44 protein-coding genes and 1 tRNA gene (1 of these 45 running past the window's edge) are annotated in these 57671 nt (G+C 50.2%); 24 read left to right on the top strand and 21 right to left on the bottom strand.

Going from position 1 to position 57671, the window contains the following annotated elements; genetic code table 11:
* A protein-coding gene (gene mscM, locus SC206_RS00545) for a miniconductance mechanosensitive channel MscM (RefSeq protein WP_332733113.1) crosses the window boundary here: on the top strand, positions 1-363 show its 3' end. It extends 2973 nt beyond the left edge of the window; the window shows 363 of its 3336 coding nt (coding positions 2974-3336); its start codon lies beyond the left edge, outside the window; it ends in the stop codon at positions 361-363.
* Positions 364-621: 258 nt separating this feature from the next.
* Positions 622-3210, top strand: coding sequence for an autotransporter outer membrane beta-barrel domain-containing protein (locus SC206_RS00540; RefSeq protein WP_332733111.1), 2589 nt, complete (start codon positions 622-624; stop codon positions 3208-3210).
* Positions 3211-3379: 169 nt separating this feature from the next.
* On the opposite strand, the gene epmA is transcribed toward SC206_RS00540, so the two are convergent.
* Positions 3380-4357, bottom strand: a complete 978-nt coding sequence (gene epmA, locus SC206_RS00535; RefSeq protein ID WP_332733109.1) for an elongation factor P--(R)-beta-lysine ligase — start codon at positions 4355-4357, stop codon at positions 3380-3382.
* Between the two features lie 107 nt (positions 4358-4464).
* On the opposite strand from epmA, the gene blc reads away from it, so the two are divergent.
* Complete coding sequence (blc, locus tag SC206_RS00530) at positions 4465-5001, top strand: outer membrane lipoprotein Blc (RefSeq protein WP_332733107.1); 537 nt, start codon at positions 4465-4467, stop codon at positions 4999-5001.
* Between the two features lie 69 nt (positions 5002-5070).
* On the opposite strand, the gene SC206_RS00525 is transcribed toward blc, so the two are convergent.
* The 3 genes from SC206_RS00525 to efp all read right to left on the bottom strand — a co-directional run bounded on the left by SC206_RS00525 (position 5071) and on the right by efp (position 6136).
* Entirely contained in the window at positions 5071-5205 is a 135-nt protein-coding gene (locus tag SC206_RS00525) for an entericidin A/B family lipoprotein (RefSeq protein ID WP_332733105.1), read from the bottom strand.
* Between the two features lie 146 nt (positions 5206-5351).
* A complete protein-coding gene (locus SC206_RS00520; protein WP_332733103.1) occupies positions 5352-5480 on the bottom strand; it encodes an entericidin A/B family lipoprotein in 129 nt (42 codons plus the stop codon).
* Positions 5481-5569: 89 nt separating this feature from the next.
* Positions 5570-6136 carry an elongation factor P gene (gene efp / locus SC206_RS00515; RefSeq protein ID WP_332733101.1) on the bottom strand — a complete coding sequence of 189 codons (567 nt, stop codon included), beginning with the start codon at positions 6134-6136 and terminating at the stop codon, positions 5570-5572.
* Between the two features lie 41 nt (positions 6137-6177).
* On the opposite strand from efp, the gene epmB reads away from it, so the two are divergent.
* On the top strand, positions 6178-7206 hold the full coding sequence (gene epmB, locus SC206_RS00510; protein WP_332733099.1) for an EF-P beta-lysylation protein EpmB: 1029 nt from the start codon (positions 6178-6180) through the stop codon (positions 7204-7206).
* A gap of 118 nt (positions 7207-7324) precedes the next feature.
* Here the strand turns inward: epmB and SC206_RS00505 are convergent, their stop codons facing one another.
* The 6 genes from SC206_RS00505 to SC206_RS00480 all read right to left on the bottom strand — a co-directional run bounded on the left by SC206_RS00505 (position 7325) and on the right by SC206_RS00480 (position 12542).
* Positions 7325-7669 (bottom strand): DUF4156 domain-containing protein, encoded by a 345-nt coding sequence (locus tag SC206_RS00505; protein WP_332733097.1) that lies wholly within the window; start codon positions 7667-7669, stop codon positions 7325-7327.
* 207 nt (positions 7670-7876) lie between these two features.
* Positions 7877-9238 (bottom strand): Fic family protein, encoded by a 1362-nt coding sequence (locus SC206_RS00500; RefSeq protein WP_332733095.1) that lies wholly within the window; start codon positions 9236-9238, stop codon positions 7877-7879.
* A 133-nt stretch (positions 9239-9371) separates the two neighbouring features.
* The gene (locus SC206_RS00495) at positions 9372-9566 is read right to left on the bottom strand and encodes a hypothetical protein (RefSeq protein WP_332733093.1); all 195 of its coding nucleotides are present in this window, start codon (positions 9564-9566) and stop codon (positions 9372-9374) included.
* Positions 9567-9913: 347 nt separating this feature from the next.
* Complete coding sequence (gene groL / locus SC206_RS00490) at positions 9914-11560, bottom strand: chaperonin GroEL (protein WP_332733091.1); 1647 nt, start codon at positions 11558-11560, stop codon at positions 9914-9916.
* Between the two features lie 49 nt (positions 11561-11609).
* Positions 11610-11903 (bottom strand): co-chaperone GroES, encoded by a 294-nt coding sequence (locus SC206_RS00485; protein WP_009636718.1) that lies wholly within the window; start codon positions 11901-11903, stop codon positions 11610-11612.
* A 156-nt stretch (positions 11904-12059) separates the two neighbouring features.
* Complete coding sequence (locus SC206_RS00480) at positions 12060-12542, bottom strand: FxsA family protein (protein ID WP_332733082.1); 483 nt, start codon at positions 12540-12542, stop codon at positions 12060-12062.
* Between the two features lie 376 nt (positions 12543-12918).
* Here SC206_RS00480 and aspA point away from each other — a divergent pair, with 376 nt between their 5' ends.
* The 11 genes from aspA (at position 12919) to SC206_RS00425 (ending at position 28220) form a co-directional block, all read left to right on the top strand.
* Positions 12919-14352 carry an aspartate ammonia-lyase gene (gene aspA / locus SC206_RS00475; RefSeq protein WP_332733080.1) on the top strand — a complete coding sequence of 478 codons (1434 nt, stop codon included), beginning with the start codon at positions 12919-12921 and terminating at the stop codon, positions 14350-14352.
* A 217-nt stretch (positions 14353-14569) separates the two neighbouring features.
* On the top strand, positions 14570-15871 hold the full coding sequence (locus SC206_RS00470; RefSeq protein WP_332733078.1) for an anaerobic C4-dicarboxylate transporter: 1302 nt from the start codon (positions 14570-14572) through the stop codon (positions 15869-15871).
* A 164-nt stretch (positions 15872-16035) separates the two neighbouring features.
* On the top strand, positions 16036-17862 hold the full coding sequence (locus SC206_RS00465; RefSeq protein WP_332733076.1) for a protein-disulfide reductase DsbD: 1827 nt from the start codon (positions 16036-16038) through the stop codon (positions 17860-17862).
* A gap of 82 nt (positions 17863-17944) precedes the next feature.
* Complete coding sequence (gene dicD, locus SC206_RS00460; RefSeq protein WP_332733074.1) at positions 17945-18520, top strand: division control transcriptional repressor DicD; 576 nt, start codon at positions 17945-17947, stop codon at positions 18518-18520.
* A gap of 146 nt (positions 18521-18666) precedes the next feature.
* A tRNA-Phe gene (locus SC206_RS00455) sits at positions 18667-18742 on the top strand.
* 1099 nt (positions 18743-19841) lie between these two features.
* Complete coding sequence (locus SC206_RS00450; RefSeq protein WP_332733072.1) at positions 19842-21005, top strand: capsule biosynthesis protein; 1164 nt, start codon at positions 19842-19844, stop codon at positions 21003-21005.
* Between the two features lie 52 nt (positions 21006-21057).
* Positions 21058-22734, top strand: a complete 1677-nt coding sequence (locus tag SC206_RS00445; protein ID WP_332733070.1) for a polysaccharide biosynthesis/export family protein — start codon at positions 21058-21060, stop codon at positions 22732-22734.
* The gene (locus tag SC206_RS00440; RefSeq protein ID WP_332733068.1) at positions 22734-24773 is read left to right on the top strand and encodes a capsular polysaccharide biosynthesis protein; all 2040 of its coding nucleotides are present in this window, start codon (positions 22734-22736) and stop codon (positions 24771-24773) included. Before SC206_RS00445 ends, SC206_RS00440 begins: the two co-directional genes overlap by 1 nt.
* 37 nt (positions 24774-24810) lie before the next feature.
* On the top strand, positions 24811-26082 hold the full coding sequence (locus SC206_RS00435; protein WP_332733066.1) for a capsule biosynthesis protein: 1272 nt from the start codon (positions 24811-24813) through the stop codon (positions 26080-26082).
* Positions 26083-26103: 21 nt separating this feature from the next.
* Complete coding sequence (locus SC206_RS00430; protein WP_332733064.1) at positions 26104-27087, top strand: right-handed parallel beta-helix repeat-containing protein; 984 nt, start codon at positions 26104-26106, stop codon at positions 27085-27087.
* Between the two features lie 107 nt (positions 27088-27194).
* Positions 27195-28220, top strand: a complete 1026-nt coding sequence (locus tag SC206_RS00425; RefSeq protein WP_332733062.1) for an acyltransferase — start codon at positions 27195-27197, stop codon at positions 28218-28220.
* Between the two features lie 58 nt (positions 28221-28278).
* On the opposite strand, the gene SC206_RS00420 is transcribed toward SC206_RS00425, so the two are convergent.
* From SC206_RS00420 to SC206_RS00405, 4 genes are all read right to left on the bottom strand, one after another.
* Positions 28279-32091, bottom strand: a complete 3813-nt coding sequence (locus SC206_RS00420) for a CDP-glycerol glycerophosphotransferase family protein (RefSeq protein WP_332733060.1) — start codon at positions 32089-32091, stop codon at positions 28279-28281.
* Entirely contained in the window at positions 32084-33190 is a 1107-nt protein-coding gene (locus SC206_RS00415) for a stealth family protein (RefSeq protein WP_332733058.1), read from the bottom strand. The genes SC206_RS00420 and SC206_RS00415 overlap by 8 nt, the downstream gene beginning before the upstream one ends.
* Positions 33191-33297: 107 nt before the next feature.
* Positions 33298-33963: an ABC transporter ATP-binding protein gene (locus SC206_RS00410; protein WP_332733056.1), complete on the bottom strand. Its 666-nt coding sequence runs from the start codon at positions 33961-33963 to the stop codon at positions 33298-33300.
* On the bottom strand, positions 33960-34736 hold the full coding sequence (locus SC206_RS00405) for an ABC transporter permease (protein ID WP_332733054.1): 777 nt from the start codon (positions 34734-34736) through the stop codon (positions 33960-33962). The genes SC206_RS00410 and SC206_RS00405 overlap by 4 nt, the downstream gene beginning before the upstream one ends.
* 1262 nt (positions 34737-35998) lie before the next feature.
* Between SC206_RS00405 and SC206_RS00400 the strand changes: the two genes are divergently transcribed.
* Entirely contained in the window at positions 35999-36922 is a 924-nt protein-coding gene (locus tag SC206_RS00400; protein ID WP_332733052.1) for a glycosyltransferase family 2 protein, read from the top strand.
* A 491-nt stretch (positions 36923-37413) separates the two neighbouring features.
* Here SC206_RS00400 and dhbA read toward each other — a convergent pair whose 3' ends face one another.
* From dhbA to SC206_RS00380, 4 genes are all read right to left on the bottom strand, one after another.
* The gene (gene dhbA / locus SC206_RS00395) at positions 37414-38172 is read right to left on the bottom strand and encodes a 2,3-dihydro-2,3-dihydroxybenzoate dehydrogenase (RefSeq protein ID WP_332733050.1); all 759 of its coding nucleotides are present in this window, start codon (positions 38170-38172) and stop codon (positions 37414-37416) included.
* Entirely contained in the window at positions 38172-39065 is an 894-nt protein-coding gene (locus SC206_RS00390; protein ID WP_332733048.1) for an isochorismatase family protein, read from the bottom strand. Before SC206_RS00390 ends, dhbA begins: the two co-directional genes overlap by 1 nt.
* 4 nt (positions 39066-39069) lie before the next feature.
* A complete protein-coding gene (locus SC206_RS00385; protein ID WP_332733046.1) occupies positions 39070-40698 on the bottom strand; it encodes a (2,3-dihydroxybenzoyl)adenylate synthase in 1629 nt (542 codons plus the stop codon).
* A 113-nt stretch (positions 40699-40811) separates the two neighbouring features.
* The gene (locus tag SC206_RS00380) at positions 40812-42041 is read right to left on the bottom strand and encodes an isochorismate synthase (protein WP_442975975.1); all 1230 of its coding nucleotides are present in this window, start codon (positions 42039-42041) and stop codon (positions 40812-40814) included.
* Positions 42042-42172: 131 nt separating this feature from the next.
* On the opposite strand from SC206_RS00380, the gene fepB reads away from it, so the two are divergent.
* Complete coding sequence (gene fepB, locus SC206_RS00375) at positions 42173-43138, top strand: Fe2+-enterobactin ABC transporter substrate-binding protein (protein ID WP_332733042.1); 966 nt, start codon at positions 42173-42175, stop codon at positions 43136-43138.
* A gap of 6 nt (positions 43139-43144) precedes the next feature.
* Here fepB and entS read toward each other — a convergent pair whose 3' ends face one another.
* Positions 43145-44440: an enterobactin transporter EntS gene (gene entS / locus SC206_RS00370; RefSeq protein WP_332733040.1), complete on the bottom strand. Its 1296-nt coding sequence runs from the start codon at positions 44438-44440 to the stop codon at positions 43145-43147.
* 261 nt (positions 44441-44701) lie between these two features.
* On the opposite strand from entS, the gene fepD reads away from it, so the two are divergent.
* The 3 genes from fepD to SC206_RS00355 are packed head-to-tail and all read left to right on the top strand — an operon-like array spanning position 44702 to position 47510.
* Positions 44702-45673 carry a Fe(3+)-siderophore ABC transporter permease gene (gene fepD, locus SC206_RS00365; protein ID WP_442975974.1) on the top strand — a complete coding sequence of 324 codons (972 nt, stop codon included), beginning with the start codon at positions 44702-44704 and terminating at the stop codon, positions 45671-45673.
* Positions 45670-46701, top strand: coding sequence for an iron-enterobactin ABC transporter permease (fepG, locus tag SC206_RS00360; protein WP_332733036.1), 1032 nt, complete (start codon positions 45670-45672; stop codon positions 46699-46701). The genes fepD and fepG overlap by 4 nt, the downstream gene beginning before the upstream one ends.
* Complete coding sequence (locus SC206_RS00355; protein WP_332733034.1) at positions 46701-47510, top strand: ABC transporter ATP-binding protein; 810 nt, start codon at positions 46701-46703, stop codon at positions 47508-47510. The genes fepG and SC206_RS00355 overlap by 1 nt, the downstream gene beginning before the upstream one ends.
* A gap of 105 nt (positions 47511-47615) precedes the next feature.
* On the opposite strand, the gene SC206_RS00350 is transcribed toward SC206_RS00355, so the two are convergent.
* Together SC206_RS00350 and SC206_RS00345 are read right to left on the bottom strand one after the other, a co-directional pair.
* Positions 47616-51605: an enterobactin synthase subunit F gene (locus tag SC206_RS00350; RefSeq protein WP_332733032.1), complete on the bottom strand. Its 3990-nt coding sequence runs from the start codon at positions 51603-51605 to the stop codon at positions 47616-47618.
* 155 nt (positions 51606-51760) lie between these two features.
* Entirely contained in the window at positions 51761-51958 is a 198-nt protein-coding gene (locus tag SC206_RS00345; protein ID WP_332733030.1) for an MbtH family protein, read from the bottom strand.
* A gap of 336 nt (positions 51959-52294) precedes the next feature.
* Here SC206_RS00345 and SC206_RS00340 point away from each other — a divergent pair, with 336 nt between their 5' ends.
* The 4 genes from SC206_RS00340 (at position 52295) to actP (ending at position 57431) form a co-directional block, all read left to right on the top strand.
* Complete coding sequence (locus tag SC206_RS00340) at positions 52295-53323, top strand: S66 family peptidase (protein ID WP_332733028.1); 1029 nt, start codon at positions 52295-52297, stop codon at positions 53321-53323.
* A gap of 125 nt (positions 53324-53448) precedes the next feature.
* The gene (gene acs / locus SC206_RS00335; RefSeq protein ID WP_332733121.1) at positions 53449-55410 is read left to right on the top strand and encodes an acetate--CoA ligase; all 1962 of its coding nucleotides are present in this window, start codon (positions 53449-53451) and stop codon (positions 55408-55410) included.
* A gap of 54 nt (positions 55411-55464) precedes the next feature.
* The gene (locus tag SC206_RS00330; RefSeq protein WP_332733026.1) at positions 55465-55776 is read left to right on the top strand and encodes a DUF485 domain-containing protein; all 312 of its coding nucleotides are present in this window, start codon (positions 55465-55467) and stop codon (positions 55774-55776) included.
* Positions 55773-57431: a cation/acetate symporter ActP gene (actP, locus tag SC206_RS00325; RefSeq protein ID WP_332733023.1), complete on the top strand. Its 1659-nt coding sequence runs from the start codon at positions 55773-55775 to the stop codon at positions 57429-57431. Before SC206_RS00330 ends, actP begins: the two co-directional genes overlap by 4 nt.
* Positions 57432-57671: the final 240 nt, after the last annotated feature.

Below are 57671 nucleotides of genomic sequence, written 5' to 3'. Positions count from 1 at the left end.
ACCCGCGTGGTGCTGAGCGTGCCTGCGCCGATTGAAGCTAACAGTCAGGAAGTGACTGCGATTCTGACGCAGGCCGCGCGCCAGTGTTCGCTGGTGCTTGATACGCCCGCGCCGGAAGCCTATCTGGTTGATTTGCAGCAGGGTATTCAGATCTTCGAATTACGCATGCATGCCGCCGAAATGGCCCATCGTATGCCGCTGCGCCACGAGATCCACCAGCTGATTCTGGCCGGATTCCGCGAGCACGGTATCACCCTGCCGTTCCCGCCCTTCCAGGTTCGCATGGAGACGATGAATCGTGCGCAAAACGGCGGTAATGCCACGTTTAGCAGCGGCGGTCCGCGTAATACCGGCGATTTATAATTATTAATTTAACGCCCCCGTAACAGATATATGCTGTGCGGGGGCGTTTTATTTAAAAAATATAAATAAGGTTCGTTTTAACCTGTAAGTTCAATAATAAATAAACCAACGCCCCGCTTTCCTTACTAGTACGATATCTCTGCCGCGCATTAACCTTGAAAATAGCTGTTACAAGATTGAGCTAATAAACCTTTCGCTGCTGCGAATTTAATTATTTGCACTATCGAATATTAAGCTAAAAAACTTCAAGGATTACAAATGCGAAACGTTATGCGTCTTTCAACACTGACCCAATGTATTTTACTGGCAACCACCTCATTAATGGTGGCGGGCAATGCTTCTGCTGCTACAACGGCAAACCAGCCAGTTGTAAAAAATGCAACGAAGCTCGAAACCAATAAAGATTTTGATATTGTCAAAGGCGGCATTAATAATACGCCGCAATGGGATTTACACGACAAAAATGCAAAACTGGCTGCAGTTTTAGAGCATGATGCCGCGGCGCATAATGTTTATTTTTCTGGCCCTGCTAGAGAAGCGAATGACCAGCAGGCTGTCATTATCAACGGTACCGACCTTTCCGGTAAATACATCAACATGAGCAGCGGCGGCAGCGCTGGGCTGATGATGTTACCAGGCAGCAAGGCCGACATGATTGAAATGGGCAATGCTAAAGCCAAAACTGATACCACCATTTATCTCAATAACGCGCAGTTAAACGGTCAACAAACGGGTAAAACCTACGACGATAAAGCGGATAAAGTTGCGACTCCGCCTACTCCTGCTGTTCATGCAAAAGATTATATGGACGGCGCGGCAATTTGGATGGATCCACAAGATAACGGCGATTTAACTGTCGTTGCTGGTAATCAATCAGTTATTAATGGTTCCATTAATGCTAAGGGCACCGGTAATAAAAGTGTTGCCTTTGAAAACAGCGCGTTAACAAACGGTTCAATTAGTTTTAATGGGGAATCTGTTAATAATATTTCGCTGAAAAAAAGCGACTTATTGCCTAATATCGATGCTGTTAATAATAAAATAGCACTAAGTCATCAAGATGCGATTACCTTATCTAATGCTAAAGAAAACCACGTTACTTTTGATAATTCTGGTGTCGATGGCATTAAAAATTTAGAGAGTTCAGGTGACTCTGATATCTTTATGGTTAATAAAAGCAAAGACAGCGGCGATATTATGATTTCAGCCGGTGGAACGGCGGCTATCGATATCAGTAATTCAAGCCATAAGGGGGATATCGATATATATGGGGAAAAAGGTGCAAGTATTTTTGTGACCAACCATGCCACCTCTACTGGTAACGTCGAGTTTGGTGCGGCTAAAAATCTGCTGACGGTTTCAGATCACTCCACCATGCTGGGCAATGTGATTGCGAATAACACCAGTAAAACCGATATGGTGGTAGGTAATAACAGTAACTACATCGGGACAATTGCAGGCGTTAAAACTCTCTCAATCAATGACCACAGTCAGGTTCTGACCTCAGAATTGAAAGATATGAATATCGCCATGCGTGACAACAGTAAGTTGGTAACAACCAACCTGAACCACAGCATTGTTGATATGAGCACCAGTGATTATCTTGAAGCTGCTAACGTCACCGGTGAAAACATTGCCGTCGTGAGCCAACTTTCTGCCGGAACTTCGGCGGGCACCCATACTTTGGCTGATATGAAACTCGCTAAAGATGCAAAATTTGGTAGCGTCTTCTCCAATGGCAAACAGGCCGTTTCTGCACGTAACGGTGCTTATAACAACGATTTGCAGCTTAGCACTGTCACTTTAGACAACAAATCCAAAGATGCTGTTGCGCATACTAATACAGTACTGTCCGTTAAACGTGCCGAGCTCGCCAGCGATGTGAAAAGCGCGATTGCCGGTCTTGACGGTGCCAAAGCGTCAGCCGCGTCAGTTACCGGCAGCATTGCCAATCGTATGAACACCTTGAACGCCAGCAACCTGTTCTACGGCGTGCATGAAGGCGCAAGCGTCTGGGGCGATTACCTGTTCCAAAATGCTGACCTTAAAGGCAATACCGATTCAAGCAGCAAACTGCAGGGCCTGAACACCGGCGCAGATTGGACCTGGAAACTAAATAACGGCGACAGCCTGACTTCGGGTATGGCTATCGGTAAAGTTAAAAACAAACTGACCCACGCCTCGGCCGCAGGCGATTTCAACAACCACGTGATGGGCGATTTCTACAGCCTGTACGCGGGCTGGCAGCAAGCGCTGCAAAATAACAGCTGGAGCCTGTTCGCCAATACCAACGTCAGCTATGGTCGTCTGAATTTCTCTGCCAACAGCGATAACGTGACCTCTGCAACTTCAGGCGTTAAAGAACATCTGAACAGCAACTATAAAGGCAACGTGCTGAATGCAGAACTTCGCTCAGGTGTGAACATTAAAGCGACGCCAACTATCGTGGTTCAGCCTTACGCACTGTTGGGCATGAATAAAGCGACCGCTGATGAATTTGCCAACAGTAATGTCAAATTCGCTAAAAATCAGACCAGCGCATGGTATGCAGGCGTGGGTACGCGTATTACCACTAACGTTGACGTTAAAAGCATCAAGCTGATGCCTTGGGCTGACGTAAGTTATACCCAGGAATTTAACGACAAGACTGATATCAAAGCGACCGCAGCGACTAAAGCGGGCGATTATCAGCTGAACTCGGGCAAATCACGTAAAGTGATGGCGGTCGGTGCGGGCCTGAATGCCGCAGTGACGAATAATCTGAACCTGAACTCAGGTATTTATACCAACGCAGGCGATACAACCAAAGATGTCAGCATCCGTGCAGGCCTGAACTATAACTTTTAAGAGCTGTAGTTTCTAAGATCTGTAGTTTTTAAGAGCTTTAACTTTTAAGCGCTAGCGCTACAGCGTCTAAAAATAAGCCTGTAAGCATCTTATTTAAAATTAATAAAAAGGGCTGATAATTTATCAGCCCTTTTTTTGTCTAATTTATGCAGACTATTTGGCAACTCGTTTAAGCGCGCGTTACCGGGAAAGCCAGCACGTCGCTCAGACTCTCCGCGCCCAGCGCAATCATCACCAGACGATCGACACCCAACGCCACGCCCGAACACTCCGGCATGCCGTGTTCCAGCGCGGCCAGCAGGTTCTGGTCAATCGGATGCTGTGGCAACCCGCGCGCCGCACGTTTACGGTTATCCTGCTCGAAACGCTGACGCTGCTCGCGGCCATCGGTCAGTTCGCGGAAACCGTTCGCCAGCTCCACGCCCTTGTAATAGACCTCGAAACGCTCGGCCACGCGATGATCTTCCGTGCTGATCTCAGCCAGCGACGCCTGCGTGGCGGGGAAGTGATATACAAAGGTCGGCTTGTCGCGGCCAATGTGCGGCTCTACGCCCATCGCAAACAGCAGCTGTAACAGCGTGTCGCGATCCTCTTCCTCATCGGCAATATTCGACAGATCCAGCTTGGCCGCCACTTCGCGCAGCTGCGTTTTGTCGGCAGATAAAGGATCCACTTCAAGATGACGGATAAAGATCTGCTGATACGAAACCGTCTCGGCGGTGTCGCAATCAAGGATCTGTTGCAGCAGGTCATCCATTTCATTCATCAGGCGGTACATGTCAAAACGCGGACGATACCACTCGAGCATGGTGAATTCGGGATTATGATAACGCCCTGCTTCTTCGTTACGGAAACTGCGCCCTATCTGGAAAATAGGCCCGCTTCCCGCCGCCAGCAGGCGTTTCATGTGATATTCGGGGCTCGTCATCATGTAGAGCGTCATACCATCGGCTGCGCCCGGTCCGACAAAGCGCGTTTCAAAAGGAAACAGATGAATGTCGGTGATCGTCGCCTGACTCATGGTCGGTGTCTCCACTTCCAAAACGCCGCGATCGTTGAAAAATCGACGAATTTCAGCGAGGATGGCCGCACGCTTCAACAAATTGGCGATAGATGCACTGGGTTGCCAGCTTGCTGTTTCGCTCATGATTACTTACTCCGATATCAGACAGGGCATGCAGTCTACTCGTATCACTGCGGGCAAACAAATTTCCGTTAGCTACAATTAAACTTCAACATCAGAAAGGGAAGACTATGCGTATCTTGTCCAAAATGGGCGTTTTTATTTCTGCACTACTTTCAGTCGGTTGCGCCGTTACGCCGCCTGACAACGTCAAAGTGGTCAATAATTTTGAACTCAATCGCTATCTGGGAAGCTGGTACGAAATCGCCAGACTCGATCACGGCTTCGAAAGCGGGCTGAAACAGGTCACCGCCAACTACAGCCTGCGCGATGACGGCGGCGTAAAAGTGATTAATCGCGGCTTTAATCCACAGAAAAACAAATGGCAGCAGAGTGAAGGGAAAGGCTATTTCACCGGCCCAACCTCGCGCGCGGCGTTGAAAGTCTCCTTCTTCGGACCTTTCTACGGCGGCTACAACGTGATCGTGCTCGACAAGGATTACCAGTACGCGCTGGTGTGTGGACCGGATAAAAGCTATTTGTGGATCCTGTCACGCGCGCCGAAACTTGACGAAAACGTGAAGAAACAGCTGCTGGAAACGGCGCAGGGCTACGGTTTCCCTATCGACAAACTGGTGTGGGTCAATCAGTCGAAAGCCTTGCAATAACAGTTTGAAGAGGTGATTCGAGGGAGAGCATGAGGGGTGACATAAAGAACGTTGTCACCCCCGAACGGCTTACTGAGCCGCTCTTTGAATAGCATTGCCGCCTGACGAAACATCTTCCCCGACACCGCGCGTGGTGTTGCAGGCGCTCAGCAGACTGGACAGAAGCAGTACGGACACGATGGTGAGGATACTTTTCTTCAGCATATAAATTCCTTCCTATAAGAGAATGTGAAGTATAACGATCCAAGTGTAGTTAAATTTTCGCCAGGAGGGATAACGCAGTAGAAAATAACAGCAAAAAGGAGAAGACGAGCACAAAAAAGGCCGACGAATGTCAGCCTGCTTTACTGTCAGCCTACTCTGGAGATAGCGCCGCCGAGGTGTTGAATGTCTTCACCAAAGCCGTGAACCGTATTGCAACCACTTAGCGTCGCCAGCGCCAGCACTGAAACCACGATCAACAACATTTTCTTCAACATTGTAAACGTAATCCAAAACCGGTGACTTTCTCATCGGCACTACAGCGGAAATATCTCACCGTAGTGCCTCGCATCAAACGTTAAACGTCTTATTTAACGCGTGAAACGTATTCGCCAGAACGGGTGTCAACGCGGACAACTTCGCCGATCTGTACGAACAATGGCACTTTAACCACAGCGCCGGTAGACAGGGTCGCTGGCTTGCCGCCGGTACCGGCAGTGTCGCCTTTCAGGCCTGGATCGGTTTCGGTGATTTCAGCTTCGATGAAGTTTGGTGGCTGAACGGCGATAGGACGGCCGTCCCACAGAGTAACGATACACTCTGCGTTATCTTGCAGCCATTTTGCCGCGTCGGAAACGGTTTTCGCTTCAACACCGTGCTGCTCGAAGGATTCAGGGTGCATGAAGTGGTAGAACTCACCGTCGTTGTACAGGTAGTTCATGTTGGTATCTACAACGTCCGCGCCTTCACAAGAGTCGGTAGACTTGAAGGTTTTCTCGACGCGAGAACCTGTCAGCAGACGACGCATCTTAACGCGTGCGAAAGCCTGACCCTTGCCCGGTTTTACAAATTCACTGGATTCGATCGCGTAAGGCTCGTTCTCGAACATGATTTTAAGACCCGGACGGAAATCGTTGCTAGAATAAGTCGCCATAATGGCCCTCTAAATTTTAAACTGGTAGCTTAGCCAAAAAAATGGCACACATTGTAACCCTAAATACGCCATTTAGAGAAGATTGGTTGTATCAACTCGGCGATGTAATTACGGACCCGGACGAACTGCTTACTCTTCTGGCACTTAACGATCATGCAGATTTGCAGCAGGGCCGCAATGCCCGTCGTTTATTCCCGTTGCGCGTGCCACGCGCTTTTGTTGCACGCATGCAGCCGGGCGATCCACAAGACCCTTTACTTTTGCAGGTACTGACCGCCCGTGAAGAGTTCATCGCGGCGCCAGGCTTTAGTACCGACCCGCTCGATGAACAAAAAAGCGTGGTGCCGGGATTACTGCACAAGTACCGAAATCGGGCGTTGTTGCTGGTAAAAGGCGGCTGTGCGGTGAACTGTCGCTACTGCTTCAGGCGCCATTTTCCGTATCAGGAAAATCAGGGCAACAAAAATAATTGGTCTCAGGCGCTGGAGTATATCCGCACTCAGCCAGAACTGGATGAAATAATTTTCTCCGGTGGTGACCCGTTGATGGCGAAGGACCACGAGCTTGACTGGCTTATCAGCGAGCTTGAGGCGATTCCGCACATAAAACGCCTGAGAATTCATAGCCGTTTGCCGGTGGTGATTCCTGCGCGCATCACTCAGGGCCTGTGTCAGCGCTTTGCCGATTCAAGATTGCAGGTGCTGATGGTGACGCACATTAATCACGCCAATGAAATCGACGATGCCCTGCGCGACAGCATGACGCGACTAAAAAAAGTCGGCGTGACGCTGCTAAACCAGAGCGTGCTGCTGCGTGGCGTCAACGATAACGCCGACACGCTGGCGCAGCTGAGCAATGCCCTGTTTGATGCCGGCATTCTACCCTACTATATTCACGTGCTGGATAAAGTGCAGGGTGCCGCACATTTCATGGTCAACGACGACGAAGCGCGAGCGTTAATCAAGGCGCTGCTGAGCAAGGTTTCGGGTTATCTCGTGCCGACGCTGGCGCGCGAGATTGGCGGCGAGCCGAGCAAAACGCCGCTGGATTTGCGTCTGACGCAGTCGTAAGCCAATTCAACACCCGCTATTTTTTATCGTTTTCTTATAAAAAGCGGATAGCAAAAGGGATGCCCGATGGCATCCCTTTTTTCTTATTGATGGCGATTCTTGTCGCGGTTTTGGCCGCTTATGGGCACTTGTAAACCTGACCCACCATCTTGCTGTCCAGAGGCGCAAAGCTGGAGAAAATATTTTGCGTAGGGCTGTTGGCACCATAAATGGTATTGCCGCCCATGTCCGCCGCCTTGTTACGCAGATCGTTGGCTGCACCGCGCATTGAGCTGCCATCACCGGCGGTACCGGAGAACCAGTTGCTCTGAGCACCGGTTACGGTTCCGAGTGCCTGACACTGGCTGCTCGGTTTCTCATCGGTGAATTTTACCTGCTGACCGGCAGAGTTTAATTGATGTGCAGTGCTACAGCCCGCCAGCAGCATGACTGCTGAAAAGCCAAGCAACATTTTAATCCGCATCTCTTTCCCCATTTATTTTGAGAATAACTTAACGCCTATCAGATAACATTTCGCAATCTAAGGCATCCGTTGCCGAGTTTACCCAGAATTCAACGCATTATCTGACACGACTTGTGGCAGAGCGCGCCTGTAGTTTACACGTTATTTGAACAGGAGGATGAGACTTATCTTACTGAAGACCACAAAATAAAGGTACAAATTTCGGCATCAGCGCACCTGTAACCGTTCTTCAAGATTTGCGGGCGCGATGTAACCAAAGGTTCTGCCCTTGAGTTTGAACTTGATGAGCAGATCCATTTCAGCCAGCTTATCGAGATAGCCACGAGCCGCCGTCGGAGAGATAGAAAAGTCATTTTCCAGCTCTTTAACCGTAAAAGTTCGCCCCGAGTGTTTCAGCGCCTTTTCGAGAATGGCGATGTGATGCAGGTTAAGTTTGGCGTAAACCGGCGAATGCTCCAATAGCGCGATCGCGTTATGTAACTCGTTAATTTTACTGTTTATATAGCCGGTAAATCGCTCAAGGGCCCGAATAATTATCGTGAGCTGAAAATCGATGAAGTGCGTGAGATCGTTGTTATCCGTTTCCGTAAATAGGAAACTTTTCATGTACTGTTTTGGCGCAGCTTTCAATAACGCCGAAATTGAGATGTATTTGAAATTTTCATACCCGCTTTTGAGCATAAACCAGTAAAACAGCGCCCGTGCGGTCCGGCCATTGCCATCAAAAAAGGGATGAATATAGCCAAGCATGAAATGCAGGACGCTGGCTTTCACGATGGGATGAATAAAGTCACTGCCCTGCTTGTGCTCGGCGTTGGCGTAATCGCACACCATTTGCAGCATCTGTTCAATATGCGGGTGAGCAGGTGCTTCGTGCACCGTTTCACCAGTCATGATATTTCTGACAAACACGGGTCCATTGCGGATCTCACCGGCCCGATGTTCATTTTCAAGCGCATCTTCTGTGGCAATTTTGTTGAACAGCAGGATCAGCTCGACGGTTAACGGCTGGTCTTTATGCGCCTCCGTGCTCTGAATAAGATTCCAGTTGTTCACAATCATTTGCTCGGAGAGATCTCTAGCCTCGCGCCCTGTTTCCAGCAATTCTTTGGCAACGCAGCGCGTGGTGACAGCGCCCTCGAGCTGGGCACTTGAAATCGCCTCTTCCATAATGACGCCGCGTGCCAAATGCAGCGACTTACCCTGCGCCGTGGCTAACTGCAAATGCTCGAAAGAAATCAGCTCGCCTATTTTATGCAGCTTGGCCATCAGCCCATTTTCTGTCGAGAAAAAGGGTTTGTTCTGTTCACAAACCAACTTGCCATGAGGCGTTAACGACCGTTTCATCTTCAAGATCAGATACGCGAGCGCTTTATTATCTTTGAAGTCACGCGCGCGGGTGATGAAACCATCCCAGTGAAGATAATTACCTTTACTATCAAAACCATGTTTATAGGAATCAAGCTTTTCGACAAACTCGAAAAACAGTTTTCTGCCCGCTGCGTCGACCAGCAGTGTGTCTAGCATCGCCGAATTCGGAGGAAGTTCTACGCCTTCAATCTTAGCCACAAAACCTCCAAACCAACTTTTGCAAAAACTTTGTTTACTACCTTAAGCCTCTCCCAAGGCGTTAGCAAACAACTTGCGGAAATAAAAAAACCCAGCCGCGAAGGACTGGGTCTTTTTATCTTTTACGACGTGTTCAACGCATTTTTTTTACGCGTCGTTCGAGTGGCTCGCCGACCGTGCCGGATTCACTGCTTGTTTGATGAAATACATCAGAGAGGACTTTAAAACGTTTATCTTTATATTCGGAAGCAATACGCATCACATCGTTTAGCGTAAAGCCATTCTCGGCACGCACTGGCGCAAGCATCTGGTTACGGTTCGATGACATGGATATTTAGCTCCTTATAAGATGAGTTGTAATAGTAGCCTACTTCTTGTTCGTTTTCACTCAGTACCTTATGGTACATCTTTGAGAATCCACGTCGAATAGCAATGACGACAATGGCTCGAAAGTTATAGGAAGTGATGTAATCAAAGATGGCTTCGGCAAGTCCCTTTTCAACTAACTCCCTTAGCTCTTTGAATGTGAATCCCATTCCAGTTATAGGCGTTAGCAAACAACTTGCGGAAATAAAAAAACCCAGCCACGAAGGACTGGGTCTTTTTATCTTTTACGACTTATTCAAACGCCGCCGAAACCGCGTCTGAACAGGCAGAAAAGCCGCCGGGGGATGATTACATCATGCCGCCCATGCCGCCCATTCCACCCATGCCGCCAGCGCCGCCCATGTCGCCTTTATCATCTTTAGGCAGGTCGGTGATCATGCACTCAGTGGTGATCATCAGGCCAGCTACAGAAGATGCGTACTGCAGAGCAGAACGGGTAACTTTGGTTGGATCCAGAATACCCATCGCGATCATGTCGCCGTATTCTTCGCTGTAAGCGTTGTAGCCGTAGCTGCCTTCGCCCGCTTTCACGTTGTTGGCGATCACAGAAGCTTCTTCACCGGCGTTGATAACGATCTGACGCAGAGGCGCTTCCATTGCACGCAGTGCAACTTTGATACCTACGGTCTGGTCTTCGTTGTCGCCTTTCAGGCCAGCCAGTTTGTGAGCAACGCGGATCAGCGCAACACCACCACCAGCAACCACGCCTTCTTCTACCGCAGCACGGGTCGCGTGCAGGGCATCTTCAACGCGTGCTTTCTTCTCTTTCATTTCAACTTCAGTCGCTGCGCCAACTTTCAGAACGGCAACGCCGCCTGCCAGTTTAGCCACACGCTCTTGCAGTTTTTCTTTATCGTAATCAGAGGTTGCTTCTTCGATCTGCTGACGAATCTGCGTCACGCGGCTCTGAATAGTTGCTTCATCGCCGATACCATCGATGATGATGGTGGTGTCTTTGTTGATAACAACACGCTTCGCCTGACCCATATCTTCCAGCGTTGCTTTTTCCAGCTCCATACCGATCTCTTCAGAGATTACAGTACCGCCAGTCAGCGTCGCGATGTCTTGCAGCATAGCTTTACGACGGTCGCCGAAGCCTGGTGCTTTAACAGCAGCCACTTTCACGATGCCGCGCATGGTGTTAACCACCAGCGTAGCCAGTGCTTCGCCTTCAACATCTTCAGCGATGATCAGCAGCGGTTTGCCGGCTTTCGCAACGGCTTCCAGTACTGGCAGCATTTCGCGGATGTTGCCGATTTTTTTGTCAGCAAGCAGGATGAACGGGCTTTCAAGTTCGATAGAACCTGTTTCCGGCTTGTTGATGAAGTAAGGAGAGAGGTAACCGCGGTCGAACTGCATACCTTCTACAACGTCCAGCTCGTCGATCAGGCCAGTGCCTTCTTCAACGGTGATCACGCCTTCTTTACCGACTTTTTCCATCGCCTGAGCAATCAGTTTGCCCACGGTTTCGTCGGAGTTTGCAGAGATAGTACCAACCTGCGCGATAGCTTTGGAGTCAGAGCAAGGAACAGACAGCGTTTTCAGCTCTTCAACAGCAGCAACAACTGCTTTGTCGATGCCGCGCTTGATGTCCATCGGGTTCATGCCGGCAGCCACAGCTTTCAGGCCTTCGATGATGATTGCCTGAGCCAGAACGGTTGCGGTAGTCGTACCGTCACCCGCAGCATCGTTAGCTTTGGACGCAACTTCTTTCACCATCTGCGCACCCATGTTTTCGAACTTGTCTTCTAGCTCGATTTCACGTGCTACAGAAACGCCGTCTTTAGTGATCGTTGGCGCACCAAAAGATTTGTCCAAAACTACGTTACGGCCTTTAGGACCTAAGGTAACTTTTACTGCGTTAGCAAGAATGTTCACGCCGTTCAGCATTTTTACGCGAGCGTCATTACCGAATTTTACATCTTTAGCTGACATTATAATTTCCCTTAAATTCGTTCAGTTCAGAAAATGGGTGAAGAGACGATTAGGCTTCTACGATAGCCAGAATGTCGCTTTCAGACATGATCAACACTTCTTCATTGTCGATCTTCTCAGCTTTCACGCCGTAACCGTCGTTGAAGATGACGATGTCGCCAACTTTAACGTCGAGCGCTTTCACTTCACCGTTTTCCAGAATGCGACCATGACCAACAGCCAGGATCTCGCCACGGGTAGATTTACCCGCTGCAGAGCCCGTCAGAACGATGCCGCCAGCAGATTTGGATTCAACTTCTTTACGCTTGACGATAACGCGGTCATGCAATGGACGAATTTTCATTGATAACTCTCCTGTGAGCAGGTCCATATCTAATTATTAGGGGTTGAACGCCAGGTAGAAAGTCTATCCTGACCTCGTGGTTTGATTAATGGGGTGCTTTACACGCCCATTCAAGGGGAGCAACGAAAAAATTTTGAATTTTCTTTGCTCGCCGTATTAGCGATCTTCCGGATCTTTTCTGTCGTGTTCCAGCGGCGACACCAGACGCTCTGGATGCTCGTCCTTACGCTGGTATTCACCTTCAAACGTATTGCCCGCCGCCGGACCCGCGCCGCCCGGGCGATAGATATTCAGGTGCGGCATCAGCTTGAGGGTCAGCCGTTTTTGTACCGGCGGCAGCAGCAGCAGCAGGCCGCAGATATCGGTAAAGAAGCCCGGCACCAGCAGCAGAAAACCGGCCAGAACCAGTGACACGCTTTTGACCATTTCCGCCGCCGGACTCTCGCCGAGCGCCATCTTTTGCTGCATCTGGAAAATGGTTTTCATGCCCTGATTGCGCACCAGCGAGACGCCCACGCACGAGGTAAAGACCACCAGCAGCAGCGTAATTGCCACGCCTAAAACAGCAGCAACTTTGATAAATAGGGTTATTTCTATGTACGCGACAAGAAATAAAATCAGTAGAGGTAACCAGCGCACAGCGCTCTCCTTGTAATGACAAGCTCCAAAATCAGCGATTCAGAACTCTAAAATAGGGGCCCCATAGGCGTATCCTATGAAGGCTGATTCCAATGAGATGGTATCTTAAGCGGGCATTTTCAAGCCGTTGATGCGATTTAAATTGAATGCCCTTGTCGCACATTAGATATTTAGAAATATTGTGAGAAATTTCACACTTATCCAAAGCTTTGTTGATAAAGGCTGGGTGCAGCGTACTTAGTACGTGCAATTCGCAACAGGCAGCATATGATCGCCCCCACGGCCGCGCTGAGTGGTGTAATATCTTATTTAGCTCAACGTCTATAACATTTATCTAATCAGCCTGTAACTATTTAGCACCAAAAAGAAGGTTCTCATGTCAAATACGATTCGTATCGAGGAAGATCTGCTAGGTACACGTGAAGTCCCGGCCGATGCTTATTGGGGTATTCATACCCTGCGCGCTGTTGAAAACTTTTATATCAGCAATACAAAAATCAGCGATGTGCCCGAGTTTGTTCGGGGCATGGTGATGGTGAAGAAAGCCGCCGCGTTAGCCAATAAAGAGCTGCACACTATTCCACGCAAAATCGCCGACGTAATTATTCAGGCTTGTGACGAAGTGTTGGACAAAGGGAAATGCATGGATCAATTCCCGATCGACGTGTTTCAGGGCGGCGCGGGAACCTCCGTCAACATGAACACCAACGAAGTGCTGGCGAATATCGGCCTCGAGTTAATGGGTCATCAGAAAGGCGATTACCAGTTTCTGAATCCAAACGATCACCTTAATAAGTGCCAATCCACCAACGACGCCTACCCAACCGGCTTCCGTCTGGCGGTTTACACCTCTTTGCTGAAGCTGATTGACGCGATTAGCGAGCTTGGCGACGGTTTCGAGCGCAAATCGGTCGAGTTCGAAAAGATTCTGAAAATGGGCCGCACCCAGCTGCAAGACGCCGTGCCAATGACGTTGGGTCAGGAGTTCCACGCGTTTAACGTGCTGCTGAAAGAAGAGACCCGCAACCTGCTGCGCACCGGCGAGCTGCTGCTTGAGGTTAACCTCGGCGCGACCGCTATCGGCACCCGTTTGAACACGCCGGAAGGTTATCAGCAGTTGGCGGTGCAGAAGCTGGCCGAAGTCAGCAATCTGCCGTGCATTCCAGCCGAAGATTTGATTGAAGCGACCTCCGACTGCGGCGCGTACGTAATGGTTCACAGCTCGCTGAAACGCCTGGCAGTCAAGCTCTCCAAAATCTGTAACGACCTGCGCCTGCTGTCGTCGGGTCCGCGCGCCGGTTTGAACGAAATCAACCTGCCGGAGTTGCAGGCTGGCTCGTCAATCATGCCCGCTAAAGTCAATCCGGTGATCCCGGAAGTGGTTAATCAGGTCTGCTTTAAAGTGATTGGCAACGACGTTTGCGTAACCATGGCCGCCGAAGCCGGACAGTTACAGCTGAACGTGATGGAGCCGGTCATCGGCCAGGCGATGTTTGAATCTATTCACATTCTGACCAACGCCTGCTTCAACCTGCTCGAAAAATGCATCAACGGCATTACCGCCAATAAAGAAGTCTGCGAATTCTACGTGTTCAACTCGATTGGTATCGTCACCTATCTGAACCCGTTTATTGGTCACCACAATGGCGATATTGTCGGGAAAATCTGTGCCGAAACCGGTAAAAGCGTGCGCGAAGTGGTGCTTGAACGCGGACTGCTGACCGAAGCCGAGCTGGACGATATCTTCTCCGTCGAGAACCTGATGCATCCGGCCTACAAAGCCAAGCGTTATATGGATGAAAACGAGTAATTCGCCTTGGTTCACCGTTGAATAGCTGATGGATCACAAGTGAATACCGTTAAAAAATAAGATCCCAGAAGGCGCGAAGGTCTTTTAATCTTCGCGCCTTCTCTTTTTTAGAAAATAATCCTGCCTTCCCGCGCCATTTCATTAATAATCCCCTCTCAGTTCTTGTTAAGTCTTTTAAAAGTAATCTTGAATACAAAAGAAGAGTGGAAAGGGTCTCATGGTCATTCTCGAGTTAATCATTGTTTTTGCTGCGATATTTTTGGGTGCGCGTCTCGGCGGCGTGGGGATAGGTTTTGCCGGTGGATTAGGTGTGCTCGCGCTTGCCCTGCTTGGCGTGAAGCCCGGCAGTATTCCGTTTGACGTCATTTCAATTGTCATGGCGGTTATCGCCGCGATTTCAGCGATGCAGGTCGCGGGCGGCATGGATTATCTGGTTCTGCAAACCGAAAAACTGCTGCGCCGTAATCCGCGTCACATCACGATCTTAGCGCCGATTGTCACCTACGGCCTGACTGTTCTAGCCGGAACCGGCAATATTTCCCTTTCCGCGCTGCCGGTAATTGCCGAGGTCTCGAAAGAGCAAGGCATCAAGCCGAGCCGCCCGCTCTCGACCGCCGTGGTTGCCGCGCAAATCGCCATTACCGCCTCGCCGATTTCTGCGGCGGTGGTGTATATGTCTTCCGTGATGGAAGGCCACGGCGTCAGCTATTTGCATCTATTAATGGTGCTGATTCCGTCCACGCTCTGCGCCGTAATTCTGACCGCGATTTTTGTCAGCCTCTGTTTTGATTCGAAATTAGAAAACGATCCGGTCTATCAAAAGCGATTCAACGAGGGATTAATCAGCCTGCGCGGCAATAAAGTGCTGGAGATTCAACCGCGTGCCAAAGCGTCGGTAGCGATTTTCCTGCTCGGCGTGCTTTCAGTGGTGGCCTACGCCGTGATTAGCAGCCCGGGAATGGGCCTGATTACCACCCCGCTGATGACCACCAACAGCGCGATTTTGATTATCATGCTGAGCGTCGCGACGCTGATTACCTTGGTGTGCAGCGTCGATACCGATCGCATCCTCTCTTCCGGCACTTTTAAGGCTGGCATGAGCGCCTGTATCTGTATTCTCGGCGTGGCGTGGCTCGGCGACACCTTCGTGCAGGCCAATCTCGGCGGCATTAAAGAGACGGCGGGCGGCCTGATTCAGGCGCATCCGTGGCTGCTGGCGATTATCTTCTTCTTTAGCTCGGCGCTGCTTTATTCGCAGGCCGCAACGGCTAAGGCCTTGATGCCGCTAGCATTAGCGCTGAGCGTCTCGCCGTTAACCGCCATCGCCTCTTTCCCGGCCGTTTCAGGGCTGTTTATTCTGCCGACCTATCCGACGCTGGTCGCGGCGGTGCAAATGGACGACACCGGCACCACTCGCATCGGCCGTTTCGTGTTTAATCACCCGTTCTTTATTCCGGGCACGGTAGCGATCGTCCTGGCGGTATTATTCAGTTTCGCCCTTGGCAGCCTTATTCTGTAACAGCTTTGCCCCCCAATAATCGGTCATATTGGCCGATTTTCTCCTTAAAGGCAGGGTTTCGGCCCTGCTTGCCGTTCTCCTCTTCGGCCATGACGCGTATAATGGCGGGTTAAAAAACAGGCGATAGCAATCTCCTCCGCCCATTCAATAGAGAACATGCTTACGTGAAGGATTACCGAGTTATCAAGACCCTTTTGCCCCTGATTTGCCTGTTGCTGAGCTGTTTACTGCTGCCCGCGCGCAGCGACGCCTCGCTGTTTGGCTCCTCTACGTCGCCGCATTTTGTGACCGTCGATCAGGCCTTCGAATTTGATTTTTCACAAAAAGGCGCGGATTTGGCGCTGAACTGGAAAATCCGCGACGGCTATTATCTTTACCGCCAAAAGATTGAAATCGTTGCCAAAGACGCGACGCTCGCGGCCTATATTCTGCCCAAAGGGCTGGCGCATCACGACGAATTCTTTGGCGATTCGGAAATCTATCGCGACCGGCTCAACGTGATGATCCCCGTGCGCGAAGCTAAAGAGTCTGCCAGCCTGCGCGTGACCTATCAGGGCTGCGCGGCGGCCGGATTCTGCTATCCGCCCGAGACGCGCGAGATCCCGCTGAGCGCCGTTTCCGCCATAAACGCGACCTCACAACAAACCATTATTAATACCAACAACACCAACAACACCCACGCGCCCGTTACTGCACCCATCACCGCGCCCGTTACCGTACAGACCACGCCGCAACCTACGCCGCTGCCCTTTTCGCCGCTGTGGGCGCTGCTGATCGGCATCGGCGTGGCCTTTACGCCATGCGTGCTGCCGATGTATCCGCTGATCTCTGGCATTATTCTGGGTCGCCAGCGCGCAAATTCTTACAGCCTTAAACGCATCTTTATGCTGGCGCTGCTTTATGTGCAAGGCATGGCGCTGACCTACACGCTGCTCGGCGTAGTGGTCGCCGCCGCTGGACTGCAATTTCAGGCCGCGCTGCAAAGCCCGTGGGTGCTCGTCAGCCTGTCGGTGATTTTCATCGCCCTCGCGCTGTCGATGTTTGGCCTGTTCACCCTGCAATTGCCCTCTTCCGTACAAACGCGGCTGGCGTTGTTAAGTAATGAGCAAAAAGGGGGATCGCTGATTGGCGTGTTTATTATGGGCGCGATCGCCGGACTCATCTGCTCGCCCTGCACCACCGCGCCGCTCAGCGCCATTCTGCTCTACATCGCGCAAAGTGGAAATCCGTGGGCCGGTGCAGGCACGCTCTACCTTTACGCGCTCGGAATGGGCATTCCGCTGATCGCCGTCACCCTGTTTGGCAATCGCCTGCTGCCACGCAGCGGCCCGTGGATGAATACCGTTAAAGAAGGTTTCGGCTTTGTCATTCTCGCGCTGCCGGTCTTCCTGTTGGAAAGAGTGATTGGCGATGTCTGGGGCCTGCGCCTGTGGAGTATTCTGGGCGTCGCCTTCTTCGGCTGGGCCTTGCTGCTGAGTTTGAAAAGTACCCATCAAAACGCCTCGCGCGGCCTTTTCAAAGTGATCCAGCTGCTGCTGTTTGCGGCGGCATTAATCGTCAGCCGACCTTTGCAGGATTGGGCGTTTACTTCGGCTTCCAGCCAGCAAGCCAATAATCACGCGCTAAACTTTCAGAAAATTCATAACGTCGACGAGCTCAACGCCGCGCTGCAACAGGCCGGAAACCGCCGTGTGATGCTGGATCTCTACGCCGATTGGTGCGTGGCGTGCAAAGAGTTCGACAAGTACACCTTTACTACGCCGCAGGTGCAGGATGCGCTGGCAAACACCCTGCTGCTGCAAGCCGACGTGACTCAGAACAGCCCCGAGCAGGCCGCGCTGCTCAAGCATCTCAACGTTTTGGGACTGCCGACGATTCTGTTTTTTGGTGCCGATGGCAAAGAGCTGCCGCAGTCGCGGGTGACAGGTTTTATGGACAGCGCAGAATTTACCGCGCATTTGCACAATGCCGAGGCATCAACGACACTGTAGCGATAGCGATAGCGATTGGCAGAACGCCGCCAGACGCATTTATTTTGCAGCATTTATTTGCAAGTCATGAGGGATAGAAAGCGTGCTACGTGAACAAGTATTGGACCAAACACTCAACCTGTTGGAACAACGTGGTCTGGCAACCCTGTCTATGGCCTCAATCGCCGAGCTGGTTGATGTTCCTCTTAACGAACTGACCCGTTACTGGCCGGATGCCGAGGCGCTGCTGTATGACAGCCTGCGCCATCACGGCGAACAGATCGACGTCTGGCGTCGCCAGCTGTTGCTCGACGAAAGCCTCTCTGCCCCACAGAAGCTGCTGGCACGTTATAAAGTGTTGAATGAGCAGGTGAGACAACAGCGTTATCCTGGCTGCCTGTTTATCGCCGCCTGTAGCTTTTATCCCGATAGAGAGTCGCCGATTCATCAGCTCGCCGAGCAGCAGAAACAGGCTTCGTTTAATTACACCTTGTCGCTGTTGCAGGAATTAGGCTCCGATGACCCTGAGATGGTCGCGCATCAGATGGAACTGATCCTTGAAGGCTGTTTAAGTCGTTTACTGGTGAAACGCCAACTGCGTGATGTCGAGACGGCGGCACGTTTGGCAGAAGATGTGCTGAATATTGCCCGTTGTCGTCAACACGGCGCGCTGTCGTAGTTGAGATTACAGCACGCTGTTTTGGGTTGAAAACAGCGCAAAATGGCGTTTTTTGTTTGAAAAGTCGGCAGTCAGTCACCTTTTAGTGGATAAACTGCATAAAGGCGTTGACGACAGAGGGCCGATACGGTTTAATGCGCCGCGTTGCCCGGATAGCTCAGTCGGTAGAGCAGGGGATTGAAAATCCCCGTGTCCTTGGTTCGATTCCGAGTCCGGGCACCATATTCTGAAGAACCCGCCCAAAAGGCGGGTTTTTTGCTTTTGGAGATACGGACTCTACATCGAACTACGTTCGAACTCTTTATCAGCACTACGTGCTGAACTGCATATCTCACTAAGTTCGATTACTCGTCTCATCCATGAGACTCGCCCTTTCAGGGCAGCGCTGGCGCGCTGTTCAAATGTGTTCCCGACACATTTGTCCGAGTCCGGGCACCATATTCTGAAGAACCCGCCTATGGCGGGTTTTTTGCTTTCTGCTTTCTGCTTTCTGCTTTCCGAGCTTTTTACTTAGCGGTTAATCTTCAAAAACAGAAAACGTCTTTTATAAAACATCTTTTATAAATAACCTCTCCTGCTTCTCACTTTAATTACTATTTCCCCACTATTTCCCTCCTGCCCTATTCATTATTCAACCATTCGTCTGCCTTGAGATTTAACTTAGAAACTGTCTCGCGCTTTAAATTAATCTTTGCTAATAAAAAATTGTAACGATAACTAGAATTTATATTTCATTATAAATATTGATAGAAAAACGCAAATATTAATCCGCTTAAAAAACACACAGCTTTAAAACTTTATAACCTACTGTTTTAAAGGATAAAAAATCAGGTTCAGAGTAGTGCCATTCATTGATAGGGCTGATGAATCAATACACACCTATTGATAGTTTTAAGCAATTTTACAGCTTTATGACAACGGATGTAACTTGCTGAAATATTTTTGCATCAACCATACAATTTTTTAGGGAAACAGTGAGTTTTCGTTAACTTATCTAAATATTTGATAAGGAATGTTAACGTCAAAATGCGCGCTGATCGGTGGATGTTTAAATCGGCCACTTACCTCCCACGCGAAAATTGTGCTTACTGCATGAAAAAACATTTCAAGGTTATTAGCATCTTCGACTGAAAAATTAAAACGATAACACTAAAAAAAATTCGCACCACGAACTCGTACAGTTAAAAGCTCAAACAATTAAAAGCTTTTGGCCGCTAAAAGCCTTTGATAGGGAATGACCTTTAATCGGTGGAAAAGAAGTTTCGCGGTAATTTAATAAAGCACGCAACTATTAACGTGCTATTTGTCATGATGATTATAAATGCTCATTAAAAAAATAAAGTCCGCCGGTCCCGGGAAATTTATTGCCCGCGTCCGTCAATCGCCCTATCTGAGTCTGGCCACGCTTAGCCGTAATTTAGGTAAAATTGTCATTGGCTTACCGATGGCGCTGTTAATCATCTATCTGGTGATTTTCAGCCATCCGCGCTACCTCAGCGAATCTACCGTTGCGATTAAAAGCTCCAATGACATCAGCGGCAGCAGCCTGAATGTTGGCCTGTTGCTGGGCGCGGCTAATCCGAGTACCGCCGAAGATGCGATGTATTTAAAAGAGTACATTAACTCTCCCGACATGCTCGCCGTGCTGGACAAGCAGCTCGACTTCCACAAAGTATTCGGCGATAGCGGCTGGGATTTTCTTAATCATCTGCCTCAAGATGCGACCCGCGAAATGTTCCTCAACTATTATCGCGATCGTATTGCCGTCACTTATGACGACAAAACCGGTTTGCTGACCATCGGCACGCAGGGCTTTACGCCAGAATTCGCCGAACAGTTTAACCGCGCGGTGTTAAAAGAATCTGAACGTTTCATCAATGAAATCTCGCACAAAATTGCCCGCGACCAACAAACGTTTGCCGAAAACGAGATGCTTGAAGCCCGCGCGCGTTTGAACGCCAGTAAAACCCAACTGCTGGCCTACCAGAACAACAACAATATTCTCGACCCTGAAGCACAGGCCGTTGCCGCCACCACGCTGGTCAATACGCTGGTCGGACAGAAGATTCAGATGGAAGCCGAGCTACGCAATTTGCTGACCTATTTACGTCAGGATGCGCCGCAGGTGGTCAGTGCGCAGAATGCGATTACCTCGCTGGGCAAGCAGATCGATCTGGAAAAAAGCAAAATTACTGCGCCGAACGGCCATCAGCTGAACAGCATGGCGATTGATTTTGAAGAGATTAAAGCCAAGGTCACCTTTGATACCGACCTTTACAAGCTCGCGCTGACCTCGATCGAAAAGACCCGCGTTGAAGCCGCGCGCAAATTAAAAGTGTTGTCAGTTATCAGCTCGCCACAGGTGCCGCAGGAATCCCGTTTCCCGAATGTGCCTTACATGATTGCCAGCTGGTTGCTGGTTTGCTGCCTGCTGTTCGGCACCATCAAACTTTTGCTGGCGGTCATTGACGACCACAAAGATTAATACGGTTTATTCTGCCGCCCTTTTAGCCTGAAGAATTGCACACAGAGTTGTTATGAAATTACTAAAATCCGTTTTAATTTTGCTGGCTTGCCAGATTGCCCAGGCGAATGCCGTTGGGTTGAATGCCGATCCAAATATGACCGGTGCCGCGTCGATGCCCTCTTTTATTACCGGCCAGACTCAGCAGACGACTTCTGACACCGGTTTTGACGACACGCCTCCGCCCGTCGCGCCCGCCATTATGAGCCGCATGTTTGGCGCGCAGCTGTTTACCGGCGGTTCAGCCGCCAATAACGGTGCCAGCATCGGCTTTAACCCTAATTACATCATCGGCTTAGGGGATCAGGTGCAAATTCGCCTGTGGGGCGCATTCAACTTCGACGGCGCGCTGACTGTCGATCCAAAAGGCAATATCTTCCTGCCGAACGTTGGCCCGCTGAAAGTCGCCGGCGTCTCGAACAGCCAGTTAAACAGCATCATCACCAGTAAAGTGAAGCAGGTTTATCAGGCCAACGTAAACGTCTACGCCTCACTGTTGCAGGCGCAGCCGGTAAAAGTCTTCGTGACCGGCTATGTCACCAATCCGGGATTGTACGGCGGCGTGGCGTCTGACTCCCTGCTCTCTTACCTGAGCAAGGCGGGCGGCGTCGATACCGAACGCGGCAGCTACGTCGACATTGTGGTTAAACACAACGACCGCGTGCGCTCGCGCATCAACCTCTATGACTTCCTGCTTAACGGCGACCTGCGTCTGTCACAGTTCTCCGACGGCGACACCATCGTCGTTGGCCCGCGCCAGCACACCTTTAGCGTCGATGGCGACGTGTTCAACAGCTACGACTTCGAGTTTAGCGACAGCACGATTTCCATCAGCGAAGCGCTGAGCTGGGCGCGTCCAAAACCGGGCGCGACGCACATGACCATCATCCGCCAGCAGGGCAGCATGAAACGCAGCGAATATTACCCGCTGGGATCGGCACCGGGCCGCGTGTTGCAGGATGGCGACAAGCTGATCGTCAGCTCCGATCGCTATGCTGGCACTATTCAGGTGCGCATCGAAGGCGCGCATTCCGGTGAACACGCCGTGGTGCTGCCGTATGGCGCGACCATGAGCCAGCTGTTGCCGAAAATCCGCACCAACTCGATGTCGCAGATTAACTCTATTCAGCTCTATCGCCATTCCGTCGCGGTTCGCCAGAAAGAGATGCTGGATCTGACACTGCAAAAACTCGAAGAGGCGTCGCTGTCGGCCCAGTCTTCTACGCAGGAAGAAGGTCGTCTGCGCGCGCAGGAAGCCCAGCTGGTCAGCCGTTTTGTCGCCAAAGCGCGTCAGGTGGTGCCGAAAGGTGAAGTGGTGCTGAGTCAGGACAATCTGGATCAGGTGATTCTGGAAGATGGCGATGTCATTAATATTCCTGAGAAAACCTCGCTGGTTATGATCCACGGCGAAGTGCTGTTCCCGAATGCCGTCAGCTGGGAGAAAGGTCTGAGCCCGGATGATTACATTGAGAAAGTCGGCGGTTATACCCAGAAGTCGGGTAACTCGAAAGTTATCGTCATTAAACAGAATGGCGAAGCGCTTAACGCAGAAGATGTGAAATCGCTGCAACCGGGCGACGAGCTGATGGTACTGGCGAAATACGAGTCGAAAGATATCGAAATCACCCGTGGCATCTCGACCATTCTTTATCAGCTGGCCGTGGCCGCGAAAGTGGTGCTGACGCTGTAATGATTGGCATCTTCTCCGGCGGGATCGCCAAGATCCCGCATTTAGAACAGTTCCTCGGCGAACCGTACCAGAAAGTTTCTCTGGCGCGGGCCTTGCCGAGTGACGTAACGCAGATTGCCGTCTGGGGATATCGCCCGACCGGCGCGAAAGCCGTGGCGTTGGCCGAGAAAGCTGGCCTGCCTATTTTGCGTCTCGAAGACGGCTTTATTCGCTCTTTGGGGCTGGGGCTTTCGGGCTGCCCGCCGCTGTCGATGGTGCTGGACACGCAGGGCATGTATTACGACGCCTCGCGCCCCAGCACGTTAGAAATGCTGATTCACCAGCGCGAGCAGAATGCGCCGCTGCATGACGCCGCGCGACAGGCGATGCAAATCATCGTGGCGGGAGATTTATCGAAATATAACCAGGCGCCGGTTTGCACACTCGAGCAGCCGGAGAATGGCGCGGTGCTGGTAGTCGATCAGACCTTCGGCGACATGGCCGTGGTCTCTGGCAATGCCGGAGCCGAGCAGTTCGACGCGATGTTAAAAGCCGCGCTGGCTGAGAATCCGCAGTCTGAGGTGTGGGTAAAAATCCATCCCGACGTTTTGCTGGGCAAGAAGGCCGGCTATTTAACAAAAATCACCGAGCTGGCGAAGCAGTATCCGCAAATCAAACTGCTGGTGCAGGATGTCAGCCCGCAGTCTTTGCTGCGCCGAGTGAGCCGCGTCTACGTCGTGACCTCAAACTATGGTTTTGAGGCGTTGATGGCGGGCAAACCGGTAAGCGTGTTCGGGCAGCCGTGGTATGCAGGCTGGGGTTTGACTGACGATCGCCATGCTTTGCACGAGCAGCTAACGGCCCGACGCGGCAGTGCGAGCCTTGAAGATATGTTTGCCGCCGCCTGTTTGCGCTACAGCCGATACATTAATCCGGCTAATGGTAAAAATGGCACGTTATTTGATGTACTTGATTGGCTACTGATGCAGCGACAGCATCACCAGCAGCGCGCGGGTCGCCTGTGGTCGCCGGGCTTAACACTCTGGAAACGCAGCATTTTAGCGCCCTTTGTGCGAACCAAAAGTAACAGGGTAAATTTCAAAAAACGTTACGGCGCCGAGACTGCGTGCGTGGTGTGGGGAATAAAAGGCGAGAAGCGTTGGCGTGCCGAAGCAGAAAAAAATCAGATCCCGCAGTGGCGAATGGAAGATGGTTTTTTACGTTCGGCTGGACTCGGTTCCGACCTGCATCCCCCGCTCTCTCTGGTGTTGGATAAAACGGGCATCTATTACGACGCGACGCGTCCCAGCGACCTTGAGAGCTTGCTGACCCAAAGCCAGTTGACGGCGATGCAGCAACAGCGCGCCGCCACTTTACGCCAGAGATTAGTCGCCAGTAAAGTCAGTAAATATAACCTCGGCGCGGCCTTCGTATTGCCCGCTGAAGCCGCCGGTAAAAAGGTGATTTTGGTGCCGGGCCAAGTGGAAGATGACGCGTCAATTCTGACCGGCACGGTTTCGATTCGCACCAACGGTGACCTGTTACGCACCGTTCGCGAGCGTAATCCGCAGGCTTATATCATTTATAAGCCGCATCCGGACGTGCTGGTGGGGAATCGTCTCGGCGATATTCCCGAGCAGGATGTTCGCCGCTGGGCTGATAGTCAGGCGCTGGATGCCGATATTATTCAGTGCATTCAGGCGGCTGACGAACTTCATACGCTGACGTCGCTGTCAGGTTTCGAAGCGTTATTACACGGCAAAAAAGTGGTGTGTTACGGCCTGCCCTTTTATGCCGGATGGGGACTGACGCAGGATGAACATACCTGCTCGCGAAGAACGCGCAGTCTCACGTTAGACGATGTGGTTTACCAGGCGCTAATCGCGTACCCATCGTATATCGACCCGCAAAGTCGGGAGCCCATCATGGCGGAACAGGCGGTAGAACTACTTGCTGCCACCCCACGGGCCACCATGCAGTTCACAAGAATTAAAGCGGGCAGGATAGTCCGTTATTACAAGAAACTGCTCATGCTGATTCAGGTAACGTTTATTACCTAAGAACGGCTTCTTACTTAAATTTATCATGTGGATAAAAATGGACAGTAAGGCTCTTACTACACTGCTCTCTGGAAAAAAGTATTTGCTGCTGCAAGGTCCGATGGGGCCTTTCTTCAGCGAATTGGCAAAATGGCTGGAATCGCTGGAGCGAGAAGCCGTCAACGTCGTATTTAACGGTGGCGACAAGCTCTATTCTCGTCACCGCGACTATCGCGTATTTCAGCAAACGCCTAAAGAATTTCCGACCTGGCTAAAAGATACCTGGCAGGAATATGACTTTGATACCATCGTCTGTTTCGGCGATTGTCGCCCATTGCATCAGGCAGCAAAACGCTGGGCGCAGGCTAAGGGAATAAGGTTCCTCGCATTCGAGGAGGGCTATTTACGCCCGCATTACATTACGCTGGAACAGAATGGCGTAAATGCTTATTCCAGCCTGCCGCGCGACGCCGAGTTTTATCGTCGCCTGCCGCCGTTAACCATGCCTGAAATCGAGCAGCTTAAACCTTCTGGCTTATTACGCGTTCGTCACGCTATTACTTATTATCTGGCGGGATGGCATGCGAGAAAAGAATTTACCCATTATCGCCATCATAAATCTTTCTCGCCGTGGTATGAGGCGCGATGCTGGGTGCGTGCCGCCTGGCGCAAAAAGGTTTATGCCATCAGACAGCGCAAGGTATTGCCGCTATTAAAGAGCAGTCTCGACCAGCGCTATTATCTGGCGATCTTGCAGGTCTATAACGACAGCCAAATCCGTAATCACAGCCCTTATAAAGACGTGCGTGATTACGTGAATGACGTGATGCACTCTTTTGCCAAGAAGGCGCCACCGACCGAGTTTCTGGTATTTAAGCATCACCCGATGGATCGCGGGCATCGTCTTTATGGGCCACTTATCCGTCAGCTCGGTAAGAAATATGGCGTAGCGAATCGCGTGATGTATGTTCATGACCTGCCGATGCCAGACCTGCTAACTCACGCAAAGGCAGTGGTGACAATTAACAGCACGGCGGGAATATCCGCGCTGATTCATAACAAACCGTTGAAGGTGATGGGCAACGCGCTGTATGACATTAAGGGCATCACTTACCAAGGTCACCTGAATCAGTTCTGGTGCGCCGACTTTAAGCCAGACATGAAGCTGTTCAAACAGTTCCGCCTGTACTTGCTAAGTAATACGCAGATTAATGCGGTGTATTACGGCTGCCACGGCGGCAGTAAGGCCGCGATTGCCGATGACAAATATCAGCCCGTATTTATCAGCCAAAAGCTGATGATGAAATACATTAATCAGCAAATTTCATAATGACTTAGGAATAATGCGCAGATGAAAAACAACCTATTACCTCAACACTGCGCCCTTTTCCCTTTGTTATTAACTCTGCCTATTGCTCTCTCCGCCTGCGCTAATACTTTACCTTTGTCGCACTCCAACGAATGTAAAATTCCCTCTCTTCACGGCAATGTCTCGCTAAACTCATCCTGCGTATATCATCAGCAGTTAGTGATAACAGCGAGTCACACAACATTGAATTGCCAAGGTGCCACGCTGGAAGGTTCTAACCAGCTCGCTTTTGGCATCGTTGTTAACAGCAAAGGTAAGCCGCTGTCAGACGTAACGATTCAAAACTGCAAAATCCATAACTTCACTCACAGCGGCATACGTATTACCTCCGATATAGCGGCTAACAAGCTCAGCGCGGATCATCAGGAAAATTATCGCCGGACTCCGACCAACGTTAAGATTGATAATGTTGAGGTGACAAGCAGTGGCCGTGTCGGCGTTTACTTTGATGATTACGTCACGCATTCCATCCTGACCCATTCCGTCATCCGCGATTCATATATGTCGGGAATCTATCTTGAGCATTCATCGCGTAATAACAAAATCATTGATAATCAGCTCATCAATAACGGACATGAAAGCTTTGGTAAGGGTAAACGCGAAGGGCTGGCAGTAGACTCCTCAGCCTACAATCTTATTGAAGGCAATCGCTTTGAATCCAACGGTGCTGGCGGTGTATTTTTGTATAAGAATTGCGGAGAACATTACAGCACCGGCAAATCCGTGATCCGCTGGCAGCACAGCGATTATAACGTGATAAAGAACAATACCTTTATCAACGAACCTGTGGGCATTTGGTTAGCATCACGACAGAACAGGGACTTATCAGGATTTGATTGCGGCGATAAACCGAAGGATAGCTCGGGGAAGTATTTCTGGGATTATGCGGATAATAATTTGGTGGAGGGGAATAGGTTTAATGGAGTTGGTAAGAGTGTACATGATGATGGTAAAAGTAACCATTAATCTAATTTATTAATGCACGCTTAAAATTAAAAATTCCGTAAAAATCATAGCAAAAAAAAATTGATTTATTAGTATAAAAAACCTCAATTACATGAAGATGAGATGCCATGTTTAAATCAAAAGACTTAACAGAAATAAAAAGAAAAGAATTTAATATCGACCAATCAGTATCATTATCTAACACATGGTTTGAAATAAGTGATGAAACGAAAACCATAGACATAGGGAAACACACAAAATTCATTAATGCTACTATCACAGTCAAAGCAGGAGGGAAACTCACAATAGGTAACCTATGTGAAATAAGAGGTAGAATAATAATCGAAGAAAATTGCACATTAGAAATAGGACATGGCCTTATTTGCAATGGCGAAATAAAAATTCACTCTGCCGAAAACGCTAAGATTATAATTGGTAATGACTGTTTATTTGCAAATCCCCAAATACTAAATTCCGACTTGCATTCCATTTTTTCAATAGAAAGTGGCATGAGAATTAACAATGCTAAAGATGTAGTAATTAAAGACAGAGTTTGGCTAGCAACAAATTCAATCGTATTGAAAGGTACTATCTTAGAAAATGACACAGTAGTAGGCGCAGGATCTGTCGTAAGTGGAAAATTTTCTAGTAACTCAGTAATAGCTGGAAATCCAGGAAGGATCGTTAAAGAAAATACCAGTTGGTCAAGAACCTTACTTGAAAGAAGAACAATTAAATTTGACAATGATTTTTCAGTTTCAAGTTTTAGAATTGCAGCTACAGCTTTTGATCATACAGCAGTAATTGAGATGGCAGGGAAGTATCTTGTGCTGTGGAATAATATGGACGCAAGCAACTATTTTATATTCTATTATTTAGCAAGATCTATACTTATTAGACACTTCACTCATAATAATATAAAACATCTTAAAATTGCAGATGCGGAAGTTACGGTTATAACTTTATCAAACTTATTAATAAAAGCTTATGAACTGAGTAATAAAAAAAATTATATGTGTGGCGGATATGCATATCTTACTTGTAAGATGGCTTGTAAAGGAGAAAAAGCTACAGAGATTTTTAATGAAATCCTGCCACATTGGGATAATATTAAAGACATAAGATTCCAAGAAAAATGGACATTAAATTCGTAATAAAATTTAGATTAAACATTATAAAAGTCAGGCCAAATGTAGCCTGACTTTTACTTATTTAAATAGAACTAGTAAATCTATTTATGGTATGAATGTTATTCATTAATTGTGCATGCTGTAAGCGAGCCCAACTTTCAGGTGGAGAACTCTCAGGATAATAGCGAAGGATCGAAGACCAACAATAATTAGCCTCTTTCCAATTACCAGCAATTTGCGATAGCTCAGCTCTTAGAATCCACTCATCAAGATTTTTTGGAGCCCGTATTCCTTCAGTAAGGAGTAATGACAAACCTTCTTCAACCATTCCCAACATACGATATGCTATAGCTAAACGGTAATGCGCAAAACTACAAACGTTTAAAAGTTCGAGCCATATTTCTGCAGCTGCATTCCATTGTTTTTCAAGCAAGTAATTCTCACCCTTTTCGATTAAAAAATCATCGTTTTCAGTTGTGAAATTACAATAATCTTCAATCGTAGAAAGTGCTTTTAGTGATTTATTAGTATGTCGTAAAGACTTCACATAAATTAATGCAAGATCGGATGAGAGCAAGTTAGTTTTAATATCGATAGAATCGAAACAAGAAATAACTTTTGGCCACAGCTCAGAACCATAAGCTAACTTAGCACTTTCAAATATGGAATAAACATCATTTTTAATTTTTGAATTATGTTTTTTTAGGTGGATCAAAGAGTCTTCGGTATTACCTTCCTCCCTAAAACATTTTGCTAAAATAAGATTAGGTTTTAAAACAATACTTTCTTCATAACTCAAATTCTCAATAGAAGATGATATTATTTCGATGACTTTAGGCCAATTATGAATTGCTAGATTACTATAAATATCAATAAGTAACTTAGGATTGCAACCCCTATATGAATAATGTGCGTCAATAAAGTTATTCAATAAATCTAATTGACCTGTTTCTGATAAACATTGCATATAATAAACTTGGTTAACAGAATCATCTAGGTTTGATTTATTCCAGTGATGGATAGATAGGGTCCATTGCTGACAAGCCATAAAAAGCTTAGCTTTTTCGATATTATAAGATGAAAGTGAATCGTAAAAGTTTAGAGCAGCAAGCTTTTTTATATAATCATTAGCAATATTATACTTACCTAACTCTCGGTACGCTTCAACCATACGTATCATTGTATACTCAGGTTGAAGGTCTTGATCTAATTGTGAAATTAATTCATAACGAGCTGCAACCAATTCCCAAGAATCATTTACATAAGCTCTATCTGCATAATCTATCAATATATCGACACTTAGGTAATCTTCTTCTAAAGGTTGATCTAATTCGCAGATTGCTTGATAAGTTCTTGAACAATTTTGACCATCTCTTTGAGTGAAAGTTTTATCGATCCTACCTTGTATAATCTTGTTCGGTATACAGTCATTCTTTAAAATTTCTTCAAGCTTTTCAAAAAGATGTTTTTCATTTTCAACAACAGGGCCAAAACCGTCATTTCTATGATCATAATAACCCTTTTTGAAATGGTGACCGCCGTTAAAAAATTCTTCTCTATCGAACTGGTAGTAAAGAGTTTGTTTGTTTATAACTGCCATATCAAAAGCTACTGACGAATAATCAGTAATCATTAGTGAAGATTTTATAAACAATTCTTGAATACTGATATTCTTATGGTCATATACTTCAATATACTCTGGCACAGAAAACATTTCTATATACGGGTTAATATTTGCATGAGGGAAAAATATTACCTTTATATTATATTTTTTTGAAAAATGCTTTAGTACTTCAGAATGCAAAACATTGTACCAATGTTTTGCATATGTTGTATCCATAAATTCAGATGATAATTCACGAGAATTGCTATTTTCTTTGACCTTCCCAACGATATTTGCGCGCCAAGTTGGCATGATAAGTATTGCCCTTTCCTCACTATTGGCATTACTCCATAATTTGTCGTGCCTCGGTAGTCCTGTTAATTTTACATTTTTCTCAGTAAACTTATAACGAGAACTATTACCACTAATGGCTTCATATTCTGCTGGTGATGAAGTTACAAGGACATCGATACTATCTTTTTGATTTAGCCAGTCAGAGAGATCATTATGAATTACACCATGTTGTAAGAAAACAAAATGCCTTCCTGTCAACATTTTAGGTCCCAATAGGTTTGTAACATATTTATCGACATGGGAACTTATTATTTTAGAGCAGCTTTTGACGATATCAAGATGTTTATCACTGCCAAATTCTACTAGGTTAAACCCTCTATTTTCTAATCTTTGCCAGTCATGAGAACCTGCAGTTAAAGCAAAGTATATATTTCTCTCAGGATGGTTATTTTTTACATAATCATAAAGGTGCTCTGCATTATCATCGGCCTGTACGTCTCTATCCATAAATAACCAAGAATTAATATACTCTGCAGAAACATCATATTTTGGTATTTGCTGACTTATGTTTTTAATTATATCTTTAGTGTTAATGCCTTTTTTATGCTGCTTTCCAGCCACAGTCAAAATCGTTTTTATGTCGGATATTTTAATATTAAAGTTACAATTATCTTTAATTGGAACCCAAACTCTTCTTTCCTTTACAAATTCTTGATTAATAAAACCATGGCTCATTGTTTTTGCGAACACTGGAATAGTATCAACACCATTTAAAGTTATATGCTCAACTTCATCTTTTCCTGAGAAGTACCTTAATTCAATCAAACTTTTAACCGGGTCGAAAGATTCTACATAAACTATTTGATAATCTGGATCGATTTTTTTGAATATAGACAGCATTCCTACTTTATGATAAAACCAGCATCCTGCTAAACTGAAATCTAAAACCGTATCAGCATCGATATACTCAAATATTCTATTTAATAAAGAAATAAAATTATCTTTTTGCTCATCGGACAAAAACTCAATTTTCTGAGGATTATTTATTATATTTTTAACAGTCCAAATCAAATGGTATAACACAGTGATTTGGATAGTTTTAGGGACTTTAACTTCGTTAACATTATATTTTTGGAGAATATTAAGGCAACCATGTTCTAATACAGAACTATATAATCCAGGATGTTGCCATGAGTTATCGAGTGTTGAACTTCCATCTCCACGCTTACGATAGTAATATTTTGCAGAACTTAAAAATGCGCAATAGCCCGAGTTTACTGAAGATATAAAATTCGTAACAAAATGTGCATCTTCATAGTTAGGTTTTATACGAATATCAAATGATATGTTATTTTTTACAATGCTTGATAGCCGAAATATTGCGGAATTTACAGATAGCTGTACTTGTTTTTCCATTGCTGTTAAAGGATAAATTTTATTACCTTTTGAAAAACGATATTTCAAAGGATGTCCATCCTTGTACGTGTTAATTTCATCAAAATAAAAAATAAAGTTACAGGAGATAAACTCTAATTCTTTATTATCATTACTCTTAGCAAATTTATCAATAGAGTAAAAATACTCGTAATCCAAGAAATCATCAGGATCTATAAATGTAACCCATTCTGTGTTAGCTTTTTCAAGGCCTACATTTCGTGCCGAAGCTTGGCCACCATTTTGTTTATAAATATAAGAAATATTATCCGGATACTTTTTTTGCCAAATATTAATTATTTCGGCAGAGTTGTCAGTCGAACCATCATCAACTAAAATTAAATGTATATGCTTTTTAAAATCCAACCTTTGATTTATTATACTTTCAAAATAATCATCTAAATAACGGCCAACATTATAAACAGCTGAAACTACAGTGTACTGATAATTACCATTGTATTCCTTTGGCTGAATTTTAGTTATTTTCTTTTTTTGTTTTAATAACATGTCAGAGAAAAACAATTTTGGATCACGTATCAATTTTTTAATTTTTTTGTTAAACATTTTCCATCTCTAATTCGAAGTGATATTTAAGTACAGTACTTAGAAGTAACTGATAATTTTCTAAAGTTGCTTTCTGTGTATTAAAGTCATTCGCACAAAATGAATGAGGCATTACCCCTTCTTTTTTTGCTTGTTTTAAAGCTTTGAAGGTACTTCTTGCTGCTGTTGAGCGAATGTTAAAGTAATAGCAAATATCTCTTGCGGGAGTAGCCTTACCTTGTATATAGGCCAACCATGGCACAAAAAATGTCGCTAAATTTAAATCATTATTTGTACGAAATTTGTTGGGTAAAAAAGAGTTTATCTCTGCACCATATAAATTCCAGGCTTTTTCAAATACGCTCTTTCTTAATGGCACATAGGTATGTACCAAAGGTGTATCGATGATGGTTTGGAAATCATTTTTAAACATGACCGTGCTTTGATGTGATGCCGATAATGTCGGTGTATCGGTCCCACGTAATTGCATGGCACTTAAACTTTTCTGAGATAGAAAGAGTGAAGAAATACCGTTATTCTTGAAGAAATGTGCAGCAGGGAGAGGTTGAGCAACAAAAACATCATCGTTAAAGTAAATAAAATGCTCAGCTAAGTCTGGGATCTTATGCAAATTAGCTTCAATTACATGAGAGTTGAAAGTTGGAAGAAATTTCTTATCTATTATATCTTTATGATCGATGATTTTTATTTTATCATTATTGTCTAACCAAGCTGGCTTTTGATTGTCTGTAACAACGAAGATATTTCTTACCCATGGGATATTTTGCTGAATACTTTTAATAGAATAACGTAGCTCGTCATGATTACTAAACCGCGCAGTATCTGTCGCAAAATTCCCTAATGTCTCTGCTTCAGTTTTAGACTTATAATCAAGATACTTTTCTTTCCATACCGGGTCTGAATCATCAACCCACGTATAAACAACATCAACTGGGAAATTGATGTGCAAAAGATTTTCCATGGCAAGGTCATGTCTGATTAAAATACTCTCTTCCAGTTCAGAGCATTGAATCTCGTTTCTTATTATTGGGTATTTTTTATTAAAATAATCCCGAAAAAATATTCCAGGGCTTTTTATAAACTTCTTAATTTTTTTCATTTTATGAGTGAATCCTAAAATGATGATGTCATCATTTTGTCATCAAAATGGAATAACATTGTACCTAATGTCGGAAATCCATTCTCAGCACATCAAGACTGTAAAACTTACAACCCTTCATCTGCTTTATATACCTGGATTGCTTCTTCCACCGACTCATAGTACTTAACCTTGTTATCACGGCCTATAAATAACGCCACGTCACAAAACTCTTTTAGCGAGCCTAGACTATGTGAAACCATTAAAAAGCTGGCTTCTTCGTGCCTTGCTTTAAAGAGGTCTGCGCATTTCTGTTTAAACTTTGCATCACCCACGGCGGTGACTTCATCGACAAGATAATAGTCAAAGGTAAATGCCATGCTTAGACCGAACCCTAAGCGGGATTTCATACCGGAAGAATAAGTCTTAATTGGCATATCAAAGTATTTACCTAGCTCGGCAAATTGTTCGACAAAAGCGACCTTCTCTTTAAGTTCATCAGCCTTGGCATATAGTCGCGAGACAAACTTAACGTTTTCACGCCCTGTTAAACTACCCTGAAATCCTCCCGCAAGACCTACCGGCCATGAGATAGTTTTATCAGTGGTAATACGCCCCGAGTCGGCGCGGTCAATGCCGCCAATAACGCGAAGAAGAGTTGATTTGCCCGCGCCATTTCTTCCTATCAAAGCCACGCTTTTATTAGAGGGTAATTCAACGCTAAGATCCTTAAAGACGTAATGTCTGCCTTTAGGGGTGCGATAAGACTTAGTGAGATTTTCTATCTTTATCATGAGGTCAGCATCGCCTCTTCGCGATTACGGTAAAGCGCTAGGCCAACAAATAATACGACTAAGGTACAAATAGCTAAATAACTGAGGCTGACACCATCACTTGAGTAACCCGGTATCACCGAAGCGCGACAAAGCTCTATGGCGTGTACTAAAGGATTCCACTGCAAATAAGGCCAGTATTCTTTTGGAATGGAATTCAATGAAAACATCACGCAAGAAACAAAGTAGAGAGGTTTTATTATGATTGGCAGGAACTTTTCTGTCTCTGGATAGGTTTTGCCTATCACCATAAAGACTAGGCCGACACCGCATGAAAATAGTACTAACAATATCCAGACGAGTATCAATGTAATTAACTGAGTGACTTGAAAATCTTCGCCGACCAATCCAACAATAACCATCAGTAATATATAGACAACGGCATAAATGAATGCTTCTAGTATTGCTCTAGCTATAATCGTATCGATGGGTTTTACCGGGCGATAATTAAATAAACCCTGATTAGCTTCAATTGCTCCGATGGAACGATTGCTTATATTGCTAAATACAAAGAAAGGAATTATGCCGTTGATTAAGAACACCGGAAAGGACATATCAGGCATAGTGCGATGCATGACGTAACCCAAGACTGTTAGCAGAATTAGCATATGTGCCATCGGCTCTAACGCTGCCCACATGTATCCCAGCCTGAACTTGCCGAAACGGGTTTTGATTTCCCTTAAGAAAAGCGCTTTGATTGTCGCTTTTTGTACTTCCAAGCCACTACGTGCCATCGTGTTAATCCAGTTTGTTGCGTTTTTCCATGCTACCGCCCTTGGCTTACAGCAACCAATGCGCAGGGATAAGGGCCATAGACCTAAGCCTAAATTGTTTAATGATGAAATCCCGTCTCTAGGGTTTGCTGTGACACAAAGAAAGCTGATCTAAAATGTCTAGATTGATATTCGTTCCCTATTAAAAATCCCCTAAAAGGCAAGATCTATCCCCTGCCTGCACTCTGAGAGAAGCAAACAATGCAATCCTGGCGGAATATAAAGGAGGACGAACAGCTACATTTCACACGAAATTATATGAAGGACTTTTTTCACTTTAATCACGAAGTCATTACAATGGAAATACATTCACATAATTCGACAACTATTTAACATATAGGGGCAGATAACACAATTATTAATAAATCCTATTTAATTAACTGTTTATTATTTAACCACCCAAATAGCCAGATATATTCACCCTCTGTTCAGCACTATAATAAAAAGCGTTGCTATTCATGAGGTTATATTTTTTTGTTTTTTTACGTTATCATCATTCAGATTCTGATGAATAAATGTATCTAAAATTTTGCCGTTCTTTTGATATCCAAAAATAGGCTAATCAAGCGTTATTACTTTTATTGCTTTAGGCTCATTTTTCATTGGCTATTTTTGGTAAGCCGAGAGTGTCATGGAGTATAAACACGCATTTATCCCCGTCGGAATTTATAATGAAATTTGAGATTGGGATTATAAAAACAGGCGGCTTACATTTATTCTTCGTCTTTCAGGCAGTGTATCGAGCAACTTTTAACCTTCACTTATTCATTCCGCTTAATATCTCGGCAATACCCTCAGGTGTAGATCTTTATTCATAAACACTGCTTTACTACCAAAACGCCCTATTATCTAACGTTAAATCTCCTTTTTGGCGATGCTTTGATAAGCCTGCCTTTTCGCCGACTTAACGCCTCGCAGTTCGCCGTAAGGGCTTTAAACCTTTTCCGATTGTGGGGGAATGGCTATCCGGCTAAATTTATTAGCGTCAACGACCTATTTCCTTATCACTTACCTTCTAACTTATCGCAAAAAAGAATCGTTTTTTTCGTAATCAGGACATGGCGTCTCTTTTTAAGTCTAAACTTACCTTAGTTTTCTTTTGTGGGCCCAAAGACAGCAATGAAGAGGAGTGCTAATATGCTTAAGATCGTTGTGGTTTCTTCACTAACCTCTTCAGTAGCTTCTTTACTAACAAATATTCTCGTGAGCACGAAATTATAAAAATGAAACTCTATGACCTGTCTGTTATCGTGACGGCGCACAACTGCGCTTCACACCTGACAGCCTGCCTTGACTCGATAAAAGCCTCGTTGGGTGAGCAATTTGCCCGATGCGAAATCGTGCTGATCAACGACGCCTCCACCGATGCGACGGGCACCGTTTTCGAGCAGTTCGCCGAAGGTCATAGTAATGTCGTTCAGTACAACGTCGCGTTCAAAAACATCGGTAAAGTGCGCAACTTCGGCGTGTCACAGGCCCGTGGCGATTACGTCACCATGGTCGACGGCGACGATCAACTCAAAGCCGGCTCGCTCATCGAGGTGCTGGAGTTCCTGAATGGCAACCAGCCTGACATGCTTATTACCCGTCTGACAGAGGTGCGTGACAACGCGCTGCCAGAGCATATGCCGCCGATGCAGCCGAAAAAAATCTCCACCCAAACGGCCATCAAAAAATACCTGATTCACCAGGCGTTTCAGGCGCACTTTATTGGCAAGTTTATTAAGCGCAGTATTTTGTTGCGTTGTAAATTCCCGCATTATATTTGCTACGAAGATGCCTTTATATTCCCTGAGGTATTAAAAAGCTGTAATAATATCTATTTCTCGGCCACTGGTCCTTATATGTATTTTAAACACGGAAATACATTATCCAGCGTCGTCGATGAAGAGAAAATTAAACTTTGCCGTCAGGGTTTAGACCAAATGTCTTTAGTCCTGAAAGGTGAATATAAATTCTTGCAGGTGTGTCACTGGATTGAGTTTATAAATCGTAATCATCTGACTATTTCAAAATGGCAGGATCGTAATACGATTAAGCAGAATATCGAAGAGGTCGATATTGTGCCGTTTATGCTGCATCCTGAAGTGCGGATGAGCTATAAACGTAAGTTAATAAAAGTTAAAAAGCTTATTCGCTCCTGGTGATCCGCTTTCCCCCTCTTTCTTAAAAATCCTTTAATATCAATATATTGGATAAAACTTGCTCTATTTCTTCTTCAAGCCTCGTGGCCTCTGGGAATTATTTCTTTCCCGATAAAATCCGTCGACAAAACCTCTCATCAAATTTCCTATTCCTCTCCTAATCTCTCTCTTTATCCCTCTCTACATCAAGTACCTCATCAAAAAATGTCTTTATTGCAGGCAGATAAGTTAGACGCTAACGGGCATATTTAGGCGATTTTGGTTAACCTCGCTAACCTTTGCTCAGAAATATCTCTTGGGCGTTATGCCTATCGTGCTCATCTAGTCGCTTTCTCTGTTTTTGCTCAGAAAACATTGCTTCAAAACATTGCATCAAACATTGCATCAAATCATGACAAAATAGGCCCGCTCTTTTAACAAAAGCCGCCGTTTTACCCATAAAAAAACCCGCACTCGGCGGGTTTTCGTTAGCTCAAACAGGCGATTCGCGTTATTTAGGCTGAAAGCGTTGCGCCGCCGTCAATAACGATGTCTTGCATCGTAATATGTCCGGCGCGATCCGACGCCATAAATAGAACGGCGTTTGCCACGTCCTGCGGTTTGCCAATTTTGCCCAGCGGAATGCCCAGCTTAAACTGCTCCGGGAAGCCGTTAATGGTGTGTTGCTCGCTTTCCGGTGAGCTCCACATGCCGCGTTGCATTGGGGTATCGGTCGAGCCGGGCGACACCAGATTACAGCGCACGCCGTAAGGTGCCATCTCTAATCCGACGCTCATGCACAGGCTGCGCAACGCCGCTTTCGAGGCGCAGTAGGCTGACATGCCGATGCGTGGCACGTGGGCGGCATTCGAGGCGATGCTCACGATTGCGCCGCGCTGCTGGCGACGGAATACCGGCAGCGTGTGGCGGAACATGTTAAACGCGCCGCCCGCGTTGACGGCGAGGCAGGCGTGCCAGTCGTCGTCGCTGAGTTCGTCGGTTGCGCCCATGCGCAGAATGCCCGCGCCATTGACCAGCACGTCTAACGTATCGTGCTCGGCCAGCAGGCGCTGACAAACTTCACGCGCGGCTTTTGCATCGGTAATATCCAGCACTTCGGTGCGAAACGGGTAGTCGTGGTCGCCAAAATGCTTATCGAATCCAATTACTTCCGCACCCGCTTCAACGAATGCCAGCGCCGTGGTGTAGCCAATTCCCTGGCCCGCGCCGGTCACCCACACGCGTTTTTGGGCAAATTCCAACTCTGCGCTCATCAGACTTGCTCTCCTGACAGCAGCTTCCACCAGCCATTAATGGTCGGATTTTTAGCCAGCGCCACGAAATCGATATCTTCACGAATTTTACGCCAGCGCGTCGCCAACGCCATGATGCGCACGGAATCCAGACCGTAATCGATCAGGTTGTCGTCGTCCTGCAAATCGTCGGCGTCTTCTTCATCGAGCAGCGGCAAAATCTCATTGCGCAGCTGTTCTTTGCTGGCGTAACCCGGCTTGTCTTGCGCACCGGTTAAATCGTTTTGCGCGCCGGTCAGATCGGCCGTCATCACCACGCGACCACAGCGACCCGCCGTGTAACGCAGCGCCATCAGGTGTTCGTCACGCGAGAAGTCAGCCAGACCATCGGCCACCATAAACGGCTGGATGTTACGCATAAAGCCGTCGATCGCGGTCGTCAGGCAGCCAATGTGTGCGTACACGCCGCAGATAATCAGCTGGTCGCGGCCCGTTTCTTGCAAAATCTCCTGCAACGGCGAGCGATGGAAGGCGCTGTAACGCCATTTCACCAGCACCTGATCCTCTTCGTCCGGCGCTAATTCTGCGACCACGGCCTGCTGCTCAGGGTGCTTGTTCAGGCCCGGTCCCCACATGTCGTTAAGCAGCGCGCGGTCTTCATCACTCTGATTATTCGGCTGCGCGGTGTAAAACACGGGAATGCCATTCGCCTTGCAGTAGCGACGCAGCGCGGCGATATTCTCGACCACCTGCTTGACCAGCGGGCTATCTTCTCCCCAGAAGTTTAAAAAATATTGCTGCATATCATGAATTAACAGGGCAGCGCGCGAGGGTTCCAGTTCCCACTTCACCTTGTTCGTTGGCAGTTCTGCCACGGTCGGCAAGGCGTAGGATTCGAGTTTTGGAATGGCCATCGTTTTATTCTCCAGAGGACTTTGTTGGGGACTGCACGTCAAACGTTTGACGCAAAAGCTTTTTATCTATTTTGCCGACCGGCGTGAGCGGCAGAGTGTCGACGCGCACGAAACGGTCCGGCAGCTTGAACTCGGCAATGCCCTGCTCGCGCAGATGACGACGCAGCGCCACGGCTTTCAGCTCGACGTTCGAGATGATAAAGGCACAGCTTTTCTCGCCCATCAGCTCGTCAGGCATCGAAACCAGCGCCGCGTTGATGATTTCAGGATGGCGCAGCAGCAGGTTTTCAATCTCTTCCGCCGCGATTTTCTCGCCGCCACGGTTTATCTGATCTTTCAAACGTCCTTCGACGCGCACATAGCCCTCTTCGCTCAGAGAAATCAGGTCGCCGGAGCAGTAAAAACCGTTTTCGTCGAAGGCTTCGGCGTTGTGCTCAGGGCTGTTGTAGTAGCCACGGAAGGTGTAAGGGCCGCGCGTCATCAGGCGTCCGACCTCACCGGCTGGCAGCGGATTGCCGTGTTCATCGGCGACCCACAGCTCGTCGTCGGGTGACATCGGGTAACCTTGGGTGCTCAGAATATGCTGCTCGCTGTCGTCCAAACGGGTGTAGTTGACCAGACCTTCGGCCATGCCAAACACCTGCTGCAACTGGCAACCGATCTCGTTTTGGATGCGCGCCGCCAGCGTTTCGCCCAGCTTCGCGCCGCCAACCTGCAACAATTTTAAACTCGCGAGCTGTTTGTTGCTGCCCCACTCTTCAATCGCCTGCAACCAGAGCGTAACGGCCGGTGGCACCAGCGCGGTGACATTAACCTGATGCTTTTCAATCAGCTGGAAGCACGATTGCGCGCTCGGGTCAGCGGCTAAAATCATCTGACCGCCGCCGTAAAACACGCCAAGCGCGCCCGGCGAACTCATCGGATAGTTATGGGCAATCGGCAGCGCGCACAGGTAACGGGTTTCGCTATCAAAACGGCAGACGTCAACACTGACGCGGATACTGTAATAATAGTCGTTGTGAGTACGCGGAATAAGTTTCGGCGTGCCGGTGCTGCCACCCGAAAGCTGGAAGAACGCGACCTGATCGGCTGGCGTCGGCGCGGCGGTAAAGTCGTCCTGCGCTTCGTTAATCAGCGCGGCAAGTGAAAGCTGGCCTTCGGCGGCGTTGCGTAAAACGACGAGGCGCAGTGAAGCGTGCTCGTTCAGGAACCCGTCGAGGAAGCTGTCGTTGCCAATCAGCGGATGATCGCGGTCGGCAATCAGCAGCGCCGGTTTAATCTGGCTGGCGTAGGCGTTCAGCTCGGTGCGCTGATGGCTGAATAGCGCGTTAACCGGCACGACGCCGATTTTCAGCAGCGCGAAGAACACCACGTAGAATTCGTTAACGTTGCCAAGCTGCACGACAGCGGTGTCGCCCGCATTCAAGCCACGGCGACGCAGCGCGCCCGCCAGCTGATTTGACTGCTCGTTAAGCTGGCGATAGGTCAGGCTGCCGGCGGCGTCAATCATCGCCACGCTGTCGTTATTAGCTTGGCGAGTCAGAATGTCGGTCAGCGGCTGGTCTATCCAGTAGCCGCGCTCGCGGTATTTTTTGGCGAAATCTTCCGGCCAGGGGGTAAAAGCAATGCTCATTGTTCTTATCTCTGCTTAGTCTTTTTTAAAACCGTCTGTTCTAAAACCGTTTTGCTGAATCTAGCTTTTTTCTAAACCGGCTGTTTTTCTCAATCGATCGTTTGCTAAACCGGTTATTTTGCTAAACCAAAAGCGCGCAGCATGGTGGTGAGTTTTACGCCGGTTTCGCGCCATTCGGATTCCGGAGAGGAGTCGGGCACAATTCCTGCGCCGGCAAACAGGCGTACTTGATCGCCTTTGACGGTGCCGCAGCGGATAGTGACCACCCACTCGCCGTTGCCGCGATCGTCACACCAGCCGACGATGCCGCCAAACAGGCCGCGATCGAAAGGCTCGAGCTGGTCGATCAATTCGCGCGCCGCTAAGGTCGGCGAGCCGCACAGCGCGGGCGTCGGGTGCAGCAGGCAGGCCAGCGACAGCGCGTTTTCCTGCGAATCCAGCACTTCGCCGTTAATCGGCGTTGAAAGATGCCACAGCGTTGGCGTGCTCAGCAGCTCGGGCGAGGCCGGAATATCCAGCGAACGGCTACGGCTCGCCAGCACCTGACGCATGCCTTCGGTCACAATATGGTGCTCGTACAAATCTTTACCCGAATCCAGCAGCACGCGGCTCACTTCCCCGTCTTTTTCGGGACAGCTCTCGCGGCGGGCAGAACCAGCCAGCGGATTCGAATAGAACTTATTTCCCTGCTTGCGCAGCAGTAATTCCGGGCTGGCACCAATCAGTGCGCCCTCTTCCAACGGTACGTGGAAATGGTAACCGTTAGGGTTTTGCTCAACGATGCGGCTCATCAGCGCCTGCGGCTCTACCGGCTCGCGCGTGGTTATCTCCAGCAAACGTGACAGCACGGCTTTTTCCAGCTTGCCGTCGTTCATCGCCTGCACGGCATCGCTGACCATCTGCATAAAGGTTGGCTGATCCGGCAACTCCGTCTTGCTGGCAATCTCGGGCAAGGCCCCTTCTTTACCCGTCGCGCCCGCCATCGCCTCATCGCGTTCAAACCATGCGGTCTGCTGCGGAACAAACAGCGCGGAAGGCTGGCGCTTGTCGAAAGGGATCGCGCCACACAGCACGGGATGCTTAATGCCTGCGGCGCGGGCATCGGAAAATGCCGCGGCTACCGCCTGCTGAAACGCGCCGTTAATCTTGTCGCCATCGAAAGCCGATTCGGTCACTTTGGTCAAACAACCCTGCGTGCTCAGGCTTCGATAAGCGGAAGTAAAGAAAAAGCCCGAAGTAGGGGAAAGTTCGGCAGCCGATGCGCCCTGACTGGCAGGTTGGCTTTGGTTAGCGGGCTGGCCTTGATTAGCCTCAAGCTTGCCAGCTAAGTCGCGCTCTTTCATCACAGTATCCATCTGTATACTCCTACGTATATAATGATAACTTTCATGATAATCATTATCATTTGTATTTAATCGCGTTTAAAGTACGTGATGCGTTTCACAGTGTCAATGAGGGAGGTTAAGGTTTGAAAATGATGACATCAGTATTTCGCCCGCTAGCGGCAGTTTTAGGAATTTTCGCGCTGTTCTCGCTAACGGCACACGCGGCGGACGGCTGGCCACGCGAAATTAAAACCTCACGCGGCGTGATTACCCTGAAGCAGCCGCCGCAGCGCATTGTCTCCACCAGCGTGACCGTTACCGGCACGTTGCTGGCCATCAATGCGCCGGTAGTGGCGAGCGGCGCGACCAGTCCGAACACGCGCATCGCCGATGACCAGGGATTTTTCCGTCAATGGGGCGACGTGGCGAAACAGCGCGGCGTGAAACGTTTATATGTTGGCGAACCGAATGCCGAAGCTATCGCGGGTGAAGCGCCCGACCTGATTATTGTGGCCGCGACGGGCGGCGATTCTGCGCTGAAAGTTTACGATCAGCTCTCTGCCGTCGCGCCGGTGATGGTGGTGAATTACGACGACAAGAGCTGGCAGGCGCTGGCGGAAGAGCTGGGCGAAGCCACGGGCAAAGAGGCGGATGCCGCCAAAACCGTCGCCCGTTTTGACGCGCGCGAAAAAGCGGTGAAGCAAAGTATTCACCTGCCGCCACAGCCGGTTTCAGCGCTGGTGTATCGTCCGGACGGTAAAGCCGCCAACTTATGGACGCCCGCGTCGCCACAGGGACAGCTTTTGGAGCAGCTAGGCTTTACGCTGGCGCAGCCTCCGGCCAACGTCGCCAGTGGACAAACGCAGGGAATTCGCAAAGACATCATTCAGTTAGCGGGTGAAAACATGGCGGCGGGCTTGAACGGCAAATCGCTGCTGCTGTTCGCCGGTGATAAAACCGACGCCCAGCGTTTATCCGGCAATGTGTTTTTGAGTCACCTGCCTGCGGTTCAAAACAAGCAGGTGTTTGCCTTGGGCGCGGATACTTTCCGTCTGGATTACTACAGCGCCAGCAATGTACTGACGCAGCTGGAAACCCAGTTTAAAGGTCACTAATCCGTTTTACGGGCGAGTTTTGTCTGACGCATTAGCGGGTTGGAGAGTCTCCGGCCCGCTGTTGTTCACGATGTGAGAAGCTTGATGACTCACCTCGCGCAGCGCACGCAGCGAAAACGCCAGCACAATCCCGATAATCGCCGCACCAAAACCAAAGGTTGCCGAGCTGGCAACCGGCAGCAGAATGGATCCCATCGACCCCAGCAGCAGCGCGCCGAGTGCGTCACCCGTGACGTTTTGCGCGGTCCATAAGCCGTTGACGCGGCCCAGATATTCATCCGGCGTTAGGCGCTGAATCAGCCCGTATTGCAGCAGCGAATTTATTGCGCTCAGATAGCCGAAAATCACCAGACACAGCAGCGCGGTGCTGTACCACGGCATCAGGCTGAACAGGCCGATCGCTACAAACGCGGCAATCGCGGTGGTCAGCATCATCCAGCCTGGACGCGCAACGTTCGCCACGCGACCACTGGTAAACGCGCCAATTGCTGCACCCAGCGGCACGGCGGCATACATCAGCCCAAGCCGCGACGCATTCACCTGCCACATCCCCGACAGCGCCGGATAAAGCACGCGCACGGCGCTCGCCATGGTTAACAGCGCGCCAATCAGCGCCACCATGCCAATGACTTTATTCTGGAACAGGAAACGCACGCCGCTCGCCAGCGATTTCAGCGGATGCTCGCGCGGCTGCGGCGGAGGCGGAAGTTGCGGCAAACGCAGCAGCGGGATCAGGGTGAGCAAGGTGCCGAACGCCGCCAGCCCGTAGTTCCACACCACGCCGCCGTTGGCGATAATCAGGCCACCGACGGCGGGCGAAAGAATCGAGCCAAAACGCACGGTTAACATGCTTAACGCCCCGGCCTGCACCAGATTTTCGCGGCCCACCAGCGCGGGCTGGGCAGCCAGCAACGCCGTCACGCCGACTGCGCCGAAGAATCCGTCCCACACGGAGAGCAGATAAATCACCACCAGCGACGGCGAAGGCATCGCGGCGTTAATGCACAGCCCGACAAAGCCAATCCCGCAGGTGGATCGCGCGAATAAAATCAGTCGGCGGCGCTCGTAACGGTCGGCCATCACGCCACCCATCAGCAGGCCGACAAACATGCCGCTGCCCGCGAGCGTTACGGCGAGGCCGACTAAAAGGGTCGATCCGGTCAACGCCTGAATCTGCACCGGCAAGGCGATGCCGAGCAAACCCAGCGCCAGAATCGAGATAAATCGGGCGCAAAATACCGATCGGAAGGCGGGATGGGTTTTCAGCAGGCTGAAATTAAGTAAAATTGACGGCTTTTCCATAGCAAATTCAGGGTCCAACAGTAACAGGGAGAGCAGCAGACGGTTTGGCAGGAGGTTCCCGCCGCGTAGGGACTGCAACAGTTGAAAGAGTCATGCTACCATATACAAACTCGAGCGATAACGATAATAAATATCATTAACATTCCTGATTGAACTGCTTACCTTAAGGCTGCTATGTCTCGGCTCATGCGCAACAGCGCGCTAAATAGTGCAACGAAAACGTCAACGCGATCCTCCGTGTTTTCTCATCAGCTCCCGGCGATGCTGCTGGCGATTTTACTGCTGCTGGTGATGGTGGCGCTCAGCCTGTCGGTCGGCGAAAAATCCATTCCTCTATCCACGATTTTACCGGCCCTAAACGGCCAATGTTCCAGCGCTGACTGCGTGATTATTCTTGACGCGCGGCTGCCAAGAACGCTGGCGGGCATTTTGGCGGGCATCGCGCTCGGGCTCTCTGGCGCGCTGATGCAGATTCTGACCCGCAATCCGCTGGCCGATCCGGGCATTCTCGGCATTAACTCGGGCGCAGGATTTGCCGTGGTGCTGGGCATCGCCTTTTTCGGCGCCACCGGCATTGAACACTATTTGTGGTACGCCTTTGCGGGCGCGATGGTAGCGACGTTACTGGTGGCGATGATTGGCGCGCTGGGGCGTGGGCGAATCAATCCGATTAGATTAACGCTGGCGGGCGTGGCGCTGGCCGCCGTGCTCGAAGGCATGACTTCCGGCATTTCGCTGCTCAATCCGCAGGCCTTTGACCAGCTGCGTTTCTGGCAGGCCGGAACGCTGGATATTCGCAGCATGGGCGTGATTCGCTTAGTGGCGTGGCCCATTATTATCGCCAGCCTGATCACGCTGTTAATGAGCCGTTCGTTGAATAATCTGACGATGGGCAGCGAGCTGGCAACCGCGCTCGGCACGCGCATCGCACTGACCCAGCTTACCGGCCTGCTGGCGATTACCCTGCTGTGTGGCAGCGCGACCGCCGCCGTCGGGCCGATCGGTTTTGTCGGGCTGATGATGCCGCACATCGCCAAACGCCTGTCGCGCGCCAATCCGCGCTGGCTGCTGCCGTGGACGCTGGTGTTAACCCCTTCCCTGCTGCTGGCCGCCGATCTGCTGGGCCGCGTCTTAGTGGTGGGCGAGCTGCGCGTCTCCGTGGTCACCGCGTTTATCGGCGCGCCGGTGCTTATCTGGCTGGTGCGTCGTCATAATGGATTAACCCGAGGATGAGCATGAATCCGGCCCTCGAACGCCGTCGTTCGGCGCAGAAAACCTCTCGCCTCGCGCGTCCGATGATGACCGCCCTCGTGCTGGCATTATGCTGCGCGCTGCTGGCAATTTACGCCCTCGGCAGCGGCACGCTTGCTCTTTCAGCTCAACAGGTTATCGACGCGCTGCGCGGCGAAGGGCCTGCCAATCTGGGGATTATTGTCACCCAGTGGCGGCTGCCGCGCGTGGCGATGGCGCTGATTTTGGGCGGCGCGCTTGGCATTAGCGGCGCGATTTTTCAGTCGTTGATGCGCAATCCGCTCGGCAGCCCGGACGTTATTGGTTTTAACACGGGCGCGTACAGCGGCGTGCTGGTGGCTATCGTGTTGTTTAATGGCGATATTACCAGCATTACGGCGGGCGCGATGGCGGGCGGGATCCTGACTGGCCTGCTGGTTTACTGGCTGGCGTGGCGTAAAGGCGTGGAAACTTTCAGGCTGATTATCGTGGGAATCGCGATCCGCGCCTTGCTGATTGGCGGCAATACGTGGCTGATTATCAACGCGTCGCTTGAGTCGGCGCTGACCGCCGGACTCTGGAGCGCGGGCTCGCTCAACGGCATTACCTGGCAGAAAAGTTTGCCTGCCATCGGGCTTATCGTGCTCGCCGTAATTGTCGCGCAGGCGCTGTGCCGCCGAATGCGCTTGCTGGAAATGGGCGACGATACCGCCTGCGCGCTCGGGGTGCCGGTTGAACGCACGCGCCTGCTGCTGATGCTGATTGGCGTGTCGCTGACCGCCGCCGCTACCGCCGTCGCGGGGCCTATCTCCTTTATTGCGCTGGTTGCGCCGCAGATATCGCGCCGCCTCTGTCCGAATCAGAAACAGCCGCTGCTGTTTGCCGCGCTGACCGGCGCGCTGCTGCTGCTGGCCGCCGACGTCATCGCCCAGCGCGTTTTCCTTCCCTATCAATTACCCGTGGGGGTGCTGACGGTCAGTCTTGGCGGCATCTATCTGATTGGGTTGCTAATTCGAGAGTCTCGCCGCTAATGAGCACGCCACACGCTTCACCTTTACGGGCAGAAAATCTGACCCTCAGCTATGAGAAGAAGGTCGTTGCCCGCGATTTGTCGGTAGAAATCCCTGACGGCAAAGTCACAGTAATTATCGGCCCGAACGCCTGCGGAAAATCGACCCTGCTGCGCACCCTGAGCCGCCTGATGCAACCTCAGGCGGGCAAGGTGTGGTTAAACGGCAAGATGATTAACGAGGTGCCGACCAAAGAGGTCGCTAAACAGCTGGGGCTGCTGCCGCAAAGCTCGACCGCGCCGGGTGACATCAGCGTCGCCGATCTCGTGGCGCGTGGCCGTTATCCGCACCAAAATCTGTTTAGCCGCTGGAGCCCGCAGGACACGCTGGCCGTCGACGAGGCGATGCGCGCCACGGGCGTTTTCGAGCTGGCGGACAGGCTGGTGGATAATCTTTCTGGCGGACAGCGCCAGCGAGTATGGATAGCGATGGTGCTGGCGCAGCAAACGCCGCTGTTGCTGCTCGACGAACCCACGACGTGGCTGGATATTGCCCATCAGATTGATTTGATGGAGTTAATGTGTCGGCTGAATCAGCAAAACGATCGCACGCTGGTGGTGGTGTTGCATGACCTGAACCACGCCTGTCGCTACGCCGGACATTTAATTGCGATGAAAGACGGCAAGATTATCGCGCAGGGTGCGCCGTCGGAGATTGTCACGCCCGAGCTTATCGAGCAGGTATTCGGGCTGCGTTGTCACATTATCGACTGCCCTGTTTCGCACACGCCGCTGATTATTCCGCTCGGCCACTGCGAGTTTCTGCCCTGATTTTTTTGGATCGGATAGGTAAATAAAAAGCCCGCACGACGCGGGCTTTTTGTTTTTAAAAATCAGTTTTTAACAGTCAGTGTTAAGTGCAGGTCTGTTCATCGCTTAGAGCGTTCTAAGCAAGCGATTGATCAACGGCCCCAATACTTTAAACGACGCCGGTGAAACGATGTCGACGTGGGCGCAATCCAGCTCGTGAACCTGTAGCGCGTCGACGTAATGCGACCAGGTTTGCTGCACGTCCATACCGGCCTGCAAAGTGCGTTTCGCCACAAACAGCGTCGCCTCGCCCTTGAAGCGCGCGGTTGAAGTTTTGGAAAGCAACCTGACCGAATCCGCGTAGTTAGCCTCGATTTTATCAAACATCGAATGCCTGCCGCCGTCCTGCGTCGGTTCGAGCGACTCCTGCGAAACCGCGATAAAACGCTCGCGCTCGCGCTGGATTTCTTTCAACACGTTGTCATCGAGCATCACGTCCCAGTTTTGCGTCTCCGGCGGATAGGTATCCAACAGCCCGAGGAACGCGACCTCTTCGCCCCGCGCCTGCAAACGCGCCGCGATACCCTGCGCCAGCGTGCCGCCGAGCGAATACCCGATGAAATGATACGGGCCGTGTGGCTGAACGCTGAGCACGGTTTGCAGATGCGCGTCGCACACCTGATCCATATTTTCGCTGGTCGACAGCGGGCCTTCAGGCTGTGGCGACTGAATGCCCACCACAGACCACTGCTGATCGATGTAACGCGGCAACACGCTGAACTGCCAGGAGAAACCCGACGCCGGATGCAGGCAGAACAGCGTTGGACCGGTGCTTTTACGCAGCGGCAGCACGGACTCGAAGCCCACGTTGTCGGCCTCGGCCTGCGACTGCGTTTCGCCTAACAGCGCGGCCAACTGCTCGATTTTCGAGGCAACCATAATCTGCCCGACGGTGACGGGCCTCTCAAGCTCGCGGCGCAGCTGCGCGGCAAGGCGCATCGCCAGCAGCGAATGACCGCCGAGGGCGAAGAAATCGTCATCGGCATAGACTTTCTCACGCGACAGCAGGCCCGCGACAGCCTTGGCAATCTGCGTTTCGAGGCCCGGTTCCGGCTCGCGGCCCTGGGTTTGCTGCGCGGCCTGCGGCTGCGGCAACGCCTTGCGATCAAGCTTGCCGTTGGCACTCAGCGGCAGGATAGGCAGCTCGACCAGCGCGACCGGCACCATGTGCGGCGGCAGCAAATCACTCAACGAACGGCGTAACCCTTCGAGATCCAAGGTCGTTTCAGGCTGCGCGACCAGATAACCCACCAGCTGACGGGCATCGCCGCCAGTGGCATCCTGCGTCGCGCTGCCAATCGTTAGCGCGTGAGTGACGGCCTGCGCCACGCCCGGCAGGGAAAGCAGCGCGTGGTCAATGTCCGTCAGCTCGATGCGCTGGCCGCGAATTTTGAGCTGGAAATCGCTGCGGCCAAGATATTCCACCGCGCCCGTCGGCAGCCAGCGCGCCACGTCGCCGGTGCGATACATTCTGCCGCCATTGCCAAGTGGATCGGCCACAAATCGGCTGGCGGTGAGGTCTGGACGGCCCAAATAGCCGTGCGCCAGCTGCACGCCGGTCAGGTAAAGATCGCCCGCGACGCCCGGCGGCACGGGTTGCAGTCTGCCATCGAGAATACGCAGGCCAGTATTCCAGACAGGTAAACCGATCGGCACGTTCGCGCCTTTAACCTCGGCCAGCGCCTCGCCAAACGCCGGATGATAAGAGACGTCGACGGCGGCTTCGGTCGGGCCATAAAGGTTGTGCAGCGCGACGCCAACGCGGCGTTGCCACAGGCGGCAAAGCTCGGCGGGCAAGGCTTCGCCGCTACAAAATACCTGACGCAGCGTCGCACATTGTTCTACGGCCTGCGGCTCTTCGAGCGTCGCCACGAACGCCGCCAGCATCGACGGTACAAAGTGCATCGTGGTTATCCGGTGCTCGGCAATCAGCTGTTGCAGCTGCTCGGGGTCGCGATGCGCCTCGGGCGGTGCCATCACTAATCTTGCGCCCACCATCAGCGGCCAGAAGAATTCCCACACGGAGACGTCGAAGCTGCTCGGCGTCTTTTGCAGTACGGCATCGTCGCCCGTCATCGGATACTGATTCTGCATCCACAGCAGGCGGTTGACGATCGCCTGATGACCCACGACCACGCCTTTTGGCCTGCCCGTCGAGCCTGAAGTGAAGATCAGATAAGCCGCGTCGTCTGAGGAAGATCGGATAAAAGTCTGAGGAAGATCGGATCGCAAACTGAGTAAAGCATCGTAAATCATCACGTTGCCTTTGCGGGCAAAGCGCGGTAACTGGCTGTTATCGGTGATAATTAATCGCGGAGAGGCGTCTTCAATCATCATCGCCAGGCGATCATCAGGGTAGCTGGTGTCCATCGGCAGATAGGCCGCGCCAACCTCGACAATCGCCATCAGCGCCAGCGACAGGAATACCGAACGCGGCAGCGCGACGGCAACAATATCACCGCGCTGCACGCCTTGTTCCACCAGCCGCTGCGCGAGCGCCACCACCTGTTCACGCGTTTCGCGATAGGTAAACTGATGCTGCGCGTCAGAGAGCGCCGGAAGGTCTGGCGTTTTCTCGGCCTGTTCGGCCAGCAGCTGATGCAGCGTGGCGTTGGCGACAGGCGCGGCGGTGTCGTTAACACGGTTAATCAGCGCGCGGTCGGCGGCGGTCAGCATATCGGCTTCGCCCGTCAACCGCTGCGGGTTAGCCGCGAACTGGCCGAGCAGCAGCGGCAGGCGTTCAAGATGCGCCTGAAGTTCCTGCGGCTGATAACGTTCGGCGTTGGCCAGTAAATCGACGGTCAGCTGGCCCGCTTCGTCGATATACATCGCGATTTCAAGGTCGCGCACCGGACCTGAGGTCAGCTCGTGAGTAACGCCCGCCATGCCGTTGAAATCCAGACGGAAGTCGAACATCTTGAAGTTGAAAATCGTGCCGTACATCGGCTGCGCATCGCCAACACCGCCGACGTCGCGCTGGATCTGCTCGGCGTCGTAACGCTGATGACGGCGAGCCTTTTTCAGCTCGCGCGCAATCTCTGCGGCAACCTCCACCAGCGTATTCTGCGGTGCAACGTTAAAGGCAACCGGCAAGACGTTGATCACCGGACCCGTCGCGCACAGCGCGGCAGAACCCATGCGGCGCATAAAGATAAAGCCTGCGCCAAACTCGGATTGCCCGCTCAGGCGCGAAACCCACAGCGAAACCAGCGCCAGCGCCATGTCGGACGGCGTGAGCTTGTGCGCCTCTCCGGCGGCAATCAGCTGGGCAAACTGCTGCGGCGAGCACGCTTGCGACAGGCGGAAAATGTGCGTCGACGGCACCTGTCCGGCGAGCGGCTGTGGACTCAGGCTGGCGGCTGGCGGCAATTGGCGCGCCTTGTCGAGCCAGAACTGTTTGTCGCGCTGGCACACGGCGGACTGTTCGTAATTGAGGTACTCTTCGACCACCTCTTTAAACGGCACAAACGGCGTCGGTTCCGGCGACTGTTGCTGACACAGCGCGGTATAAAGCTGGGCGATACGGCGAGCGATGGCGGTAAAACTAAATGCATCGACAATGACGTGGTGATAACGCTGATACCAGAACCAGCGATCTTCGGCGACGCGGATCAGCACGTGGCGGAACAGCGGCAGGCCGTCGGCCACGCGCAGCTGCCCGTTGAGATCCTGCTGCATAAACGCCAGCGCGGCGGCCTGCTGGTCTTCAATCGGCTGGCCGGAAAGAGTGGCGGGATTGGAGAGCGCCTGATCGTAGAGATCAAGCCATTCAACCTCGGGGATCGTGGCATTTTTGTCGATCCACTGGACAGGCACGCCGTCCTGTTCTTCAAAGCGCATCCGCAGGGTATCGGCCTCGGCCAAACCTTGGGAAATGGCGGCGATCATCCGCTCGAGATCGAGCTGGCCGGTTAATTCAATATAATGAGCAACAGCATAGGCGTTGTCGTGGGGAGATAACTGATCTGCTACCCAGATACCCGGCTGTGCGGCCACCAGCGGCATGGCGTCGCGGCGAAGTGGCTGGTCGTTTGAAAGCGTTACGGCTGAAGTCATGTCTTGCACCCTGAATACTCCTGATGATTTATCGCTGGCCGACTCCTTCGGCTCAGTTTTTTTCTTTATTGGTACTGCTTTCGGCACGAACTTTTTTCAGTAAATTTTTTCAGCAAACTTTTTTCAGCAAAAACTGTGCCTTCGTGTCGCCGCGATTACGCCACGGCCGGGCGAAGGCTCTGCCAATGGCTATCAAGCCAGCCGATACATTCTTCGCGACTTGTTGGACCGAAAACGGGCTGCCAACCGGCCGGAATGGCACTGAAATCGGGCCACAGGCTGTATTGCTGCTGTGAATTTTGCAGCACCAGACTTTGCTGCTGCTCGTCATCGAAAGGGTTAAGCTTTTCCATGAGCGGCTCCTGCTTTAATAGAATCGAAAGTTAAGGGCAGCATTGGCTGCTGTGCGGCGCGCGTTTGGACACTTTGGTGAGGCGACAAATGTTGATCCAAACCCGTTGTTAAGGCGAAGTAAATTCGCTTCCTAAAAAAGTTCAGGACTTCCAAGCGGTTAGCTTTTGAAGTCTGAAAGCTTCATCCAACATACTAAGAATAGTATTGATAATTATTTGCATTTGCAATAGGACGGCGACGTGCCGATGAAGCGTATTTCACTTACCACATTTTGATTGAGAAAATTTAATGAATAGGCGAGGGTAAAGGACCTTCACAGATCAAGAGAGAACATCATGGATTTTGCCTCTCAACCGTTGTTAGCTCAGTCACTTAAGTCGGGAGAGACGATAGGTTTTTTCTCGGCCTCGTCGCCCGTTACCGCCACGGCGCCCCATCGCTTTGCGCGAGCGCAGCAGTTTGTGGAGGCTAAAGGTTTTCCGCTAAAAGCCGGGATCCTGACAGGTAAACGTGATTTTTATCGCGCCGGATCGATTCGCCAACGCGCGGAGGAGTTAAACCAGCTGCTGCGTGATCCGCAGGTACGCTGCATTATCTCGACCATCGGTGGCATGAACAGCAACGCGCTGCTGCCCTATCTCGATTACGAAGCCATTAAAGCGGACCCGAAAATTATCATCGGCTATTCCGACACGACCGCCCTGCTGCTCGGCATTTATGCCAAAACCGGACTTATTACCTTTTACGGCCCTGCGCTGGTTGCCTCTTTTGGTGAGTTTCCGCCATTGGTCGATAACACGTGGGACGCCTTCGCCGAGGTAATTATCGGTCCGACAGCGCTTCCTTATACCTACACTCTGCCCGCGTTTTGGAGTGACGAAAAACTCAATTGGGACACCTTAGCGCCCGAGCGCCCTAAGACGCTGTATCCGAATGACTGCTGTTTTCTTGGCACGGGTCGCGTAACGGGGAGAGTGATCGGCGGCAATTTGAATACGCTGTCGGGCATTTGGGGCTCTCCTTACATGCCCGAGATTAAGCATGGTGACATTTTGCTTATCGAAGACAGCCTAAAAGATATCGCCACCGTCGAGCGCGCCTTTTCGATGCTAAAGCTTAACGGCGTGTTCGATCGCGTAGCGGCAATCCTGCTTGGCAAACATGAACTGTTTGATGATGCCGGCAGCGGACGTCGCCCGGCTGATGTGCTGCTGGAGGTATTGGACGGGCAAACTATTCCGCTGGTGGACGGTTTCGACTGTTGTCATACCCATCCGATGCTGACGGTGCCGTTAGGGGCTCAGTTAACGATCGATTTTGATCGTCAACAGGCTGCGATTGTGGCGCCTTATTTAATCTCATAAAACTAACGGCTTGTGTCACAACGACATTGCGTGATCTGCCACCCAAAAGCTAAACAAAGCCCTTACGCAAACTACAATTAACTTTTGATTGACATAGTATTAACACATTCATAAGGAGAACAATGATGAGCCAATCTCACAAGCACCCTGTTCCTGCGTCTATAGCAGAACACGCCCTGATTACGCCCGAGAAATATGATCAGTATTATCAACTGTCTGTAGAAGATCCGGACGCATTCTGGGGTGAGCAGGCCAAAGTGATCGACTGGATCAAACCTTTCACCAAGGTTAAAAACACCTCTTTTGCGCCGGGAAATGTCGACATTCGCTGGTTTGAAGACGGCACGTTGAACCTCGCGGCCAACTGTCTGGATCGTCATCTTGCCGAGCGCGGCGATCAGGTAGCGATCATCTGGGAAGGCGACGATCCCAAGGCTGAAAACAAGTTTGTGACTTATAAGCAGCTGCACGAAGACGTCTGCAAATTTGCCAACGTACTGAAAGATAAAGGTATCGAAAAAGGCGACGTGGTCGCGATTTATATGCCGATGGTGCCGGAAGCCGCCGTCGCAATGCTGGCCTGCGCGCGTATTGGCGCGGTGCATTCGGTTATCTTTGCCGGTTTCTCACCGGAAGCCGTGTCAGGACGCATCATCGACTCAAACGCCAAGCTGGTGATTACTGCCGACGAAGGGCTGCGCGCGGGTCGTACTATTCCGTTGAAGCAAAACGTTGATTACGCGCTGAAAAATCCGGCCGTCGTGACGGTTAATCACGTGATTGTTTATCAGCGCACGGGCAAAAAAGGCGAGTGGAAAGAGGGTCGCGACCTGTGGTGGCACGAGGTGACGGCCAGCGCGTCGTCTGATTGTCCGCCAACCGAAATGAAAGCCGAAGATCCGCTGTTTATCCTTTATACCTCTGGCTCGACCGGTAAACCAAAAGGCGTGCTGCACACGACGGGCGGCTATCTGGTTTATGCGGCGTTGACCTTTAAATACACCTTCGATTATCACGACGGCGACATTTATTGGTGTACGGCGGACGTAGGTTGGGTGACGGGCCACAGTTATCTGCTATATGGGCCGCTGGCCGTTGGCGCTGTGACGCTGATGTTTGAGGGCGTGCCAAATTATCCGACCACTAATCGTATGTCACAGGTTATTGATAAGCATAAAGTTAATATTCTTTATACCGCGCCGACCGCTATTCGCGCGCTGATGGCCGAGGGCGACAAAGCCATCGAAGGCACCAGCCGCACCTCGCTGCGCATTATGGGTACCGTCGGCGAGCCTATCAATCCAGAGGCTTGGGAGTGGTATTACAAGACTATCGGCAACAGTAATTGTCCGATCGTCGATACCTGGTGGCAGACGGAAACGGGCGGTTTCATGATAACTCCGCTACCCGGCGCGACAGAATTGAAAGCCGGTTCGGCGACGCGACCGTTCTTCGGCGTGCAGCCTGCGCTGGTTGATAACGAGGGCAATCCGCAGGAAGGCGCGACCGAGGGTAATCTAGTGATTATCGACTCCTGGCCGGGTCAGGCGCGCACGCTGTATGGCGACCACGAGCGCTTTGAGCAGACCTACTTCTCGACCTTCAAGAATATGTATTTCAGCGGTGACGGCGCGCGTCGTGACGAAGATGGTTATTACTGGATTACGGGCCGCGTCGATGACGTGCTGAATATTTCGGGCCACCGTTTGGGAACCGCTGAAATTGAATCGGCGCTGGTGTCACATCCAAAAATCGCCGAGGCGGCGGTGGTTGGCTTCCCGCACAGCATCAAGGGTCAGGCGATTTACGCCTACGTGACGCTGAATCATGGCGAAGAGCCGACGCCGGAACTCTATACCGAAGTGCGCAACTGGGTGCGCAAAGAGATAGGTCCGATTGCGACGCCGGACGTGCTGCACTGGACGGATTCGCTGCCGAAAACCCGTTCCGGGAAAATCATGCGTCGTATTCTGCGCAAAATTGCTGCCGGAGATACCTCTAACTTCGGTGACACCTCTACTCTCGCCGATCCTGGCGTAGTCGATAAGCTGTTGGAAGAAAAACAATCAATGAAAGCGTCGTCATAATTTTCACCGCCTCTGCGCGGTGAACTCAATCAATGCCTCATAGGAGTCGTGTCGATGAATGATCTCATTTATCAAAAGGTTGAAAGTAATCCGCGCTTTAAAGAGTTGGTGCATAAGCGCAGCCGGTTCGCCTGGCTGCTCTCTATAATTACGCTGGTGTTGTACGTCGGATTTATCTTTCTGATCGCCTTCGAGCCCCAGTGGCTGGGGACGCCGCTTTACGAGGGCGCGACCATCACGCGGGGCATTCCGGTTGGCGTCGGCCTCATCGTCATCTCCTTTGTGCTTACCGGTATTTATGTCGTGCGTGCCAACGGGGAATTCGACCGTTTGACCGCAGATATCGTGCGTGAGGTGCAGCCATGAACGCCCGCCGTTTGGGTGTTCTGGCGCTGCTTGCACTGAGTTCTTCCGCCTGGGCCGCCGAAGGCATTGCCGGAGAAGTCAGAAAGCAGCCGTTAAATATTGAAGCGATTATCATGTTCGTGCTGTTCGTGGGCGCGACGTTGTATATAACCTATTGGGCATCAAAACGTACCCGTTCCCGCAAGGATTACTACACGGCGGGCGGGCAGATCACGGGCCTGCAAAACGGCTTGGCGATCGCGGGCGATTTTATGTCGGCGGCGTCATTCCTAGGCATCTCCGCGCTGGTCTACACCTCGGGCTATGATGGCCTAATCTACTCGATAGGCTTTCTGATTGGTTGGCCGATCATTCTGTTTCTTATCGCCGAACGGCTGCGAAATCTGGGTAAATATACTTTTGCCGACGTCGCCTCTTATCGCCTTAAACAGAAACCGATTCGTACGCTGTCGGCCTGTGGATCGCTGGTCGTCGTCGCGCTTTATCTGATTGCGCAGATGGTCGGCGCGGGCAAGTTGATTCAGCTGCTGTTCGGGCTTAACTATCTGGTGGCGGTCATTTTGGTCGGCATTTTGATGGTGATGTACGTACTGTTTGGCGGCATGCTCGCCACGACGTGGGTGCAGATTATCAAAGCTGTGCTGTTGTTGGCGGGTGCCAGTTTTATGGCGCTGATGGTGATGAAATCGGTCGGCTTTAACTTCAACACGCTGTTTACGCAGGCCGTGGCGGTGCATCCAAAAGGGCTGGCGATTATGAGTCCGGGGGGGCTCGTTTCCGACCCCATATCGGCCTTATCGCTTGGGCTGGCGCTAATGTTTGGTACTGCTGGCCTGCCACACATCCTGATGCGTTTCTTCACGGTGAATGATGCCAAGGAAGCGCGCAAAAGCGTGTTTTATGCCACGGGTTTTATCGGTTATTTCTATATCTTGACCTTTATTATCGGCTTCGGTGCTATCGTGCTGGTGAGTTCAAATCCTGATTTCAAAGATGCGACAGGTGCGTTACTCGGCGGCAATAATATGGCGGCGGTGCATCTTGCCAATGCCGTGGGCGGCAGCTTCTTCCTCGGCTTTATCTCGGCGGTAGCCTTCGCTACGATTCTGGCCGTGGTTGCTGGCTTAACGCTCGCGGGCGCGTCGGCGGTCTCTCATGACCTGTATGCCAGCGTAGTGAAAGACGGTAATGCCACGGAAAAAGCCGAGCTGCGAGTATCGAAAATAACAGTAATCGTGCTGGGAATTGTCGCGATCGCGCTGGGGGTGATGTTTGAAAAGCAGAACATTGCTTTCATGGTGGGCTTGGCCTTCTCGATTGCTGCCAGCTGTAATTTCCCGGTAATTTTGCTGTCGATGTACTGGTCGAAACTGACCACGCGGGGCGCAATGATCGGCGGCTGGTTAGGCTTGTTAACGGCGGTGATTCTGATGATTCTTGGCCCGACGATCTGGGTGCAGATTCTGGGTCACGCCAAGCCGATTTATCCGTACGAATATCCAGCTCTGTTCTCGATGATCGTGGCTTTTGTCGGGATTTGGTTCTTCTCAATCACTGATAAATCCGCTACCGGAGCGGCAGAAAGAAAGCTTTTCTGGTCACAGTTTGTTCGTTCACAAACTGGTATTGGCATCTCGCAGAGCAGTAAACACTAATAAATAGCGGATAAAAAAAATAAAAAAAGGCCCACGTCGTCAGACGGGGGCCTTTTTTATTTGTCTATTCTGCCGGAAAAGCGAAAATCTCCGCAATAGACGTAATTTCTTCCAGAATCCAGACGAGAAAAAGCCCTAATCTTTCGATTAGGGCTGTTCCTTGATTTGATGCCTGGCAGTTCCCTACTCTCGCATGGGGAGACCCCACACTACCATCGGCGCTACGGCGTTTCACTTCTG

It is taken from the genome of Rouxiella sp. T17, assembly GCF_036663475.1.
Taxonomy (GTDB): Bacteria; Pseudomonadota; Gammaproteobacteria; order Enterobacterales; family Enterobacteriaceae; genus Rouxiella.
Note: the sequence above shows the minus strand (reverse complement) of the source record. Positions and strands in the feature narration are given on the sequence as shown.

Excerpts from the sequence above, each read along its gene's own strand:
- SC206_RS00400 (WP_332733052.1), top strand. The coding sequence starts at position 35,999 with ATGAAACTCTATGACCTGTCTGTTATCGTGACGGCGCACAACTGCGCT.
- SC206_RS00445 (WP_332733070.1), top strand. The coding sequence starts at position 21,058 with ATGAAATTACTAAAATCCGTTTTAATTTTGCTGGCTTGCCAGATTGCC.
- SC206_RS00485 (WP_009636718.1), bottom strand. The coding sequence starts at position 11,903 with ATGAAAATTCGTCCATTGCATGACCGCGTTATCGTCAAGCGTAAAGAA.
- SC206_RS00495 (WP_332733093.1), bottom strand. The coding sequence starts at position 9,566 with ATGTCATCGAACCGTAACCAGATGCTTGCGCCAGTGCGTGCCGAGAAT.
- SC206_RS00385 (WP_332733046.1), bottom strand. The coding sequence starts at position 40,698 with ATGAGCATTGCTTTTACCCCCTGGCCGGAAGATTTCGCCAAAAAATAC.
- SC206_RS00345 (WP_332733030.1), bottom strand. The coding sequence starts at position 51,958 with ATGGAAAAGCTTAACCCTTTCGATGACGAGCAGCAGCAAAGTCTGGTG.
- epmB (WP_332733099.1), top strand. The coding sequence starts at position 6,178 with ATGGCACACATTGTAACCCTAAATACGCCATTTAGAGAAGATTGGTTG.
- fepB (WP_332733042.1), top strand. The coding sequence starts at position 42,173 with ATGATGACATCAGTATTTCGCCCGCTAGCGGCAGTTTTAGGAATTTTC.
- efp (WP_332733101.1), bottom strand. The coding sequence starts at position 6,136 with ATGGCGACTTATTCTAGCAACGATTTCCGTCCGGGTCTTAAAATCATG.
- fepD (WP_442975974.1), top strand. The coding sequence starts at position 44,702 with ATGCTGCTGGCGATTTTACTGCTGCTGGTGATGGTGGCGCTCAGCCTG.
- SC206_RS00525 (WP_332733105.1), bottom strand. The coding sequence starts at position 5,205 with ATGCTGAAGAAAAGTATCCTCACCATCGTGTCCGTACTGCTTCTGTCC.
- aspA (WP_332733080.1), top strand. The coding sequence starts at position 12,919 with ATGTCAAATACGATTCGTATCGAGGAAGATCTGCTAGGTACACGTGAA.
- SC206_RS00330 (WP_332733026.1), top strand. The coding sequence starts at position 55,465 with ATGAATGATCTCATTTATCAAAAGGTTGAAAGTAATCCGCGCTTTAAA.
- SC206_RS00430 (WP_332733064.1), top strand. The coding sequence starts at position 26,104 with ATGAAAAACAACCTATTACCTCAACACTGCGCCCTTTTCCCTTTGTTA.
- SC206_RS00340 (WP_332733028.1), top strand. The coding sequence starts at position 52,295 with ATGGATTTTGCCTCTCAACCGTTGTTAGCTCAGTCACTTAAGTCGGGA.
- SC206_RS00450 (WP_332733072.1), top strand. The coding sequence starts at position 19,842 with ATGCTCATTAAAAAAATAAAGTCCGCCGGTCCCGGGAAATTTATTGCC.
- SC206_RS00380 (WP_442975975.1), bottom strand. The coding sequence starts at position 42,041 with ATGAAAGAGCGCGACTTAGCTGGCAAGCTTGAGGCTAATCAAGGCCAG.
- SC206_RS00520 (WP_332733103.1), bottom strand. The coding sequence starts at position 5,480 with ATGTTGAAGAAAATGTTGTTGATCGTGGTTTCAGTGCTGGCGCTGGCG.
- SC206_RS00350 (WP_332733032.1), bottom strand. The coding sequence starts at position 51,605 with ATGACTTCAGCCGTAACGCTTTCAAACGACCAGCCACTTCGCCGCGAC.
- blc (WP_332733107.1), top strand. The coding sequence starts at position 4,465 with ATGCGTATCTTGTCCAAAATGGGCGTTTTTATTTCTGCACTACTTTCA.
- actP (WP_332733023.1), top strand. The coding sequence starts at position 55,773 with ATGAACGCCCGCCGTTTGGGTGTTCTGGCGCTGCTTGCACTGAGTTCT.
- SC206_RS00440 (WP_332733068.1), top strand. The coding sequence starts at position 22,734 with ATGATTGGCATCTTCTCCGGCGGGATCGCCAAGATCCCGCATTTAGAA.
- SC206_RS00390 (WP_332733048.1), bottom strand. The coding sequence starts at position 39,065 with ATGGCCATTCCAAAACTCGAATCCTACGCCTTGCCGACCGTGGCAGAA.
- SC206_RS00420 (WP_332733060.1), bottom strand. The coding sequence starts at position 32,091 with ATGTTTAACAAAAAAATTAAAAAATTGATACGTGATCCAAAATTGTTT.
- SC206_RS00405 (WP_332733054.1), bottom strand. The coding sequence starts at position 34,736 with ATGGCACGTAGTGGCTTGGAAGTACAAAAAGCGACAATCAAAGCGCTT.
- SC206_RS00355 (WP_332733034.1), top strand. The coding sequence starts at position 46,701 with ATGAGCACGCCACACGCTTCACCTTTACGGGCAGAAAATCTGACCCTC.
- epmA (WP_332733109.1), bottom strand. The coding sequence starts at position 4,357 with ATGAGCGAAACAGCAAGCTGGCAACCCAGTGCATCTATCGCCAATTTG.
- SC206_RS00505 (WP_332733097.1), bottom strand. The coding sequence starts at position 7,669 with ATGCGGATTAAAATGTTGCTTGGCTTTTCAGCAGTCATGCTGCTGGCG.
- SC206_RS00410 (WP_332733056.1), bottom strand. The coding sequence starts at position 33,963 with ATGATAAAGATAGAAAATCTCACTAAGTCTTATCGCACCCCTAAAGGC.
- dhbA (WP_332733050.1), bottom strand. The coding sequence starts at position 38,172 with ATGAGCGCAGAGTTGGAATTTGCCCAAAAACGCGTGTGGGTGACCGGC.
- fepG (WP_332733036.1), top strand. The coding sequence starts at position 45,670 with ATGAGCATGAATCCGGCCCTCGAACGCCGTCGTTCGGCGCAGAAAACC.
- SC206_RS00415 (WP_332733058.1), bottom strand. The coding sequence starts at position 33,190 with ATGAAAAAAATTAAGAAGTTTATAAAAAGCCCTGGAATATTTTTTCGG.
- SC206_RS00470 (WP_332733078.1), top strand. The coding sequence starts at position 14,570 with ATGGTCATTCTCGAGTTAATCATTGTTTTTGCTGCGATATTTTTGGGT.
- groL (WP_332733091.1), bottom strand. The coding sequence starts at position 11,560 with ATGTCAGCTAAAGATGTAAAATTCGGTAATGACGCTCGCGTAAAAATG.
- SC206_RS00540 (WP_332733111.1), top strand. The coding sequence starts at position 622 with ATGCGAAACGTTATGCGTCTTTCAACACTGACCCAATGTATTTTACTG.
- SC206_RS00425 (WP_332733062.1), top strand. The coding sequence starts at position 27,195 with ATGTTTAAATCAAAAGACTTAACAGAAATAAAAAGAAAAGAATTTAAT.
- SC206_RS00435 (WP_332733066.1), top strand. The coding sequence starts at position 24,811 with ATGGACAGTAAGGCTCTTACTACACTGCTCTCTGGAAAAAAGTATTTG.
- acs (WP_332733121.1), top strand. The coding sequence starts at position 53,449 with ATGAGCCAATCTCACAAGCACCCTGTTCCTGCGTCTATAGCAGAACAC.
- entS (WP_332733040.1), bottom strand. The coding sequence starts at position 44,440 with ATGGAAAAGCCGTCAATTTTACTTAATTTCAGCCTGCTGAAAACCCAT.